General features: G+C 33.6%; 47 protein-coding genes, 1 tRNA gene and 1 other RNA gene. 5 read left to right on the top strand and 44 right to left on the bottom strand.

What is annotated here, in order from left to right; all coding sequences use genetic code 11:
• Nucleotides 1–268: 268 nt before the first annotated feature.
• The 6 genes from rpoC to SOR77_RS10115 form a co-directional block, all read right to left on the bottom strand.
• Nucleotides 269–3,847, bottom strand: coding sequence for a DNA-directed RNA polymerase subunit beta' (rpoC, locus tag SOR77_RS10140; protein ID WP_320636980.1), 3,579 nt, complete (start codon nt 3,845–3,847; stop codon nt 269–271).
• Between the two features lie 35 nt (nt 3,848–3,882).
• Nucleotides 3,883–7,641: a DNA-directed RNA polymerase subunit beta gene (locus SOR77_RS10135; RefSeq protein ID WP_320636979.1), complete on the bottom strand. Its 3,759-nt coding sequence runs from the start codon at nt 7,639–7,641 to the stop codon at nt 3,883–3,885.
• A gap of 246 nt (nt 7,642–7,887) precedes the next feature.
• Nucleotides 7,888–8,424: an isoprenylcysteine carboxyl methyltransferase family protein gene (locus SOR77_RS10130; protein WP_320636978.1), complete on the bottom strand. Its 537-nt coding sequence runs from the start codon at nt 8,422–8,424 to the stop codon at nt 7,888–7,890.
• A 197-nt stretch (nt 8,425–8,621) separates the two neighbouring features.
• Nucleotides 8,622–9,842 carry a Fic family protein gene (locus SOR77_RS10125; RefSeq protein WP_320636977.1) on the bottom strand — a complete coding sequence of 407 codons (1,221 nt, stop codon included), beginning with the start codon at nt 9,840–9,842 and terminating at the stop codon, nt 8,622–8,624.
• A 362-nt stretch (nt 9,843–10,204) separates the two neighbouring features.
• Complete coding sequence (locus SOR77_RS10120) at nt 10,205–11,188, bottom strand: agmatinase family protein (protein WP_320636976.1); 984 nt, start codon at nt 11,186–11,188, stop codon at nt 10,205–10,207.
• 28 nt (nt 11,189–11,216) lie between these two features.
• The gene (locus SOR77_RS10115; protein WP_320636975.1) at nt 11,217–12,428 is read right to left on the bottom strand and encodes an Nramp family divalent metal transporter; all 1,212 of its coding nucleotides are present in this window, start codon (nt 12,426–12,428) and stop codon (nt 11,217–11,219) included.
• 214 nt (nt 12,429–12,642) lie between these two features.
• On the opposite strand from SOR77_RS10115, the gene SOR77_RS10110 reads away from it, so the two are divergent.
• Nucleotides 12,643–13,413, top strand: a complete 771-nt coding sequence (locus SOR77_RS10110; protein WP_320636974.1) for an IclR family transcriptional regulator — start codon at nt 12,643–12,645, stop codon at nt 13,411–13,413.
• A 40-nt stretch (nt 13,414–13,453) separates the two neighbouring features.
• Here SOR77_RS10110 and SOR77_RS10105 read toward each other — a convergent pair whose 3' ends face one another.
• The 3 genes from SOR77_RS10105 to glsA form a co-directional block, all read right to left on the bottom strand.
• The gene (locus tag SOR77_RS10105) at nt 13,454–14,482 is read right to left on the bottom strand and encodes a helix-turn-helix transcriptional regulator (protein WP_320636973.1); all 1,029 of its coding nucleotides are present in this window, start codon (nt 14,480–14,482) and stop codon (nt 13,454–13,456) included.
• A gap of 234 nt (nt 14,483–14,716) precedes the next feature.
• On the bottom strand, nt 14,717–16,150 hold the full coding sequence (locus tag SOR77_RS10100) for an alanine/glycine:cation symporter family protein (protein ID WP_320636972.1): 1,434 nt from the start codon (nt 16,148–16,150) through the stop codon (nt 14,717–14,719).
• Between the two features lie 11 nt (nt 16,151–16,161).
• Complete coding sequence (gene glsA, locus SOR77_RS10095) at nt 16,162–17,097, bottom strand: glutaminase A (RefSeq protein ID WP_320636971.1); 936 nt, start codon at nt 17,095–17,097, stop codon at nt 16,162–16,164.
• Nucleotides 17,098–17,272: 175 nt separating this feature from the next.
• On the opposite strand from glsA, the gene SOR77_RS10090 reads away from it, so the two are divergent.
• Nucleotides 17,273–18,265, top strand: coding sequence for a hypothetical protein (locus SOR77_RS10090; RefSeq protein WP_320636970.1), 993 nt, complete (start codon nt 17,273–17,275; stop codon nt 18,263–18,265).
• Nucleotides 18,266–18,316: 51 nt separating this feature from the next.
• Here SOR77_RS10090 and murJ read toward each other — a convergent pair whose 3' ends face one another.
• From murJ to SOR77_RS09985, 21 genes are all read right to left on the bottom strand, one after another.
• Nucleotides 18,317–19,828: a murein biosynthesis integral membrane protein MurJ gene (murJ, locus tag SOR77_RS10085; protein ID WP_320636969.1), complete on the bottom strand. Its 1,512-nt coding sequence runs from the start codon at nt 19,826–19,828 to the stop codon at nt 18,317–18,319.
• A gap of 331 nt (nt 19,829–20,159) precedes the next feature.
• Entirely contained in the window at nt 20,160–21,296 is a 1,137-nt protein-coding gene (locus SOR77_RS10080; RefSeq protein WP_320636968.1) for a sodium ion-translocating decarboxylase subunit beta, read from the bottom strand.
• A gap of 156 nt (nt 21,297–21,452) precedes the next feature.
• Nucleotides 21,453–21,863, bottom strand: coding sequence for a PaaI family thioesterase (locus SOR77_RS10075; protein WP_320636967.1), 411 nt, complete (start codon nt 21,861–21,863; stop codon nt 21,453–21,455).
• 1 nt (nt 21,864) lies between these two features.
• Nucleotides 21,865–22,251 carry a SixA phosphatase family protein gene (locus SOR77_RS10070; RefSeq protein WP_320636966.1) on the bottom strand — a complete coding sequence of 129 codons (387 nt, stop codon included), beginning with the start codon at nt 22,249–22,251 and terminating at the stop codon, nt 21,865–21,867.
• A complete protein-coding gene (gene eno / locus SOR77_RS10065; protein WP_320636965.1) occupies nt 22,248–23,531 on the bottom strand; it encodes a phosphopyruvate hydratase in 1,284 nt (427 codons plus the stop codon). The genes SOR77_RS10070 and eno overlap by 4 nt, the downstream gene beginning before the upstream one ends.
• Nucleotides 23,528–25,033, bottom strand: coding sequence for a 2,3-bisphosphoglycerate-independent phosphoglycerate mutase (gpmI, locus tag SOR77_RS10060; RefSeq protein WP_320636964.1), 1,506 nt, complete (start codon nt 25,031–25,033; stop codon nt 23,528–23,530). The genes eno and gpmI overlap by 4 nt, the downstream gene beginning before the upstream one ends.
• Before the next feature lies 1 nt (nt 25,034).
• Nucleotides 25,035–25,781, bottom strand: coding sequence for a triose-phosphate isomerase (tpiA, locus tag SOR77_RS10055; RefSeq protein ID WP_320636963.1), 747 nt, complete (start codon nt 25,779–25,781; stop codon nt 25,035–25,037).
• A gap of 1 nt (nt 25,782) precedes the next feature.
• Nucleotides 25,783–26,970 carry a phosphoglycerate kinase gene (locus SOR77_RS10050; protein ID WP_320636962.1) on the bottom strand — a complete coding sequence of 396 codons (1,188 nt, stop codon included), beginning with the start codon at nt 26,968–26,970 and terminating at the stop codon, nt 25,783–25,785.
• Nucleotides 26,971–27,024: 54 nt separating this feature from the next.
• On the bottom strand, nt 27,025–28,041 hold the full coding sequence (gene gap, locus SOR77_RS10045; RefSeq protein WP_004819210.1) for a type I glyceraldehyde-3-phosphate dehydrogenase: 1,017 nt from the start codon (nt 28,039–28,041) through the stop codon (nt 27,025–27,027).
• On the bottom strand, nt 28,031–29,053 hold the full coding sequence (locus SOR77_RS10040) for a sugar-binding transcriptional regulator (RefSeq protein WP_320636961.1): 1,023 nt from the start codon (nt 29,051–29,053) through the stop codon (nt 28,031–28,033). Before SOR77_RS10040 ends, gap begins: the two co-directional genes overlap by 11 nt.
• Nucleotides 29,054–29,211: 158 nt before the next feature.
• Complete coding sequence (locus tag SOR77_RS10035; protein WP_320636960.1) at nt 29,212–29,736, bottom strand: VanZ family protein; 525 nt, start codon at nt 29,734–29,736, stop codon at nt 29,212–29,214.
• A 14-nt stretch (nt 29,737–29,750) separates the two neighbouring features.
• Entirely contained in the window at nt 29,751–30,122 is a 372-nt protein-coding gene (locus tag SOR77_RS10030; RefSeq protein ID WP_320636959.1) for a hypothetical protein, read from the bottom strand.
• 295 nt (nt 30,123–30,417) lie between these two features.
• Nucleotides 30,418–31,941 carry an alkyl hydroperoxide reductase subunit F gene (gene ahpF, locus SOR77_RS10025; RefSeq protein ID WP_320636958.1) on the bottom strand — a complete coding sequence of 508 codons (1,524 nt, stop codon included), beginning with the start codon at nt 31,939–31,941 and terminating at the stop codon, nt 30,418–30,420.
• Nucleotides 31,941–32,510, bottom strand: coding sequence for an alkyl hydroperoxide reductase subunit C (ahpC, locus tag SOR77_RS10020; protein WP_320636957.1), 570 nt, complete (start codon nt 32,508–32,510; stop codon nt 31,941–31,943). Before ahpC ends, ahpF begins: the two co-directional genes overlap by 1 nt.
• Before the next feature lie 200 nt (nt 32,511–32,710).
• The gene (gene gltX, locus SOR77_RS10015; RefSeq protein ID WP_320636956.1) at nt 32,711–34,189 is read right to left on the bottom strand and encodes a glutamate--tRNA ligase; all 1,479 of its coding nucleotides are present in this window, start codon (nt 34,187–34,189) and stop codon (nt 32,711–32,713) included.
• Between the two features lie 192 nt (nt 34,190–34,381).
• The gene (locus SOR77_RS10010; protein ID WP_320636955.1) at nt 34,382–34,543 is read right to left on the bottom strand and encodes a FeoB-associated Cys-rich membrane protein; all 162 of its coding nucleotides are present in this window, start codon (nt 34,541–34,543) and stop codon (nt 34,382–34,384) included.
• Nucleotides 34,544–34,546: 3 nt separating this feature from the next.
• The gene (feoB, locus tag SOR77_RS10005) at nt 34,547–36,685 is read right to left on the bottom strand and encodes a ferrous iron transport protein B (protein WP_320636954.1); all 2,139 of its coding nucleotides are present in this window, start codon (nt 36,683–36,685) and stop codon (nt 34,547–34,549) included.
• 18 nt (nt 36,686–36,703) lie between these two features.
• The gene (locus tag SOR77_RS10000) at nt 36,704–36,928 is read right to left on the bottom strand and encodes a ferrous iron transport protein A (RefSeq protein ID WP_320636953.1); all 225 of its coding nucleotides are present in this window, start codon (nt 36,926–36,928) and stop codon (nt 36,704–36,706) included.
• Nucleotides 36,925–37,161: a FeoA family protein gene (locus tag SOR77_RS09995; RefSeq protein WP_320636952.1), complete on the bottom strand. Its 237-nt coding sequence runs from the start codon at nt 37,159–37,161 to the stop codon at nt 36,925–36,927. Before SOR77_RS09995 ends, SOR77_RS10000 begins: the two co-directional genes overlap by 4 nt.
• Before the next feature lie 256 nt (nt 37,162–37,417).
• Nucleotides 37,418–37,684: signal recognition particle sRNA large type (gene ffs, locus SOR77_RS09990), an RNA gene on the bottom strand.
• A 1-nt stretch (nt 37,685) separates the two neighbouring features.
• Nucleotides 37,686–37,777: transfer RNA gene (locus SOR77_RS09985), tRNA-Ser, on the bottom strand.
• Between the two features lie 107 nt (nt 37,778–37,884).
• On the opposite strand from SOR77_RS09985, the gene SOR77_RS09980 reads away from it, so the two are divergent.
• A complete protein-coding gene (locus SOR77_RS09980) occupies nt 37,885–38,856 on the top strand; it encodes a biotin--[acetyl-CoA-carboxylase] ligase (protein WP_320636951.1) in 972 nt (323 codons plus the stop codon).
• Nucleotides 38,857–39,287: 431 nt separating this feature from the next.
• Complete coding sequence (locus SOR77_RS09975) at nt 39,288–39,806, top strand: nitroreductase family protein (protein WP_320636950.1); 519 nt, start codon at nt 39,288–39,290, stop codon at nt 39,804–39,806.
• 126 nt (nt 39,807–39,932) lie between these two features.
• Here the strand turns inward: SOR77_RS09975 and SOR77_RS09970 are convergent, their stop codons facing one another.
• The 13 genes from SOR77_RS09970 to SOR77_RS09910 all read right to left on the bottom strand — a co-directional run bounded on the left by SOR77_RS09970 (nt 39,933) and on the right by SOR77_RS09910 (nt 54,525).
• Nucleotides 39,933–40,844, bottom strand: a complete 912-nt coding sequence (locus SOR77_RS09970) for an ATP-binding cassette domain-containing protein (protein WP_320636949.1) — start codon at nt 40,842–40,844, stop codon at nt 39,933–39,935.
• Nucleotides 40,816–41,310 (bottom strand): ABC transporter ATP-binding protein, encoded by a 495-nt coding sequence (locus SOR77_RS09965; protein ID WP_320636948.1) that lies wholly within the window; start codon nt 41,308–41,310, stop codon nt 40,816–40,818. Before SOR77_RS09965 ends, SOR77_RS09970 begins: the two co-directional genes overlap by 29 nt.
• Nucleotides 41,303–41,992: an energy-coupling factor transporter transmembrane component T gene (locus SOR77_RS09960; RefSeq protein ID WP_320636947.1), complete on the bottom strand. Its 690-nt coding sequence runs from the start codon at nt 41,990–41,992 to the stop codon at nt 41,303–41,305. Before SOR77_RS09960 ends, SOR77_RS09965 begins: the two co-directional genes overlap by 8 nt.
• Nucleotides 41,992–42,579, bottom strand: coding sequence for an MptD family putative ECF transporter S component (locus SOR77_RS09955; protein ID WP_320636946.1), 588 nt, complete (start codon nt 42,577–42,579; stop codon nt 41,992–41,994). The genes SOR77_RS09960 and SOR77_RS09955 overlap by 1 nt, the downstream gene beginning before the upstream one ends.
• Nucleotides 42,580–42,589: 10 nt before the next feature.
• The gene (locus tag SOR77_RS09950) at nt 42,590–44,308 is read right to left on the bottom strand and encodes an ABC transporter ATP-binding protein (protein WP_320636945.1); all 1,719 of its coding nucleotides are present in this window, start codon (nt 44,306–44,308) and stop codon (nt 42,590–42,592) included.
• The gene (locus tag SOR77_RS09945) at nt 44,305–46,044 is read right to left on the bottom strand and encodes an ABC transporter ATP-binding protein (protein WP_320636944.1); all 1,740 of its coding nucleotides are present in this window, start codon (nt 46,042–46,044) and stop codon (nt 44,305–44,307) included. Before SOR77_RS09945 ends, SOR77_RS09950 begins: the two co-directional genes overlap by 4 nt.
• Nucleotides 46,034–46,993 carry an AraC family transcriptional regulator gene (locus SOR77_RS09940; RefSeq protein WP_320636943.1) on the bottom strand — a complete coding sequence of 320 codons (960 nt, stop codon included), beginning with the start codon at nt 46,991–46,993 and terminating at the stop codon, nt 46,034–46,036. The genes SOR77_RS09945 and SOR77_RS09940 overlap by 11 nt, the downstream gene beginning before the upstream one ends.
• Nucleotides 46,994–47,174: 181 nt before the next feature.
• The gene (locus SOR77_RS09935) at nt 47,175–48,386 is read right to left on the bottom strand and encodes a glucose-6-phosphate isomerase (protein ID WP_320636942.1); all 1,212 of its coding nucleotides are present in this window, start codon (nt 48,384–48,386) and stop codon (nt 47,175–47,177) included.
• Complete coding sequence (locus tag SOR77_RS09930) at nt 48,387–49,481, bottom strand: PP2C family protein-serine/threonine phosphatase (protein WP_004819253.1); 1,095 nt, start codon at nt 49,479–49,481, stop codon at nt 48,387–48,389.
• Between the two features lie 55 nt (nt 49,482–49,536).
• Nucleotides 49,537–50,658, bottom strand: a complete 1,122-nt coding sequence (locus tag SOR77_RS09925; protein ID WP_320636941.1) for a class I SAM-dependent RNA methyltransferase — start codon at nt 50,656–50,658, stop codon at nt 49,537–49,539.
• Nucleotides 50,658–51,908 (bottom strand): ABC transporter permease, encoded by a 1,251-nt coding sequence (locus tag SOR77_RS09920; RefSeq protein ID WP_320636940.1) that lies wholly within the window; start codon nt 51,906–51,908, stop codon nt 50,658–50,660. Before SOR77_RS09920 ends, SOR77_RS09925 begins: the two co-directional genes overlap by 1 nt.
• Complete coding sequence (locus SOR77_RS09915; RefSeq protein ID WP_320636939.1) at nt 51,908–52,582, bottom strand: ABC transporter ATP-binding protein; 675 nt, start codon at nt 52,580–52,582, stop codon at nt 51,908–51,910. Before SOR77_RS09915 ends, SOR77_RS09920 begins: the two co-directional genes overlap by 1 nt.
• Complete coding sequence (locus SOR77_RS09910) at nt 52,579–54,525, bottom strand: HlyD family efflux transporter periplasmic adaptor subunit (protein WP_320636938.1); 1,947 nt, start codon at nt 54,523–54,525, stop codon at nt 52,579–52,581. The genes SOR77_RS09915 and SOR77_RS09910 overlap by 4 nt, the downstream gene beginning before the upstream one ends.
• 188 nt (nt 54,526–54,713) lie before the next feature.
• On the opposite strand from SOR77_RS09910, the gene mnmH reads away from it, so the two are divergent.
• Nucleotides 54,714–55,733 (top strand): tRNA 2-selenouridine(34) synthase MnmH, encoded by a 1,020-nt coding sequence (mnmH, locus tag SOR77_RS09905; protein ID WP_320636937.1) that lies wholly within the window; start codon nt 54,714–54,716, stop codon nt 55,731–55,733.
• Between the two features lie 23 nt (nt 55,734–55,756).
• Here the strand turns inward: mnmH and ilvA are convergent, their stop codons facing one another.
• The gene (gene ilvA / locus SOR77_RS09900) at nt 55,757–56,953 is read right to left on the bottom strand and encodes a threonine ammonia-lyase (protein WP_320636936.1); all 1,197 of its coding nucleotides are present in this window, start codon (nt 56,951–56,953) and stop codon (nt 55,757–55,759) included.
• Nucleotides 56,954–57,671 lie beyond the last annotated feature (718 nt).

Raw genomic sequence — 57,671 nt, 5'->3', positions numbered from 1 at the left:
CGACTCATATATATTATCAAAACTCTCCATTCCTCATTGTAAATAAACAAGTTAGAAAATTTTTATATTTTTTCTGAATCAACAACATTAAACATACATACTTCTATTTTTATTAGTTTATACTTTTACCTTTTTTCAATATATTACGCAATCGTAGTAAAGTCAACCTTTTTTAATTACTCTTAAGAATAAATTATTACCCCTTAAACATATTCCTCTTAACTAGCAACGCAAAAAATCCGCCAGATTTCTCCGACGGATTTTATTTCTATTCTGCTACTTCTTCTTCAAGTTCACTTTCATCAATGAATTCTGAATTTTCAAGAAGTAAATAATTTTCTTTTAGTTTTTCATCTACATCTAATTGTACAAGTTTATTTTGTCTTGCCCCTGTACCTGCAGGAATTAACTGACCTATTATTATATTTTCTTTAAGCCCGTGTAATTTATCTTCCTTACCTTTTATTGCTGCATCTGTAAGAACTCTTGTCGTTTCTTGGAATGATGCCGCTGATAAGAATGAATCTGTAGCAAGCGAAGCTTTAGTTATACCAAGTAGATTAACTTCTCCGATAGCAGGATTTTTACCTTCTTCTATCATTTGCTTGTTTGTCAACTTGTATTCTGTTGCATCAACTAATGAACCTGGCAAGAATTCTGTATCTCCCGGGTCATCAATCTTATACTTAGACAACATTTGACGTACTATGATTTCAATATGCTTATCGTTGATATCTACCCCTTGAAGCCTATAAACTCTTTGAACTTCTTTAACAATGTATTCCTCAACTCCCTTAGCCCCCATTACTCTCAATAAATCTTGAGGGTAAACTGAACCTTGGGTAAGCTCTTGTCCTTTTTCTACATAGTCACCATTTTTAACTTTAAGTCTTGCCCCGTAAACTATGTTGTAGCTATGAGACTCTCCATCCCTTGGCGTGACAACAACTTCACGTTTTCTGTTTTGCTCTCTAATTTCAACTGTACCGTCAACTTCTGAAATAACTGCTAATCCCTTAGGTTTTCTTGCTTCAAAAAGTTCTTCAACACGAGGAAGACCTTGTGTTATATCCGCAGCAGATGCAACCCCACCAGTGTGGAAAGTTCTCATTGTAAGCTGAGTCCCAGGTTCTCCTATTGATTGAGCTGCAATTACTCCTACAGCTTCTCCAATGTCTACATGGTTTCCCGTTGCCAAGTTACGTCCGTAACAATGAGCACAAACTCCTGTCTTAGCTTTACAGCCTAATACAGTTCTAACTTTAACTTCTTTTATTCCAGCTTCAACTATTTTTTCTGCATCATCATCAGAAATTTCATGGTTTGCTTGTACTAATACTTCTCCTGTTTCTGGATGTACAATATCTTCGAAAGAATATCTTCCTTCAATTCTATCTTTTAATCCCTCTATCAGTTCTTTTCCGTCCTTGAAATCTCTTGCAACTAAATACTCATCAGTTCCGCAGTCTTCTTCTTTGATTATTACTTGTTGAGCAACGTCTACAAGTCTTCTTGTCAAATATCCGGAGTCCGCAGTTCTAAGCGCTGTGTCCGCAAGTCCCTTTCTGGAACCATGCGCTGACATATAGAATTCAAGCACTGAAAGTCCTTCACGGAAGTTAGATGTAATAGGAACCTCGATAGTTCTACCGGATGGAGAAGCCATCAAACCTCTCATTCCGGCCAACTGTCTGATTTGATTCTTAGAACCTCTGGCTCCTGAGTCCGCCATGATGTAAATGTTGTTAAGTCTATCAAAGCCTTCCATTACATCGTCTGTCAAATCATCTGTAGCCTTGTTCCAGATGTCTATTACTTTTTCGTATCTCTCTTCGTCTGAAATCAAACCTCTACGGAATGCTTTTTCGTATTTATCTACTTCAGCTTTAGCTTGAGCTAAGATTTCAGGTTTTGATTCCGGTACTTCAACGTCGCCCATTGAAATTGAAATAGCACCAATGGTTGAGTAGTGGTATCCATTTTCTTTTATATTGTCAAGCAACTTAGCTGTAACTATATTGCCATGTTTTTTATAAGTCTTTTCTATTATCTTACCAAGTAACTTCTTGTCAGTTACTTTATCTACTTCAAGAGAATATTTATCGACATTTCTGTCTACAAATCCAAGGTCCTGAGGTATAAAGCTGTTCATTATAAATCTACCTACTGTAGAATATACAATTTTACCCCATCTGTCGTTTTCATCAGCATATCTTCTAACTCCTACGTGAGCTTGTAGATGCAAGAAACCTGCATAGTATGCATGCATCATCTCATCTTCGCTGGTAAATATCATTCCATCTCCTTTCTTAGATTCTCCTATATCTAAAGTTAGATAATAAGAACCTAAAATCATATCTTGAGTTGGAGTTGCGATAGGTTTACCGTCTTTAAGCCCTAGTATATTGTTTGTAGATAGCATAAGAAGTCTTGCTTCTGCTTGCGCTTCTGTCGATAGTGGTAAATGGACAGCCATTTGGTCCCCGTCGAAGTCGGCATTATATGCTGTACATGAAAGCGGATGAAGTTTAATAGCCTTTCCTTCTACAAGCACCGGTTCAAAAGCTTGAATACCAAGTCTGTGAAGTGTCGGCGCACGGTTTAGAAGCACTGGATGGTCTTTTATTACTTCTTCAAGTACATCCCAAACTTCTTCCTTCATTCTCTCAACCATTCTCTTAGCACTCTTGATATTGTGCGCATAGCCTTGTGCAACAAGTTCTCTCATTACAAATGGTTTAAACAATTCAAGCGCCATATTCTTCGGAAGACCACATTGGTAGAATTTAAGGTCTGGACCTACCACAATTACGGAACGTCCTGAATAGTCAACACGCTTTCCAAGTAAGTTTTGTCTGAAACGACCTTGCTTACCCTTTAGCATCTCAGAAAGAGATTTAAGCGCTCTGTTTCCAGGTCCTGTAACAGGTCTTCCTCTTCTACCGTTGTCTATCAGTGCATCGACCGCTTCTTGAAGCATTCTCTTTTCATTTCTTACAATGATATCCGGTGCATTGATATCTAATAATTTTTTAAGTCTGTTGTTTCTGTTTATGATTCTTCTATAAAGGTCATTTAAATCGCTTGTTGCGAATCTTCCGCCGTCTAATTGAACCATAGGTCTTATGTCCGGTGGGATTACAGGAACCGCTTCAAGTATCATCCATTCAGGTCTGTTCCCTGATTGAAGAAAAGCTTCTATAACTTCTAATCTTCTTGAAATTCTAACTTTCTTTTGTCCTGTTGCAGCTTCTACTTCAGCGCTTAATAATTCAGATTCTCTCTGCAAATCTATGCTTTGAAGTAAATCCTTTATAGCTTCAGCTCCCATTTTAGCAGTAAATTGGTCGCCGTATTCTCTCTTGTATTCTCTGTATTCTATTTCTGTTAAAAGTTGTTTTTGATAAAGAGGCAAGTCTGCTTCTCTCTCAACATGAGTTACTATATAAGATGCAAAATAAAGAACTTTTTCAAGAGCTCTTGGGCTCATATCAAGCACAAGTCCCATTCTTGAAGGAATTCCTTTAAAGTACCAAATGTGAGATACTGGAGCTGCAAGTTCTATGTGTCCCATTCTCTCACGACGAACTTTTGCCTTTGTCACTTCAACTCCACATTTTTCACACACTACACCTTTATATCTTACTCTCTTATATTTGCCGCAACTACATTCCCAGTCCTTAGTAGGTCCAAATATCTTTTCACAGAATAAACCTTCTTTTTCAGGCTTTAGCGTTCTATAATTTATAGTTTCCGGCTTTTTAACTTCTCCATAAGACCATTGTCTTATTTTTTCAGGTGAAGCCAGCCCTATTTTAATTGAGTGAAATAATTCGTGTTCGCTCAAGGAGCATTCTCTCCTTTCTGTAGCTTATAAATAAGTTACTCATCATCAGAGTCATCATAAGAACCAAAGTCTTGTTCATAATGACCGTCTAATTCATCTTCTTCGTTCTCTTCTTCATAACCTTCTTCAAGAGCTTCTATATCATCTGTAGAAATTCTCTTAATCACGCCTTGTGTAGGAGCTTGGTTATTTTCTATAAGGTCTTTTATTTCTTCATCATTATTTGAAATATTGTCAATTCTGTCTAAATCATCTTCGTCAACTTCAAGATCAACATCTTGTCCGTGTTCATCCAAAACTTTTATTTCAAGAGCTAATGATTGAAGTTCCTTAATCAATACTTTGAATGATTCAGGCACTCCTGGTTGAGGAATGTTTTCTCCCTTTACAATTGCTTCGTATGTCTTAACACGTCCAACAATATCATCACTCTTTACCGTCAACATTTCTTGAAGAGTATAACTTGCACCATAAGCTTCAAGAGCCCAAACTTCCATTTCTCCAAATCTTTGTCCACCAAATTGAGCTTTACCTCCAAGAGGTTGTTGTGTTACTAAAGAATAAGGTCCGGTACTTCTTGCGTGAATCTTTTCATCTACTAAATGGTGAAGTTTAAGCATATACATATATCCAACAGTTACAGGGTGGTCGAATTCTTCACCTGTTCTACCATCTCTCAATTGGATTTTCCCGTCTATAGGATATCCAGCTTGGCTCAAAGCCTTTTGAATATCTTCCTCGTTAGCCCCGTCAAATACCGGAGTCGCAACATGCCAGCCAAGTTTCTTAGCTGCAAGTCCCAAGTGAACTTCCAATACCTGCCCAAGGTTCATACGTGAAGGTACCCCAAGTGGATTTAATACTATTTGTATAGGTGTTCCATCCGGCATATAAGGCATATCTTCAGCAGGCATAACCCTTGAGATGACCCCCTTGTTGCCGTGACGACCACACATCTTATCTCCAACTTGAATTTTTCTCTTTGTAGCTATAAATACTCTGACCATTTCATTTACGCCAGGTTGAAGTTCATCTCCGGCTTCTCTTGTAAAAGTCTTTACATCTACAACAATACCTTGCTCTCCGTGAGGAAGTCTAAGTGAAGTATCTCTTACTTCTCTAGCCTTTTCTCCGAAAATAGCACGTAAAAGTCTTTCTTCAGCTGATAGTTCAGTTTCCCCCTTAGGAGTCACCTTACCTACAAGAATATTTCCAGGTTTTACTTCAGCGCCTATTCTGATGATTCCTCTTTCATCCAAATCTTTTAACATATCATCGCCAACATTTGGAATATCACGAGTTATCTCTTCAGGCCCAAGTTTTGTATCTCTAGCTTCCGATTCATATTCTTCAATGTGAAGAGAAGTCAAAGTGTCATCTATTACTAAGTCTTTATTTACTAGCATCGCATCTTCATAGTTATAACCTTCCCAGTTCATGAAAGCTATAAGTATGTTTTTACCCAATGCCATTTCACCCATATCTGTAGAAGGACCATCGGCTATGATTTCGCCTTTTTTAACTTTTTGTCCCTTCTTTACGATAGGCCTTTGATTTATAGTAGTCCCTTGGTTAGCTCCGATAAATTTATGAAGCTCATATCTATCCTTCACTCCATCAGAATCTCTTCTGACAACTATTTCTGTGGCATCAACTTTAGTTATCTCACCATCTTCTTTAGATATGATAACTACACCTGAGTCCTTAGCCGCTCTGTACTCAATACCAGTACCAATTACAGGAGCTTCTGTTTTTAATAGAGGAACTGCTTGACGTTGCATGTTGGCACCCATTAGGGCTCTGTTCGCATCGTCGTTTTCAAGGAAAGGAATCATCGCTGTACCTACCGCAACTATTTGTTGAGGGGATACGTCCATGTAAGTTACTTCTTTAGAGTCAAAGATATCTACTACCCCTTCATGGCCCCTTGCAACTACTCTATCATTTATAAATCTTCCGTTTTCATCAAGCAACTCATTAGATTGAGCTATAATTTGCTCATACTCAACATCAGCAGTTATATATTCAATCTCATCGGTTACAATTCCTTCTCCAATTTTTACTTTTCTATAAGGAGTCTCTAAAAATCCGTATTCATTAATTCTCGCATATGTCGTAAGAGAAGTTATCAGTCCTATGTTAGGACCTTCCGGTGTCTCAATAGGACACATTCTACCATAATGGGAATTATGGACGTCACGCACTTCAAAGCCGGCTCTATCTCTGCTCAATCCACCAGGCCCTAGTGCAGATAGCCTTCTCTTGTGAGTTAATTCTGATAGAGGGTTATTTTGGTCCATAAATTGTGAAAGTTGTGATGACCCGAAGAACTCTTTAATAGCAGCTGTTACAGGTCTTATATTTATTAACGATTGAGGAGTTGTAGCATCTACATCTTGAACAGTCATTCTTTCACGTATAACTCTTTCCATTCTTGAAATGCCAATTCTAAATTGATTTTGTAAAAGCTCTCCTACAGATCTAATTCTTCTGTTTCCTAAATGGTCAATATCATCTACTACCCCAACGTTAAATGAAAGCCCAAATTCATAATTTACAGATGCGATGATGTCATCTACAGTTATATGTTTAGGACTAAGTAGTCGATAATTTTTCTTTAATTCTTGTTTTAATTTTTCTTCATCGTCTTCAAATTTTTCGACGATTTGTTTAAATAAAGGATAATAAACTTTTTCTTTAAATCCTAACTCTTTTAAATCAAAAGGTAGTTCAAAATCATCTGGATATGCAAAATTATTTCCAATAACAATTACATCTCTATCCTGTTCATCTTCACGAATCGATTTAACAGTTACAATAAGTTTATTAATGCCTGCATTTTCAACAGCTCTTGCCGTTTCTTCAGTGAACCTGTTTCCTTCTTCTACTATTATTTCGCCAGTTTCAGGATTTACTACATCACTACTTGCATAATGTCCTTCAATTCTTGCTGAAATACCAAGTTTCTTATTAAACTTGTACCTCCCTACATGAGCTAAATCATATCTTCTATTGTCAAAAAACATATTTTCAAACAATGATTCAGCAGACTCTATAGTAGGTGGTTCACCAGGTCTAAGCTTCTTATAAATTTCAAGTAATGCCTCATTTTTATTAGAAGTAGAATCCTTCTCTAAAGTCTTTAGCAATGCTTCACTTTCTCCTAATATGTCAGTTATTTCCATATTAGATTCGACGCCTATAGCCCTCATAAGAACAGTAACAGGAATTTTTCTTGTTCTATCAAGCCTTACATTTATAACACCTTGAGCATCCGTTTCATATTCAAGCCACGCTCCACGATTAGGAATAACAGTAGCCGAATATAATCTCTTCCCCGTTTTATCCGTTTCTACTTTATAATAACTTCCCGGGCTTCTAACGAGTTGAGATACCACAACACGTTCTGAACCATTTATAATAAATGTTCCAGTTGGTGTCATAAGTGGAAGATCTCCCATGAACACTTCTTGTTCCTTAACCTCTCCAGTTTCAGCATTTATAAGTCTTACCTTAACTTTCAAAGGCGCAGAATAGTTTGTATCACGTTCCTTTGCATCGTCTATTGAATACTTACGTTCTGCAGATACATAATAATCTACAAATTCAAGTATTAAGTTACCTGAGTAATCCTCGATAGGAGATACCTCATCAAAAACTTCCTTCAAACCCTCTTTGATTAACCAATCAAATGAGGCTGTCTGCACTTCAAGAAGATTTGGTAAATTTTGTACCTCTGGTATTCGAGAAAAGCTCATTCTCTCTCTCTTCCCATATTTCACAGGATGTGCCAATTAATAATCACCCCTTAAATTCAAGACAGATTTACTGTCGCCTAATTTAGAGAACACTAATCCATTTTTATAATTTTGCAATTAATTATTTTAACATTGTTGTACAAGTTTTGCAAGGATTTACAATATTTTTTTGTTTTTTAGAAAATAAATTTATATATAAATAAAATAAATCTCAGTAAATTATTTATAAATAGTTATAAATAAAAAACGTGCTAATAATCAAACATTATTAACACGTTCTATCTATTTTAATATTCCATTAGGTTTTATAACCGTTTCTATTAAATTATTTTCCTCTTTAATTCTTATATATAACACTATCATGTAAAGTGGAAGCACTACAATACTTGTGATTGTGCTATGGCAAATCAATGCTATTCCTATAAGCTCAGGAATAATGTTTAAAAAATAATTAGGATGCTTAAATGTATCAAACAACCAGTGCCTATTAAACTTATGCCCCTTTGCTATCATGAGTTTTACAGTCCATATTCCTTTTAATACACTAACCACCGAATACAAAACTACCATTGAAAATATTACTAATATTAGTCCTACCAAACTAACTTTATCAAATTCTACTTTGTTAACTATTGCTTCAATTAAACTACCAAAATAAAATAGTATGTGCAATATTGTTATTCGTTTAGTATTTTTAACTCCATATTCTCTTCCACCATTTGCTAATATCGCTCTTTCATTTTCCTTAGATATCTTTAAAAAAGCTAATCTTATAGCAAAAACTATTACTATAATTGCATAAATAGAATATCTTTGCATAATACCTCCTTAATTTATTTAAAATATTTTAAATAAATTTTAATATAGAATACCTTTTGTTGTCAACAAAACAAAATATTAAGAATATTAAATTTTTATAAAGCTAAAAATTTCTATCCTATCTCAAAAAATTTTTAAGGCTTTATAATAATAGCGTTTAAAGCAGTATGCTTTATTCTATATTATCGGCAATAAATTTATTCAAAATAATTACTATTTGCGCAATAAATGATAGGTCTACCCTTAACTTTTATTATCAATCCTTCTTGTTCTAAATCACTAATTTCATCTCTTGTTGTTTTAGCATAATATTCGTCTAAATATCCGACTATCTCTTCTCTTTTTATTCCGTTATTATAATTAAAATAATAATCTTGTGAAAGTATAAACATTATATCTTTTTTTATATCAGTATCTAAAATATTATCATTCATTATTTTTGTGTGAATTTTATCAAGTTTTTCTACTTTATCTACTAAATTTTCTATAATATCAAATTGTCCCTCAATTAAAATACTCAAAAAAGTATCTACAAAATAATTGAGTTCTCCTTTGTTTTTCACAGAATTAGTGATATCAAAAGCTTTGTAATATTCATTTTTCTTCAAAAAACTTCCTCTAGATAATGACATAGCCGTTAAATAACCATAATCTTTTTTTATATACATACTGCTTATAAAACGCCCCGTTCTACCATTCCCATCATAAAACGGATGTATATACCCAAAATAATAATGCCCTATTGCAGTTCTTAATAACAACGGAATTTCATTATCATTCAAAAAATTTAACATCATACCTATATGCTCAGAAATATTATCTTCCCCTAAAACACCTTCGTGAATACATTCTCCAGAAACAGTGTTTTTTTTCTGAATATAAATAGCATTTTCCCTAAAAATTTTACCGTCAGGAATACAATCTTTTTCCAATTCACCTTTAGTAATATTGTCATATATTTTCCTAATATCTTTACTATCTTCCGGAAGTTTTAACATATCTTCCCCTGATAAATATATATATGATTTAATCATGCTTACTAATCTATCATTTGTTAATTTCTTATTCTCGATTATTTCTCTAGTTGTTTCAGCTATTTGTTCTCTGCTACTTTCAACCCCTTCAAGTTCATTTGAACTTTGGAGTTCACTAGAAATAATATCTTTAAGCAAAGATTTTTTTGCCACTTCAGGTAACTTTAATTCAATCTCATTAAGTCTATTGTCATTTTCTCTTACTAAATCTAAGTATCTTGAAGTTTTGTTGTTAAAAACATAATATAAGTTTAAATTTTCATTTGTTCTGTAAGGATTTATTTTCAAATCCAATCTTAATGTAGCCTCAAACTCATACCTATTTTTATAGATTTTTTGATGATTTTTAAAATCCTTATAATATACTTTTGATATATACTCCATATTTTAACCTCTCCACTTCTATCAACCTCTATTTGTGAAAAATCTTGATATAGCAATAAAATTTATTTTTATGAAAATATTTAATCTAATGCATTAATTAATACTCAATAAATTAAATTTTATTACTATATTTAATTTATTATACCATTCACTATTTACAAATCAATTTTTTTCAATTTATTTAATTTGTTCTTCGATTTATTATTAGCAAATTGATTTTATCCGATTTATTTAATTTATATTCCCATTTATTATGAACAAATTAAATTTTTGATTTATCTTATAAATAATTTATTTTATATTTCTCATTATTAAATTAATCTATTTCAAAATAAAAACAGGGACTTTAAAAGCCCCTATATTTATAATCTATTCTTTTTGTGCTCTGCCAACCCATTTAAATAGTATAGCGCCATCCAACACCCAACGTGAGAAGCTGTTTGTAATGAATTAGTTTCCGGATAGATTTCAACAAAGTCAAATCCTTTTGCACCTGCTAATCCTGCTTCATGAACCATCATAGCTAATTCATAAGAAGTAAGTCCGCACATATCTTGCGGTCCTTGCGGCATAAATGCTGCGTCCAGTGCATCTGCACATATTGTTACATAAACAACTTCTGTATCCTTAAATGCGATTTCTATCGCTTCACCTATTGCTTCTTTCCAACCTTTTTCTTTAACATCTTGGCTCTTAATCACAGTTGCACCAAATTTTTCTGCATTCTCATATTCTTTTTTATGATTTCTTGGTCCTCTTATTCCTATGTGAACTATCTTTGTAGGATCCATATTTTCATCAGTGTATAGTCTATAGAAAGGTGAACATCTTGAGTATAGATCATCTCCAAATTGTTCATAGTTGTCTAAGTGTGCATCAAAGTGTAATACACCTATTTTTTTAGGATATTTTTTAGCCATCTCGCTAATTATTGGATAAGATATTGAGTGATCTCCCCCAAATGTTACCGGTATAACATTTGCATCTATGACTTTAGAAAACTTTTTTCTTATTTCTTCAAATGTAAAATCATAACTCCCATTTTGTACTGCTACATCCCCAAAATCTCCTCCTTTTAAATACTCAAATGAATCTAAATTAAAATCCGGCAAGAATCCTGTGTATCTTATCGAAACACTTCTAATTGATTTAGGACCTTCTGTACACGATGAATACCCACCTATTGTACATCCTCCTTCCCAAGGCACTCCCACTACAGCTATATCCAACCCCTTTAAATCTTCATCTTCTTCTATCACCGGAAGATTTAACCATGATGGAACACCGCTATAAATATTGTTTGGTAAAAATTTCGGATCATATATTGTAGGTTTACTGTTTCTCATTTTTCTCCTCCTAATTTAAAAACTTTATTTAAAATAACGACATTATACTGCTTACACCAATTGTTAGAGATATTAAGAAAACTCCAATTCCTAAAATTTTTTGAATCATGTTGTTTTTATATTCTCCCATAACTTTTTCCCTACTAGCTAAGTACAATAATACAAATACACTCACCGGTAAGAAAATTCCATTTACAGCTTGCGCTGCCATAATTATAGTAATTGGATTAAATCCTGTTGCTGCTCCGACAATTCCAAAAAGTAAAATCAATACATTTGTTGCAAAATATCTCTTATCTTTTTTATCTAATTGCCATCCAAATAGACCTGCCAATACATAAGACACTCCCAACGGTGTTATTACAGCACTTGAAATCCCCGCTGCAACTAATCCTACTGCTAAAAATGGAACTGATAAATTCCCTAAAAGCGGCTCCAATTGTTGAGCCATGTCTACTGCCGTTGAAATTTTCATCCCTCTAACAACCGTTCCTGCTGTTACCATTACAGCACCTGTAATTATTCCACCCACTATCATAGAGAAAGTTACGTCAAATTGAGCTAATGGTATTTGGTCCGGATCTTTCCATGTTTGTCTAGCACTTGTCGCATGAATAAATAAATTGTATGGAACTACAGTTGTTCCTATTAACGCTACACAAGTCATAATAGAATTCGACTCAGCACTTGGTATCAAACCTTTTAATATTTCTGTAAAATCAGGTCTTACTATAAACATTGTTATAACAAATATTATCGCCATTATAGAAACACACACTGTCAATAATTTTTCCAACCATTTTATAGCATTGTTATGATTACTTATAAATAGAATACATATTCCCCAAATAGGAGCTATAACTCTTGAAGGTATCCCCGTAAGTGCTGAAATGCCTATTGCCGTACCTGTAAGATCTCCACTCATATAGGCAATCCCTCCTAATATAATTGCTGCTGATACCAAAATCACCATTATGTTTTTTAAAACAGGTCTTTCCTTTAAATCTTCTATTAAATTTTCGGATAATCCAGTTTGTGTTACTATCCCAAGTCTTGCAGCCATGCCTTGCATGATTATTACTGCCAAAACAGAAAATAATACACACCATAGCAACTGATATCCATATGTAGCTCCTGCTCTAGTTGAACTCGTTATCGTTCCGGGTCCTATAAACGAACCGACTATTAGCATCCCCGGCCCTAGAGCTTTTAATTTTTCTTTGAAAGTATATTTTTTCATAACTTCCTCCTACAAAATTATCATCTAAATGTATTTTAAGCTAATTTTGTAAATATCATTGCGCATCGATAAATTACTAAATCAATTATATATTCACAAGAAAACCTTTGTCAATACGGTATTACCGTTTTTTATTCTATAATGCCGTATTTTACTTTCACTATCTTCCCCGTTATAATTTAATTATAAATATTTATATAGAGAGGGAATTAGTATGTTAGATTCATTCAAACCTATTCAATCTATAAAAAGAGCTATAGATGTTATAAATTGTTTTACTGACAATATAAACTATCTTACATTAAAGGAAATTAGTGAAATTACAAATTTAAAATTGAGTACAACAAGAGGAATAGCTAATACCCTATTAATGTATGGGCTTCTAAACTTTGATTATTCTACGAAATATTATAGTCTAGGATTGTTTTTTTCAGCTAAGTCCAAATTACTAAATAAAAAACAAGAACTATATATACAATATATAAGCCCTTTTGTAGAAAAAATATCTGATGAATTTTCAGTAACTTGTTGTTTTCAAATTGTAGAAAATCTACAAGTTTACACTATATATAGTTCAAGCGCTCATAAAGAACACTATCAAATACATGTCGCCGAGCATGTATTACTACCGTTATCAGTTAGCGCATCCGGTAAATTAGCTTTAGCTCATAACTACAATTTACAAAATATTAAATATGCTTTGGATAGTAAGCCCGACAACACTACCGACTATTCCTCAACTTCTGTTGAGATGTTGGAGAAAAAATTAAACGATATTTTAGAGAATGGCTATAGCTATGAAAACCAAGAATATCAATTAGGTGTGAGTAGTCTTTCAGTACCTATTTTCAATTCAAACGGAAATATCATAGCTACTCTTAGTATAACTTCATTTTCTACTTATATTGAAAGTATATTAAACGATGTAGTTCCCGAATTAAAAAATCAGGCTTCTCAAATAGCTAAATTGATATCAAATATTTAAAAGAGAGTTCGTATGAACTCCCTTTTTGATTCTAAATATTTTAATCTTCAGCTTTGATAAACATCTTGGTTATATTAATTACTACTGCATATGAAACTCCAGCCACCGGCCATACTATCCATGTGAATCCCCACTTCATTGTATATAGCGACCACGCTAAGTATATTGCAAGTGCTACTCCCCAATATGCAGAGCTCACTTTATTTATAGTTGGAGCTATTTTTTTATTTGCTACAGTAAAATCCCCTTCTTGCAAAAGTTTGTCATAACTATCCTTTACTAAACCAACTCGCACCATTCTATTCACCGATACAGCTATAATAAAAATCAGCAGAGCTACCATATTGAATATTATATAATCCTCATTATTAAATGCTTCACTAATTAACAGAGGCACACAAGCCAAAATACACGCTACAACACCTATTGCTATTGTGTTTTTGTACTTACTTGAATGGTTACTTTTCTTTTCACGAACCAAACCATCCACTCCGTACGCAGTTTCTATTTCATCCTTATGTAAGAACTTATATTCCTTAGCTCTATTGCCACAACTTATAGATATATACACTCCAAGAGCAACCATAAGTAATAAAACAGGCACACCTACAGCCACTATCATATCCTCCGATACATCAAATAATTTACTTTCAGATAACCCTGACAGTATTAACAAAACTATAGGAGATGCTATATACAAGAAAACCGCCCAAGATATCCATATTGAATTTTCTTCACTTATCTTCAAAAAATCAACAGCCTCTTCCATGCTCACATTCTTTATGTTTTTGCTATCTACTTCAATGGAAGTACTCTCAGAATTTTTTTGCACTGTATCGATCTCATCTTTTAACAGATAATCAGTGCTAACCCCAAAAATTTTGGACATATTTAATATCCTATTTAAGTCAGGTACAGATTGTGCGCTTTCCCATTTAGAAACTGACTGTCTAGAAACTCCTAACTTTTCAGCCAATTCTTCTTGACTCCATCCGTTTTTCTTTCTCTCTTCAATTATCTTATCAGCTAATATCATTTCTACTATTCCTCTCTGCTTATTTTTTACCAACTTATCAAAAATAGTAGTTGCTTAATATAAAGTAGGCTTTGAAGTTTGTCAACCTCCAGTTGCAACCCTTGAATTTAGCCACTTACATTATCTATAATAAAATATATTTATTACAAAATTATATTTTATTATTTCGTTCTTTTCAAATATATATTTGACATATGACTCTTTTAAGTTTTAATTAAAACTAAAAAAGAGTGCCTACTATAATTATGACACTCCTTAAATTAAAATTTATTTCCAATATTGTAATTTACTTTCATCAAGTCCTATATTCTCACCTATAAACACAGGATTTTTACCTTGTCTTTTTTGTTCTCTATAATCTTCTAAAGCTTTAATCGCTTGTCCTCCCAAAATTATAATTGTAGGGATATTAATTATACACATAAGTCCCATCAACAAATCTGCAACATTCCAAGCTAATTCCATTTGCATTCCCGCTCCAACAAAAATTAAAACTGCCGCTAATACTCTATAGCAAACCATAAATACCTTTGAAGGCACTTTCTTATTCAAATATGTCAAGCAAGTGTCTACATAGTATAAGTTTCCTATCAAAGTTGTGAATGCGAATAGTGTAAGAGCAACTGTTATGAATATAATTCCATAGTTGCCAAATACTGTTGATAGTGAAGTTTGAACAAATGCTGCTCCTGCTAGTTCAGCTGTAGGTTCAACTCCAGATGACAATGCCATAAATGCTGTTGCTGAACAAATTAAAAGTGTGTCTATGAATACAGAAAGCATTTGAACCAACCCTTGTTTTACAGGGTGAGATACATCTGCTGCTGCAGCTGCGTTTGGCGCAGAACCCATACCGGCTTCATTTGAGTACAATCCTCTCTTTATTCCAGCAACAAGTGAAGAACCGGCTATTCCACCAAAGATTGCCTTAAAGTTAAAAGCATCTGATAATATCTTTGAAAAAACTGTTGGTATATAAGTTATGTTTAATGCAATCATTAATATCGAAACGATTACGAATATAACTCCCATGAATGGAACTAATATTGAAGTGAATTTTATAATTCTCTTTCCACCACCCAAAATACAGTATGCTGCAACTAAAGCAAGTACAGCTCCTATCATCCAAGATGTTCTTCCCGGAGTGTAGAACCCATATATTTTAAATGAGTCTTGTAAATTGAAAGATGCCAACATATTAAAACCAACTGCATAAGTTAATATTAAACATATCGCAAATAAAACCCCAACAGTTCTACTTCCAAGTGCAGTTTCTATATAATATGAAGGTCCTCCATAGCTTGTACCGTCTTCACCCTTTCTCTTGTAAATTTGAGCAAGAGTAGATTCTATAAATGCTGATGCTCCACCAATTATAGCTATAACCCACATCCAGAATACAGCTCCGTATCCTCCAAGGCAAATGGCATTAGATACCCCTACTATATTTCCTGTACCAACTCTTGACGCTGTTGAAACCATAAGTGCTTGAAAAGATGAAACACCGCCCTTATCCGGTTTTTCAGTTACTACATTTATAGACTCTTTAAACATTGATAATTGTATAAGTCCTGTTCTAACCGAAAAATAAAGTCCACAAAACAACAACATAATAAGTAAGATTGGATAGTACAGAACATCATTAATGCTCAACAATATTTCATTTAACTTCGTAGATAAAGTTATGAATAATTCTTCCATCTATTCCTCCTTTAATATACATTCAAATTTAATTTCTCAGATAAATACTCAAGCATTCTAACTCCCGAATAGCTATTTCCATGCGTATCAAGTGCAGGACTGTAAACTGCCAAGCCATAACCATCTATTGTGGCTGTGACAATTCCTCCACCAACACCACTCTTAGCAGGGATTCCAACTCTAACTGCAAAATCTCCCGAATAATCATATGTACCACAAGTTGCCATAAGAGTTCTTAAAATTCTTGCATGCTCCGGTTCTATAACTTTTTCACCGCTCAAAGATATCCCATTATTGGATATACAATAGCTCATATTAGCCAAATTTTTAACATCTACCATCAACGAACAACTTTTGAAGTAAATATCCAAAACTTCTTCTACTTCAAGGCTTGGTGGTAAAATCTTTCTTGAAAGCATAAGATATGTTAAAGTTCTGTTGGCAAAAGAAGATACTTTTTCAGATATAAAAATTTCTTCACTATAACTTACTTCTTCTCCTAAAAACTTTGATGCTCTCTCAATAATAACTTCTAGCGTCCTTTCTTTATAAACCCTATGTAGCAATGCAACCACAACTATTGCCCCTGCATTTATGAAAGGATTTACCGGCACATTCTTTTTAGATAGTTCAAGTTCTATTACACTGTTAAAAGCTTTTGATGACGGTTTGAGCCCAACATATTTTTTCAGTTCATCAACAGTAAAATTTTCAAGTGCTATTGCATATAAAATTACTTTTACAACAGATTGTATAGAAAATCTATCCTCACTATCTCCCGAACAAATTAATTCTTCATCTTCAATCACTGCAATCCCTATCTTATTTGGATCTTGTTTTTTCAACTCAGGTATGTAATCTGCAACTTCTCCCATATCAATATATTTTCTTCCAAGCGCTATTGCACTTTCTAGTAATTCCTGATTAAATATACGCAAACGTTCCACTCTCCTTGATTTTAATTCTACCATAGTCATATATTATCTTTCTATATAAATTTTTTAAATATAATATTTTTTTGAATGTAATTTCACAAAATATTCTTTTTACCTAAAAACTAATAAGGAGTATAATATACTCAATAAATTTAATCACTAATTTTAATTTTAAGGAAGGTTATGTATGAATAAAATCAAATTTTTAGAAGAGATTAAATCCGATTTATTATCGATAGTTTCAAATTTAACTTTTGACAACTTGGAAGAAACCAATGCATATTTAAAAAACTATCTTTGTATTTTAAATTCACTAAATGATTTACCAAATAATTTGTCAAAATATAATACTTATGAACAACCAACTACTATAACGCCAAATAATACCTTAACTGAAATTTATGATGCAAATAACAATATTTTCTTAGGTCAAACTCACTTAAATCTATCCGGAGCAAACATTGGAAGTTTTAAAATATTTATTCCTGAAAAATTTATAAGAAAACTTAATATCGAAGAAGGCGATTGGGTTAAGGCTTCAGTTATTAGAAAAGCTTATAACCAAAAACCTGTATATGAATATGAATTAATTGAAAAAGTCGCTGCTGAAAGCAATAAAAAAGTTATCAAATATGCTATTGTGGAATTCGATGAAGATTTAGAACAATATTATATAGATTCTTCAGAAGATAGACTATCTACAAAAATACTACTTGACCAATATAAGACAGGTAACTTCCACTTAGAAATTGGTGATGTTGTAGACTATGCATATTGGAACGATGAAATCATAAGCGGAAAAATAATATGGGTTTACCCCACAGATTCTTCCCCCGAACTAATTAAAGAACACGAAGTACAATTCTTAACATCTAATCCCCTAAACGGATTAAATATCGGAATAATCGGTTTAGAAACTGATAAAGAAAATTTCAAAAGAGCAATCGAAGCAAATGGCGGACAACTTTGTTATTTGTCGGCAAATGAGTCAGTCGAGGTTCTTTCAAGCGAAATTTCAAAGACAAATATTTTAATAATATTTATAGATTCTGTTGGTCACGATGCAATGTTCAAGATTAGAAATGTGAGCAAAGATTTTGAAATACCTATTTTATATTCAAAGAGCGTTGAAAGTGATGCTCTTATCCAACTAATATTAGAAGAGTTAGAAATAAAATGACATAAAAAAGGACTTTCCAACGAAGTCCTTTTTTTATATCATTGATTAGAGTTACTTTGCTCTCTTATTTTTTATCTTATTTATAATATTTTGCACTTCAGATACTTTTAGCACTAAAATAGCTAACAAGTAAACCCCTCCAGCAACCACAATTGCAATCAATAGAGATACTATACTTCCAATAAATCTACTTGAAAAGCTATAGACAACACTCGCTAAAATTCCCATACATACAGTCGCTATAGTTATCTTCATCAAATCTGAAATATTTATAGTACTAAACATTCTGCCCAATCTACTTTTTAAACTTAAAACCATCAGTATGGCTCCAACAATAAATGAGATAGAAGTTGCAAGTGCAAGTCCTCTTATTCCATACACCTTCATCATTACCATACTCAAAACTATATTCACACCAACCATTACAACTGAATTTACAACAGGTGTCTTGGTATCCATAATTGCATAAAACGCCCTTGATACTATCTCTCTAACACCTATACCAATTATCCCTATGGCATAGAAATTTAAAACAGTGGCCGTCACAACTCCTTCTTGCTTTCCAAAAGCTCCCCCAACAAATAGTAGTTTTACAATTGGAGATGAAAATATAAATAGACCCACCGATGCCGGCACAACTAAAAGAGCCATAGATACTAAAGCTCCCCCCACAGATTTTTTCAAACCGTCATAGTCACAAACTGCTCCAAGTCTGGCCATGTCCGGATATACCGCTGTTACAATTGAAGTTATTACAATTCCAGTTACAAAAGCTTGTAACTTATAGGCATAGTTTAAAGATGCCATAGCTCCAACAAATAAATCAGATGCCAACGATTTTGAAATTATAAAATTTAATTCGATTACAGATGTTGAAATAAGTACGGGTATAATAATCTTCATCATCATTTTAAAATCTCTATCTTTTAAATTGATTAAACTTCTGTGCCTATAACCCGACTTCTTGATATATGGCAAAAATATTAAATATTGGAATATAAATCCTGACAAAATACCAAAAGCCAAGTATTGATAGCCCATTTTTTTAGCAAATGCCATACTCACAATTATAATTACATTCATCAAAATAGCATGCGCTATTGAAACTATAAAATGTCTTTTAATTTGAAGATAAGCTTTAAAAATAGAAAACACAGTTGTTGCTGCAAGACTTAAAAGTGCAACTCTTGTCATAAAGACAGCCATTGCAAGCGTCTCTCCTTTAAAGCCTATAGCCATTGCAATAACCAATTGTTTGGCAAACACAATCCCCACAATTGAGATTAACAAGGACCCAAAAAATACTATATTTGATAAATTTGAAGTAAAGCTATTCGCCTCTTTTTCTCCGCTTCTCTCTTTAATTTCATTGTACATAGGTATGTATCCATTAGCTGTAGCTCCGGATAATATGTTTGTGAAAGTCATTGGAATTTGAAAAGCAACTAAAAAGGCTTCTACAATTATTCCGGTTCCGAAAAAATAAGCCAATGCTTTTTCACGGAGAAGTCCAAAAATTTTTGATACAATTGTTACAATCATCAATATATAAGATGTATTCATATTTAACCTCTTTTTATTTTTTACTATATTATCATTGTAACAAAAAGCTTTAATTAAAAAAATACATTAGAAATTAATTAATATTTCACTTTTGTACAATTCTTTTTAATTTACTTAATCTTATAAATTAAATTTTAAATTACAAATAAAAAGGCCCTGCAAAAGTTTATATCTTTTACAGAACCTATACCATATATAATTTATTTTATTTAAACATTTTTGCAAATGCCGTTACTATAAGTGACAACAGTCCAAGCACTACAAAAATAGAAATCATTCCCTTTCCCATTATTTCAAGGGATATTAAAAAATTTGGATTCATATTCCCCTCCTATAGAAACTGTTGGATTAAGTTTAATATAACTCCACCAGCGACAACCGAACCGATTTGACCTGATACATTTGCCCCTACAGCAAACATAAGAAGGTGATTAGATGGGTCTTCTTTTAACCCCATCTTTTGAACTACACGTGCTGACATTGGAAATGCTGAAATCCCAGCCGCACCTATCATCGGATTAACCTTATTCTTTGTAAATAAGTTCAGTATTTTCGCAAACACTACTCCGCCAATTGTATCAAATACAAATGCTATAAGTCCTATCCCCATTATCAAAAGAGTTTCAAAATTTACAAAAGCCTCCGCCCTCATACTGAATGAAATAGTAATTCCAAGTAAAAGTGTTATCAAATTTGCAAGTTCATTACTTGCAGTTTCTGTTAAATTCCCAAGTACACCTGATTCACGAATTAAGTTCCCAAACATCAAAAATCCAACAAGCGATACCGACATAGGAGCAACTAGACCCGCTACAATTGTAACTAAAATAGGGAAGAAAATTCTTGCCTTCCTTGAAACTCCTGTAGGATTGTAATGCATTTTTATCTGTCTCTCTTTTTTAGTAGTCACTAATTTTATTGCCACCGGTTGCACAATTGGAACCAGTGCCATATATGAATATGCCGCAACTGCTATAGCTCCTACATACTTTGACCCCAAAACTTGAGAAACAAGTATTGAAGTCGGACCATCTGCTGCACCTATTATACCTATGGAAGCTGCATCTCTTAATTCAAATCCAAGAACTGTCGCCAAAGAAAGCGCAAAGAAAATTCCAAACTGTGCTGCCGCTCCAAACAAAAACATTTTAGGATTTGAAAGTAACGGGCCAAAATCAATCATGGCTCCTATTCCAATAAATAATAATAGAGGAAGAGCCTCTGATGCTTCTATCCCTACTTCAAACAGCCATTCAACTATTCCTGTAACTTCTCCAATCCCAGCCATGGTTTGATTTATAGCTCCAGATAGTGGCAAATTAACTAAAATTGCTCCAAATCCCATAGGAAGCAATAATGCCGGTTCAAATTCTTTTTCAATCGCCAAGTAAATGAGCAGAATTCCTACACCATACATTACTAAATCCTGCCAAGTTATAAGTTTTATACCTTCCGTTAAAAATTCCATCTTTTCCTCCTAATTAACTATACTATGTTACCACACAGAGAAAACTTTTCAATATGTTGAAAATAAAATTTAAAATAAATACACAAAAATAAAATCTGCACACACCTTCGTATGCACAGATTTATTATCCATATTGTATTATATATTGTCACTGTTTTAATCTTCAAAAAGTGGTTCTCCAAGGTCAAAGAAAGAGAAAGTTCCCCTTGCCACTAACTTCCTACTTTCATCTTTTATTTCAACATCAATAACTTTTACAGTTTTGCCATTTTTTAAAAGTTTTGATTCTCCAATCAATTTCTTCCCCTTCATGGCCGGAGCTAAAAAATTGATGTTTGCATTTAACGTGCTCGCTTTATTACCAAAAGAATTTGCACAAGAGCCGGCAGTTACATCTGCCAAGCTAAATATCAATCCTCCATGAGCCGCTCCCATAGGGTTGATGTGCCCATCTCCTATTTCGACTTCTGTCTTTGCATATCCTTCTCTTATTTCAAGCACGTTAATTCCCAGGTGATTTATATACCCACTCGCGTTTCTTTCGTCAATCATCCTCTTATAATCCATACTACACCTCCAATTTGTGAATAGAGCCTCTTGATACAATCACATTTCTTCCCGTCATCTGATAAATCAAATTTGAAATATACGGCTCATGTCCAACTATTATATAATCCATATCTTGAGGTAATTCTCTCACAAAATCTTCATAGCTTGAATTATATAAATCATCAATCGTTTCAAAGTCACACTTTAAAATATCACTTAAAATTTCTGCTGTCTGCATTGTTCTAACTGCAGATGAAGCATAAATCTTGTAGTTTTTCGAATTAAAGTCTTCTGCAAACCCCAAGAAAGCTGCTTTTAGCTTTATCTTTCCCTCTATTGTCAATTCTCTTCCAAAATCGGATGTGCTGTATGCTTCAGCTATGCCATGCCTTATTAAATAAATCATCTTTTTAAATTGTAGAATCCTTTTAATCCCGCATATCTTGATGTCTGTCCTAATTGGTCTTCAATCCTCAAAAGTTGATTATATTTAGCAACTCTCTCACTTCTTGCAGGAGCACCTGTCTTAATAAATCCTGCATTAGTTGCAACTGCTAAGTCAGCAATTGTAGAATCTTCAGTTTCTCCACTTCTATGTGAAATTAAACAAGTCATATTGTGAGTTTTAGCAAGTTCAATTGCATCAAGTGTTTCTGATAAACTTCCAATTTGATTAAATTTGATTAATATAGAGTTTGCAATTCCATCTTCTATTCCCTTTTTTAATTTCTTTGTATTAGTTACAAATAAGTCATCTCCAACCAATTGAACTTTATCACCTATCTTATCTGTCATAATTTTCCAACCAGCCCAGTCGTCTTCGCCAAGTCCATCTTCAATTGAATAGATTGGATAATTTTCAACTAAGTCAGCATAGTAATCTATCATTTCTTCTGACGAAAGAACTTTTCCTTCACCCTTTAGATTATATTTTCCATCTTCATACATTTCTGAAGCTGCAACATCGAGAGCCAACACAATATCTTCTCCCGCTTTATATCCTGATTTTTCGATAGCTTCTACTATTACATCAAGAGCTTCTCTATTGCTTTCAAGATTTGGTGCAAATCCACCTTCATCACCAACTCCTGTTGAAAGATTTCTTTCACGAAGAACTCCTTTTAAGTTGTGATAAACTGTAGCTCCCATTTCAAGAGCTTCTTTAAAGCTATTAGCCCCAACCGGCATAATCATAAATTCCTGAATATCTACATTGTTATCTGCATGTTCTCCACCGTTTAAAATATTCATCATTGGCACAGGTAATGTCTTTGCATTAACTCCTCCAAGATATTGATATAGTGGTAAATTCAATTCATCAGCAGCAGCTCTTGCAACAGCTAATGAAACACCTAAAATAGCATTTGCTCCAAGTTTGCCTTTATTTTCAGTTCCATCTTGTCTTATTAAATAGGAATCCACCGCAAGTTGGTCAAAACAATCAAAGAAAGTTAAATCTTCTGTAAGTTGAGTGTTGATATTATCTACAGCTTTTTGAACTCCCTTGCCAAGATATCTTGAACCCCCGTCTCTAAGTTCAACAGCTTCATAAGCTCCTGTCGAAGCTCCACTTGGAACTATAGCTCTTCCGAAACCGCCTTTTACAGTTCTAACTTCTACTTCAACAGTTGGATTCCCTCTTGAATCCAATACTTCTCTTGCATATACATTTGAAATTAAACTCATACATTCTCCTCCAATAAACTCTTGCCCGTCATTTCAATAGGCTGTTCAATATTCATTATTTCCAACACAGTAGGGGCTAAATCCGCAAGTGCTCCGCTGTGTAATTTTCTGTCAACTCCAACAAGATACATAGGCACTACATTTGTTGTATGTGATGTAACCGGTTTTCCATTGTCATCTAGCATTACTTCGCAATTCCCATGGTCCGCAGTTATTATTGCCGCTCCGCCTAATATTTTAAGTTGCTCAATTATTTTTCCAAGACATTCATCCACTGTTTCTACAGCTTTTATTGCAGCAGGAATTGACCCTGTGTGCCCAACCATATCAGTATTGGCAAAATTTAACATTATAAAATCATAATCCCCCATTACAGGAATTAACTTTTCAGTTACTTCATATGCACTCATCTCCGGTTTCAAATCGTAAGTTGCCACTTTTGGTGATTGAACTAAAATTCTATCTTCATTTTCAAAAGGCACTTCTCTTCCACCATTTAAGAAAAATGTCACGTGTGCATATTTTTCTGTTTCAGCAATTCTGAGCTGACTCTTTCCATTTTTTGCAAGCACTTCTCCAAGCGTATTACTTGGTATAAATTCGCCATATGCAACAGTTACATTAGTAAGTGTAGAATCATATTGTGTCATGCTTACTACGTTTAATCGAACGTATTTAGCACGAAGAGCATCGCTAAAATCATCATCACTTAAAAGTCTTACAATTTGTCTTGCTCTGTCTGGTCTGAAGTTGAAGAAGATAACAGAATCTCCATCCTCAAGCGTTATGTCTTTTACCTTTCCAGGTTCTACAAATTCATCGTATATTTCTCTATGGTAATTCGAATCTATAAGAGCATCAACTGATGAATAAGCTTCCCCTTCTCCTATGGTCAAGAGATTGTAATACTTCATGGTCCTTTCCCATCTTCTATCTCTATCCATAGCCCAGTATCTTCCACTGACAGTTGCAATTTCTCCAACACCTATTATATCAAGTTCTCTTTGAAGTTCTCTTAAGTCTTCTCTACCTGAATCAGGCGCCACATCACGGCCATCTAGAATAGCATGCACATAAACTTTTTCTACCCCTTCAAGTTTAGCAAGTTTTAACAATGCCTTTAAGTGTTCCATATGTGAGTGAACTCCCCCATGAGATACCAATCCCATCAAGTGTAGAGCTTTTCCATTCTTTTTGACTGACTCCATCTCTCCAACCAACACCTTATTGTGGAAAAATTCTCCGTCAGATATTTCTTTATTAATTCTTGATAAATCTTGAAATATTACACGTCCAGCGCCTATATTCAAGTGTCCTACTTCTGAATTGCCCATCTGCCCATCAGGCAAACCAACATATTCTCCGGAAGCTTGTAGTGTGGTACTTGGAACACTTTTCTTTAGTTCATCAATTACAGGTGTATTTGCAAGATATGCAGCATTTCCGTCATATTCTTTGCCGACGCCAAACCCGTCCAAGACTATCAGCATCATAGGTTTCATATTATTCTCCAAAATTTACTAATTTTTCAAAATCATCTGCTTTTAAAGATGCTCCTCCAACAAGAGCTCCATCTATATTTTCTCTTCCCATTAATTCAGCTACATTATTTGGCTTTACTGAACCTCCGTATAAAATTCTTGTCTTTTCAGAAACTTCTTTACCATAAAGTCCCTCAATAGTTTCTCTTATAAATTTAGCCATTTCTTCTGCATCTTCAGGGCTGCAAACATCTCCTGTCCCAATTGCCCAAGTAGGCTCATAAGCTATTATTATGCTTCCATCGTTTTCAACTTCATTAAGTCCATTTACAATTTGAGCTTTGACAACATCCAACGCACGATTTTCATCACGCTCTTCTTTAGATTCCCCAACACAAAGTATAGGAACAATATTTGCTTCCAACGCTCTCTTTATTTTTTTATTTAATAATTCATCGCTTTCTTGTTGGTAAGTTCTCCTCTCAGAGTGTCCTATTAGTACGTGAGTTACATTTAAATCAGTTAGCATTTCAGCTGAAATCTCACCTGTGTACGCCCCTTCATTTTGTTCACTTAAATTTTGAGCTCCCAACATTATATGTGTTTCATTTAACACCTCATAAGCCTTTGGTATTGACGTAAATGGCGGAATTACCAATACATCAACATCTATAGCAAGTGGCTTTTCTATAAACTCCACTAGCATATCTTGAGCTCGACTTGCATTTAAATTCATTTTCCAATTTCCGGCTATAAGTTTTTTTCTCATATTATGCCTCCTCAATTATATCTATTCCAGGTAAAACTTTACCCTCTAACATTTCAAGGCTTGCTCCACCACCAGTTGAAACGTGTGAAATCTTATCCTCAACACCGCTCTTTTCAACAGCAGCTCCCGAATCTCCGCCGCCAACAATAGTTATGGCGTCTTTAAGATTTGCCAAAGCTTCTGCTACTGAGAAAGTACCTTTAGCAAATTCATCTATTTCAAAAACTCCACAAGGTCCATTCCAGATTACAGTTGCCGCACCATTTAATGCATCTTCTATCCTCTTAACCGACTCCGGTCCTATATCAAATGCGGCTTTATCACTTGGAATTTCATTAGCAGCTACAACTTCAGTTGGAACTCCCGATTTCAATTCTTCTGCTATTACAAAGTCGACCGGCAGTATCATATCTACTCCATTTTCCTTTGCTCTTGAAATAAGTTCTTTGGCAAACTCAAGCTTATCATCTTCAACAAGAGACTTCCCAACTTCACATCCCATGGCTTTTACAAACGTATTTGCCATTGCACCTACTATTATAATCTTATCTACTATTCCAAGTAAATTGTCTATTACCCCAATTTTGTCTGAAACCTTTGCTCCTCCTAAAATTGCAACAAAAGGTCTCTTTGGATTTTCAATTGCATTTTTAATATATTTTACCTCTTTTTCAACTAAATATCCCATAGCTGATGGTAAATTTTGTGCTATTCCTACATTTGAAGCATGTGCTCTGTGTGCTGTGCCAAATGCATCATTTATATATACATCTCCAAGACTTGATAGTTTTCTTGCAAACTCAGGGTCATTTTTTTCTTCCCCTGCTACAAATCTTGTATTTTCAAGCAATGCTATTTCTCCGGCTTTTAGTTCTCTAACCTCTTCCAAAACTCTATCTGAAACAACTTCTTCATCTGGGATGAATTTAACTTTTTTACCAATTAGGTTTTCTAAAACTCCCACAACCGGTTTTAAAGAAAACTCTTCAGAGTATTTTCCTTTAGGTCTTCCAAGATGAGATAGTAAAACTACTGATGCTCCTGCCGCTAAAACTGTATTTATAGTTTCAAGACTTGCCCTTACTCTGGCATCATTAGTAACTTTTCCATCTTTTAGTGGCACATTGTAGTCAACTCTTATTACCGCTCTCTTGCCTTTTAAATCTAAATCTTTTATAGTCTTTTTCATTTTTCCTCCATAAGAAAAAGCGAAAGCAAAAAGCTTCCGCTAATTTATCTCAACTTAAAGTCCTTTGCTAACTTTATCTGTTAAATCAACAACTCTTTGTGAATAGCCCCATTCATTGTCGTACCAAGAAACTAATTTCACAAGTCTGTCTTTTACAATTGTAAGTTGTGAATCAAAGATTGAAGAATGAGGATCTCCAACTATATCAGAAGATACTATATCTTCTTCAGTGTATGCTAAAACTCCTTTTAATTCATTTTCAGAAGCCTTTTTAATAGCTGCATTGATTTCTTCAACAGTAGCTTCTTTAGAAATTTCAAAAGTAACATCAACTACAGAACCAGTTGGAACAGGAACTCTCATTGCCATACCAGTTAAAATTCCTTCAACTTCAGGAATTACCTTTGCAACTGCTTGAGCAGCTCCAGTTGTTGTAGGGATTATATTTTCAGCTCCTGCTCTTGCACGTCTCATATCTTTATGAAGAGCATCATGAATTTTTTGGTCATTAGTATACGCATGAACAGTTGTCATGATTCCTCTTTCGATACCAAAGTTTTCAAGAATAACTTTTGTTACAGGAGCTAAACAGTTAGTTGTACAAGAAGCATTTGAAATTACATCATGAACAGCACTGTCATATTCTGAATCGTTAACTCCCATTACTATTGTCTTGACATCTCCCTTTGCAGGAGCAGAAATAATAACCTTTTTAGCACCAGCTTCGATGTGTCCATGAGCTTTTGCATATTCAGTAAATGCACCAGTTGATTCAATTACTATATCAACCCCTAGTTCTCCCCAGTTCATTTCACTTGGTAACTTTCCATCGATAACTGTAACCTTATTTCCATTTACTAAAAATCCATCTTCTACAACTTCAACTTCGCCAGGGAATTTTCTATATACTGAATCATATTTAAATAAATGAGCATGTTCTTTTATCTTTTCACTCGCCTTTAAATCAGCTATGTGAGTAATATTAAAACTCTTTTCATCTCTAAGAGCCCAACCTCTTAAAACATCTCTACCTATTCTTCCAAATCCCATAATAGCTACATTAACTGCCATAATTTACCTCCTTAATAATCTCGTGCGCTGCACTTTCATCTATAACTAAAACCATATCAGGTCTAAGAGTTGAAATACTTATAATAGCTTGTGCTTTTTCAACCCCACCTGCAACACCTATAATCTTAGGTATGCTTAAAAACTTATCCAAACTTATGCCGACACTCTCTTGAGAATAAACTCTATCTCCCTTTAAATTAAAATAATTTCCAAATGCTTCAGACACAGCTCCACAGTTTAAAACTTTCGAACTTTTCTCTTCATTTATACCCCTTCTTGCCAACATAACATCAGCTCTACCTATACCAAATAGCAAAACATCCAAACTCTTTAACATTTCATAAGCTTCTCTCATTTCACTATCACTCAAAAAAATTTCCATAGCTTGTTTTGAAACAGTCTCCGGTATGGGCAAAAGTTGTAACTTTGCATTTAATTTATTTGCAATTCTGGATGCAATTGTGTTAGCTTGAAATCTCGCTTGGTTACCAACCGATCCCCTTGCCGGTATCACGGTAACATCTAATCTATCCACCTTAGATGAAATAGATTCAGAAACACAATATATGGTCTCTCCACCTGTTACACCTATGAGATCTCCCTCAGAAATTATAGTTTCAAAGATTGATGCCGCTTGCGCTCCCAAATTTTCAACGGTCTCAATGTGAGTACCACTCTCGACAACAAAAACTTTTTTTACTCCAAGTAACTTTTCAATTTCAATTCCAAGAGAACGCCTACTGTTTATCTCACGATAAAAGGAACTCAATTCATTTAAAAATCTATTTCCCTTTTCTTCTATTCCTATCCCTGAAGAAGATACCGAAATAAAATTTTGATTTTTTAACTTTTCAACTTCATCTCTGACTACCCTCTCAGAAATATTCATCCCTTGTGCAATTGTTCTTCTGCCCGCTCTTTCATTACCTCTTATAAATTTAAGTATTTCATACCTCTTTATAAATAAATCTTGAAATTCCGGCACAAATTCCATTAAAAATTCTAAGTTCATGCTTACACCATCTTGTCCCACATGTCATTTTCCGTTCCCACTTAGAGTATATCACATATCTTAAATCAGTCAATAAATTATTATATAGATTTAACTTTTGGTACATAAAAAAGGTTCACTAAATCACCTTATGTAACTACATTCAAAATAATTTCAAATCATCTATACATTATATTCATTAAACATATTGAGCAGATTAAGACCATAAATACACTTAACGAAATTATCGCTAATGTATTTTTAACTTTTTCATGATTATTAAAAAGTTTAAATAGACATTTATATACTACAATCCCTATAGTACCCCCTATGGTATTAAGTAATATATCATCTATATCAAATATTCCTACTTTAAATATAACTTGAATACTTTCAACTATACAGCTACTTATTAATATTATATAGACTTTTCCGATTAATTTTGACTCATATCGAAATGATTCTAAATACATACCAAATGGCACAAATAATACAATATTCCCAATAATATTATCAACTACAAACCTAATTGTTCTCTTATCTATAGCACTCATATAATTATAAATTGTTTTAAATGGTATAATCGAATAAGCTCTTTCGTCCATTCTTTGGTTAAATCCTCTAAACAATATTATTAGTAAAACTAAGACATATAAAAGTATTCCTATATTAAATATACTTCTCCAAATTCTATCCTTTGACACTGCTTATACTCCTATTAATTTATTTTCTTAAAACTTAACACCAACAAAACTGCATTTAACATCACAAGTTTGTTTATAACTTGATAATATCTCATCAAATATGTCATCAAAATAGAATTTTGTGTTATTGCTCCTAAAATACTAAATATAGTTACACTAGAAAGAATAAGTAAAATAATTTTAACTGGTGCTTTCAAATAACATTTTATAGCCCAACCCATGGATACTCCCAATATAAATAGTGATAATAAATTACTAGTTGTGAGTATCATAGTATTATATGTAACTTTTGCATCATAAATAATTTTTGACTGTTCTAACATTATCGGTAACATTATAGCCAATATTATGTATATGGAAGTTGCTATATAAGTCCTAATCTTCATATTTCCTCCTAAAAAATATTATTTATCTTCTCTTATCCATTTAATTAGAGTATCGTACCCTTGATTTATATTTACCTCTACATCCGGTTTAATAGGTTCATTTTCATAAACTATTCCATCTTTAATATGTCCTTTGATTCAATTTTATAAAACATTTTTTCGATTTTATTATATTTTTATTCTAACACACAACCATATTAAATCAATCTATCTAATTCATTAAGAATTCTATAGATTAACTTCTTTAACCCATGATATATAAAAAACAAGACAGAATTAAACCTGCCTTGTCTGTCTATTTTCTCATTAAATAATTAAATGCACCTAAAGCAGCTGTTGCTCCACTTCCCTCTGCAATTATAATTTGTTTAAATGCAGTGTCTGTACAATCTCCTGCTGCAAATATTCCCTCGACATTTGTTGCCCCTTCTCTATTTACAACTATCTCTTTGTGGCTATTCGTTTCAACTCTATCTCCAAGCCATTCTGTACTTGGAACTAATCCCACTTGAATAAAACAACCATCAATTTCTTTAGAAATTTTTTCGCCACTAATTCTATCTGTATAATCAATTCCCGTAACTTTTTCAGTTCCAGATATTGCAGTTGTCTGAGCATTAGTTACTATTTCTACATTAGAAAGTGATTTCAATCTTTTTTGTAAGACTTCATCTGCTTTTAATTCTGGTAAGAATTCTAAAAGTAGCACTTCCTTAGCCATTCCAGCTAAGTCAATTGCAGCTTCAACCCCTGAGTTTCCGCCACCTATTACCGCTACTTTTTTGTCTTTGAAAAGTGGTCCATCACAATGTGTGCAGTATGCAACACCCTTATTTCTAAGTTCTGTTTCGCCCGGTATTCCTATAAGTTTCCACTTTGCCCCTGTTGCTATTATTACAGTTTTGGATTTAAGTTCACCTTTATTTGTTACAACAGTAATCATTTCCCCAGGCACTACATCTTCGACTTTTGCATTTTCCATCAATGCAACATCATAGCTCAAGACGTGAGCTCTAACTTCTTCCATATATTTAGGTCCTTCAGTATATGATGTACCTATTATATTTTCAATTCCAAGAGTTTCTTTAACTTGTCCACCGAATTCTTCGCAAACTATTCCAGTTCTAATGCCCTTACGCGCTGCATATACAGCTGCTGCACCACCTGCTGCACCACCGCCGATTACTAAGACGTCAAAGAGTTCAACCCCTTCAAATTTATCTTGTGCGGATTCTCCAACGGCTTTATCTAAAATTTGCTCTAATGTCATACGTCCATTTGCAAATTCCTCACCATTTAAAAATACACTTGGGACTGCCATCACTCCTCTTTTTTCAACAAGCTCTTTGTGCATTCCGCCTTCTATCATAGTGTGTTTTACATTAGGATTTAAAACTGACATTATGTTCAATGCCTGTACAACATCAGGACAGTTATGGCAACTTAAACTAACTACCGTTTCAAAGTTTAGTTCTCTATCTATCGCTTTGATTCTGTTTATTTCATCTTCAGAAATTTTTGGAGTTCTTCCACCAACTTGTAAAAGCGCTAAAACGAAAGACTCAAATTCATGTCCCAAAGGCACACCGGCAAATACAACTCCGCTGCTCACTTCGGAACTAAGAGAAAAACTTGGTTTGAATTCCAATTCTCCCTCTTTAAGACTAAGCTTATCTGACATTTCTGAAATTTCAGTTACAAAATCTCTAACCTCTTTTGAATTTTCATCATTAGACACCGATAAAGTAATTACAACTTCTTTTTCAAGAAGTTGTAAATATTGTGCTAATTGATTTTTCAAATTAACATCAAGACTCATTAAATTTTACCTACTAGATCTAGTCCCGGTGTTAAAGTTTTTCCTGATTCTTTCCATTTTGCCGGACAAACTTGACCAGGGTTGTTACGTACGAACTGAGCTGCTCTTATCTTATCGATTAGTGCGCTTGCATCACGTCCGATTCCATCTGCGTTGATTTCACAAGCTTGTATAACTCCGTCCGGATCTATGATAAATGTTCCACGTTGTGCCATTCCTGCTTCTTCATCAAGAACTTCAAAGCTTCTTGCAATTTCTTTAGAAGGATCAGCAATCATTGTATACTCAAGTTTACTGATAGCTTCAGAATGGTCATGCCATCCCTTGTGAACGAAGTGTGTATCAGTTGATACTGAATATACTTCTGTGTCTAGACCTTGAAGTGTTGCATATTGCTCTTGTAAATCTTCAAGCTCTGTTGGACATACGAAAGTAAAGTCTGCCGGATAGAACATAATTACGTTCCATTTTCCCTTTAAGTTTTCATTTGATACTGTTACAAACTCTTCTTTCTTTGGATTATAAGCATTTGCTTTGAATTCTGGTATTTGTTTTCCTATTAATGACATATTTCCTCCTTAAGTAATTTATCTATTTCTTAATTTTTTTAAGAATATTATTTGTAATTTATGACTTACACGTTAAGTATACCCCTAAAATTTTGTTTGAAACCTATTATCAATGTTTTTTATACTTTTTTTGTAGATTTTATTTAAAATTCTAAAAAAAGGTACGCCGATTAATCGACATACCTTAAATACAAAAGCATTTATTTTCTAAACGCTTTTGCTTCGTCAAGTCTCTTCAAAAGTTGTTCTTTTCCAAGTAAATAGATGATGTTCTTAAGTTCAGGACCGTGAACATTTCCAGAAATGGCTGCCCTTATAGGCATGAAGAGTTGTTTCCCCTTTATTCCTGTAGATTTTTGGATTTTTTTCATAACTCCATTTGCAAATTCTTGGTCAACTTCTTCTATAGAACTTAACTCATCTTCAAATGCTTTTATTAAATCCGGTACTTGTTCACCTGCAAGTTCTTCTTTTGCATCTTCTTCAGTTATATTCAAATCCCCAAATAAGAATCTAACTTTTTCAGGAACTTCACTTAAGTTACTCAAACTCTCTTTAACCGTTTCAATTAGAAGAACATACCAATCCCAATTTGATTTCATTTCCTCTTCTTTCATAAGTCCTTCTGCTGCCATAAAAGGCATAGAAAGTTCTGCTATCTTTTCAGTTGGATATTGTTTAATATAGTGAGCATTTACCCAGTTCAATTTTTCTACATCAAAAATACCGCCGCTCTTTCCAACTCTTTCAAAAGTGAACTTATCTACCATCTCATCAAGAGTGAAGATTTCTTCTCCATCTTCGCTGCTCCAACCAACAAGAGCCAAATAATTTACCAATCCTTCCGGTAGGTATCCCTTATTTTTAAAATCTTCTACCGAAACATCTCCTTGACGTTTTGAAAGTTTTTTACGATCTTTATTTAAAACTGTTGGTAGATGTACAAATGTAGGCGCAGACCAACCAAGTGCCTCATATAAAAATACGTGTTTTGGTGTTGACGGTAACCATTCTTCCCCTCTTACTACGTGAGTTATGCCCATCAAATGGTCATCTACCACGACTGCCATATGGTATGTTGGAAATCCGTCTGATTTCATTAAAACTTGGTCATCAATTTCATCTGTATTGATTGTAACTCTACCTCTTACCGCATCTTCAAAAGATATGTCTTTATTTCTTGGCAATTTTAATCTGACTACATACTCTTCTCCGGCTTCAATTCTCTTTTTAGCTTCTTCTAGTGGTATATCTCTGCAGAATCCGTCATATTTGGGAACCATACCTTTTATCTTCTGCTCTTCTCTTACTTTATCAAGTCTTTCTTTTGAACAGAAACAATAGTATGCATATCCTTTTTCTATAAGTTCATCAACATATTTCTTATAAATATCTAGTCTTTGAGATTGAATATATGGCCCAGTTTCTCCAACTTCTACCACTTTGCCGTCTTTAACCATAACTCCTTCATCGTAGTCAATTCCAGCCCACTTTAAAGAGTCTATTAAATTTTCAATTGCTCCCTCTACAAATCTTGTTCTATCTGTATCTTCTATTCTAAGAATAAACTGTCCACCATTTTTCTTTGCATATAAGTAATTGTAAAGCGCTGTTCTGAGTCCTCCAATGTGTAGATATCCCGTTGGACTTGGCGCAAATCTAACTCTGACATTATCCATAATTCTAATCCCCCTGTAAATGATTGTGAAAAGCTAGGTCATTCATCTATCTATACGACAACCGCCGTTTAATATCTTATGAATGATTATATAAAAAAACTAAATTCTTGTAAATATTGCCATTTAAAAAGACCTCTTTCGAGGCCTTTAAAATACTTACTCTCTGTAAGATATTATATCATACATATTCAATCAATGAATGTCTTTATTCTCTCCGTGCGGATTCCCACAACAGTTGCTATTACAACTTCCACAATCACACGTTGACTTTTTTGAAAAAACTCTCTTAATCGCAAAGCCTAAAGCCACACAAAGTAACACTAAAACTACTACTGTAGATATTGTACCATTCATCTTTTACTCCTTTACCGATCTGGCTTGTACTTCTTTTACGTCTTTATATTTATTAGGTCTAAATAAAAGATATAAATATATAGCCAAGATTACAATTGCTATTGCCGTCATAAAATTAGCCGGTTCATGCATTACTAAAACTCTTCCGAATTGATATATCATAAGTGCCACTGTATAGGAGAATAGCATTTGATATCCCACCGTAAACCAGAACCATTTTTTATCATTCATTTCTTCTCTTATTGCACCAATTGCCGCAAAGCAAGGTATTGTCAATTGATTGAAAAACATAAACGAAAGAATTGAAACGGTTGTGAAGTTTTGTTGAATCAACGGTACTAAACCCGGATCATCCGCCCCAACGTCTCCAATTCCGGCAACTACACCATACGTACCTACTACAACTTCTTTTGCAACTAAACCAAGTACAGTTGCAACTGCTGCTTTCCATTCTCCAAATCCAAGCGGAGCAAATACAATTGCTATCTTCTTTCCTACGAATGATAAAATAGAATCAACTGATTCAGATTCCCAATCTAAGAAATCTCCTTGAATTGAAATATTTTGTAAGAACCAAATAGCCACAGTACATAACAAAATAACTGTTCCGGCTTTAATTATAAACGCCTTACATCTATTCCATGTAGCTTTTAAGCAATTGACTATAGACGGGAAATGGTATTGAGGTAGCTCCATTACAAACGGCGCCGGGTCTCCATGGAATCTCTTTGTCTTTTTCAAAATTATCCCCGTAACTATTACAGCTAAAATTCCTCCAAAATACCAAAGAGGTCCATACCAAAAATGTCCACCTAGTACAGCTGTAAACATCGCAATAATTTCAGTCTTAGCTCCACATGGCATAAATGACGCCGTTGCAATAGTCATTCTTCTATCATTGTCATTTTCTATAGTTCTTGTTCCCATAATTCCAGGAACCGAACATCCTGTTCCTATCAAAATAGGGATGAAACTCTTCCCCGAAAGACCAAATCTTCTAAAGATTTTATCTAATATAAAGGCAATTCTCGCCATGTATCCAACATCTTCTAACAGCGATATCAAAAAGAATAGAGTTGCTATTATAGGTAAAAACCCTAATACTCCACCAACTCCTCCTATTACACCATCAACTATTAATGATACAAGCCAAGGTGCAACTTCCATTGATTCTAAAAATCCAGTAACTCCACTAGCTATAAATCCACCAAATAGCGCTTCATTTACCCACTCTGTTACCGGGCCACCAACTATAACTATTGCTATGTAATATATCGCATACATAATCCCCGCAAAAATTGGAAGCGCTAAAAATCTATCGGTTATAATTCTATCTACTTTATCCGAAGTAGTAAGACCTACTGTACCTTTTTTAACTGCTGTTGTCGTTATCTCAGTGATAGCCGAGTATCTTTCATCAGTTATAATTCCCTCAGTATCATCGTCATATTCATTTTCAGCTTCCTCTGCTATCTCACTTAGTCTATCTATTTGTTCTTGTGTCAAACTTAATTTTTCAATTAACTTATTATCAAGCTCAAATAATTTTATAAGTAACCATCTTTTAGCTGTATCCTTTGCAACTTTTGGCAACATAGTTTCTATTTGCGCAAGATGTTTTTCAACACCTTCAGAAAATTTAATACTGTAATTATTCTCTGAAATCTTTATAGCCTCTTGCACAAGAATATCTATATTTTCATTTCTAAGTGCAGATATTTCAACTATCTTACACCCAAGTTCTCTCTCAAGCTTTTTAGTATCAATCTTATCCTTATTCTTTCTCACAACATCCATCATATTAAGAGCGATAACTGTAGGTATTCCAAGCTCTAAAAGTTGTGTTGTGAGATAAAGATTTCTCTCTATATTTGATGCATCAACTACATTTATAATTGCATCAGGGTTTTCATTTAAAAGATAATCTCTTGATACAACTTCCTCTAGTGTATATGGAGATAGTGAATAGATCCCCGGAAGGTCCGTGAAAAAAATCTCCCTATCTTTTTTATATTCCCCTGTTTTCTTTTCTACTGTTACACCAGGCCAGTTCCCAACATATTGATGAGAGCCTGTCAGTGTATTAAAAAGCGTAGTCTTCCCACTATTGGGATTTCCCGCCAATGCGATAGTATATGCCATTCTTTCCTCCCGTTCTAATTACATTTCTTCAATTTCAATGAGCTCAGCATCTTCTTTTCTTATACTGAGTTCATAGTTTCTTATGTTAATTTGTACGGGGTCTCCAAGCGGCGCCACTTTTCTTATGTAAATTTCAGCCCCCTTAGTTATTCCCATATCCATAATTCTTCTCTTTAACGGACCGACTCCATTAATCTTTTTAACTCTATAATAACTTCCCACTGTTGCTTCTCTTAGCGTCATTGTAACTCCCCTACCATAAATGCCGATGCTATGTCCTTTCCTATTGCAACTCTGGCACCCTTAATATTAACTATCAAATTCCCATTGTTCTCACTCACAACCCTTAAAGTTGAACCCTCTATAAATCCAAGATTATTTAAATGTTTTGCTTGTGAATCTTCAGGAAGTTTATTAGACTTAACTTTTAATATTTTTAACTCCTTATCAATCGGAGCCATTAATAAACTTAACATAATTTTCTCCTGTCTATTATCATTAACTTAATGTAAATGATAATCTATATTAACTTTTAACGTATTATATCATAATTTTTTAAAAATCACTATATATTGAAAAATATTATTACTACTGATTTCATATTTTTCTTTAATCCTAAATTGCAATATCAAATTAAAAATTTTGTTTATATCGGTTAACTATTTCTAAAAAGATTTAAATTTTCGCACAAAAAAAACCACCTGTCTTTCAGGTGATTAATTTTAATATGTACCATGAACCCGTCTTCGAATGATTATTCATATACGGTACCCAAGTAGTTAACTCAGATAAGGCACCCCCATAACACACGCATGAGCTTGCTTAGTGCTGCTTCCGTCAAGACCTGACACGATTCACAAGTATACATTGTATGGGACCCTGTCGTCACCGCCACTTGCTTGGGGCAGGCTATACAAACAAAAATCCTTGAACGGGAATTCAACCCTGCTATAGCGAATTGCAGGTTACAAGGCATCGCTAATTCCCCGTCTATCATGGATGGCGGAGAGAGGGGGATTCGAACCCCCGATGCCTTTATGGGGCATACGCACTTTCCAGGCACGCGCCTTAAACCAGCTCGACCATCTCTCCACATACTTAGAATAATATTTTACATTCTTTATAAAGTATTGTCAAATTCAAAAGTTTATTTACCTATCTAACCAAATCAATTATAATTTCAATTAGGAAGTGATTAAATGTCAACTAAAGATAAAGTTTTAAAAATACTCGAAGAAAATAGAGATAACCACATGTCTGGAGAAAACATAGCTCTTCAACTTGGCGTATCTAGAACGGCTGTATGGAAAGCTGTTAAAAATTTAAAAAATGATGGTCATAATATCAGTTCTGTAACCAATAGAGGGTATAAATTGGATAACTCATCTGATAAGTTGGATAAGTGGGCAATTATAAATTACTTATACTCTGAAATAAAAGAAATTGATGTCAGAGTTTATGAAACTATCGACTCAACCAACACAGAGGCAAAGCGCCTTTTAAATTCTGAAAATCTTTCAAATTTCACAATTTTAGTTTCTGATGAACAAACTGCCGGACGAGGTCGTCGTGGAAAAAATTTTAAATCCCCTAAGGGAACCGGAGTCTATTTCTCTATTGTGTTCTTTCCTAAAGAAGATTTTTCATATAATTCATTTGACTTAGTCACTATAAAGGCAGCCGTTTCCATTGTTAAGGCAATTGAAAAGACTACGGACAAAAAACCTGAAATAAAATGGGTAAATGATATATTTTTAAATCACAAAAAAATTTGTGGAATACTAACTGAAGCTGACATAGACTTTGAATCTAAGAAAGTTCACTCTATTGTCACAGGAATAGGCATAAATTTCACAACAGAATTTACAGATGAATTAAGTCCCATTGCAGGCTCTCTATATGCTGAAGATTTACTTAGATCTGAACTTGTGGCCGAAGTAATAAACGAATTTTACAAAGCTCTTTATTATAAAACTGATGAAGAAATATTATCCGAATATAAATCTCATTCTCTTTTACTTGGAAGATATGTAAATTTCGAACTCAACGGAACTAAATATGAGGCAATTGCAAAAGATATAAATGAAAAGGGAAATTTAATAGTCCAAACAGACGACGGTAAACTGATGACACTTTCTTCCGGGGAAGTTTCCGTTCGCGGACAATTTTAAATAACTTAGGGCAGACTATTACAAGTCTGCCCTTTAAATAAGTTTTCCATATAATCAAAAAGACATCCGATCGGATGTCCTTTTATGTATAGCTGGGAAGAAAAAAGATGATTGAAATATCCATTTACTTAGGATATTTACAATGTAATAATAACACCTCTTCAGATATATTGCAAGCCTTTTCATAATTTTTTTTAAAATTTTATTTTTAATTCTACTCGGATTAATATCAGAACATTTTTTTTGAAAACACGTTTTCATTTGTTATGTAATCTTCACACTAACAGTCTTTGTATCTTAAACAATCCACCCTTGTTTTAATTTAAATTTGTATTTTCTATTTTTCTTATTTATCATGTAATTAAGGGTTTATGAAACTGTTTATTTTGGTATAAATAGCAAAATTGATTATTTAAAATACGAGGTGAAATATGTTAAAAGATTTAATTAAAGAGAGAAGAAGTATCAGACAATATAAAGAAGATGCTGTTGATAAAGAATTAGTAAAAGAGTTATTAAAATATTCACTTATGGGTCCATCTTATAAGAGTGCAAGGCCGGTTGAATTTTTAGTGGTGGATGATAAAGAAGTTTTAGAAAAACTTTCAGGCGTCGGCTCTTTCTCAACAAAGTACATAGCTGATGTCCCAATGGCTATAGTAATCCTTGCAAATACTGAAACTACTACAACTTGGGTTGAAGAAAGCGCAATTTCTGCGGCTTATTTCCAACTTCTTGCTAAAGAAGAAGGTTTGGACACTTGCTGGGTTAACCTAAAAGAAGGCGAAGCATCTAATGGCGAAGAAATACAAGCTTACTTAAAAAGCTTCCTAAACTTCCCTAAAAATTTAAAAGCCGTTTGTATGATCCCGGTAGGCTATGGAAACGAGAGAGTTAGAAAAAGAAAAGATTTTGAAGTTGACGAAAAAATTCACTACAACACATTCTAAAATTTCAGGGCGATTATCTCGCCCTATCTCATTTTTGAAAATATCTATCCTTATTTTATTTTTACTACACTTATTTATACAAAAAATAAGAGCTGCTCAATCATCGTAGCTCTATGATAAATTTATTTAGTGCACAAATTCTATAACTTTACCATTTGAATTTTTAATAAATTCATAGTCATGCGTAACTACTATAACAATTTTATCTCGTTCTTTTAACATATCCAAAAGGTTTACAACAGATTTCATGGTCTTATTGCACAACCCGCTCGTCGGCTCGTCTAAAACCACTATTGGCTTGTCCGATAAAATAGCATTTGCAATTAATAACCTCTGTTTTTCTCCGCCCGATAAACTTTGTGGGTGAGAGTCTTTCTTTTCAAATAAGTTTAAAACTCTTAGCACTCTCTCCTTACTTAAATTATCTTCGGTCGCCAAAGAGAGTTCTTCCCAAACACTTTCTGTAAAAATTTGATAGTTCACATCTTGCATGACCAGTGAAATATAATCCTGTGGTCTTTTTATTCTCTCTCCATTGTAAAATGTCTTTCCTTTAAATTTTTTATTAAGGCCGCACAAACTCCTTATAAAAGTTGTCTTTCCTATTCCGTTCTCTCCAACTATAAAATTTATCCCTCTATCAATCGACAAATCCATGTCGAACAAAACTTTGCCTCTCTCATAGCAAAACTTGTAGTCTCGCATCTCCAATGCTCCACGTGGAGCATGCTTTTCATAGACGTTCGTTTTACTCCATTCACAGTCCACATTCTCTTTAACTATTTTTTCAAGAGTTCTAAGTTCATATGTAGATACAGTTTCTTCTCTTATATCGTCTTTATTTAACTCTGTAACTCTCCCTTTGTTCAAGATGTACAACTTGTCCATGAGTTCTTTTAAAAAATATAACCTATGCTCAGCTATTATAATTATCTTGCCCATGTCTCGTAGCTTTTCTATAACATTTTTAAACTCATCTATTGAGCTTCCGTCCAAAGACGAAGACGGTTCATCGAAAATATAAACTTCGCCATCCATAAACAGCCACTCCGGTTATAGCTACGAGTTGCCTTTGACCGCCGGACAATTTAAAAATATTTTTTCCAAGCAGATGTTTTGTATTTAGAAGAGTTGAATACTCTTCTATAGTCTCTATTATCTTATCTCTTGGAATGTTTCTGTTTTCTAATGCAAATGCTATTTCATCAAAGCTGTCTATTGAAAAAAATTGGCTTTTAGGATTTTGAAACACCGTCGATATACTCTCACTCCGTTTTGCTATGTCAAGTTCATAGATATTTTTCTTATTAAGAAGTATCTCTCCACTAAAATCAGCATTTGTAAAGTTGGGTATAACTCCATTTATAAGTTTCATAATAGAACTCTTGCCTGAACCTGAATTACCTGTTATTACATTTATTGTCCCTTTTTCAAACTGCATTGAAATTCCATCCAGAACTGTATCTTCTGCATATTTTAAATTCACATTTTTAAATTCAAGCATACTTACCTCTAATAAATATTCCAAACACTACAACACACCCTAAAATCACCAAGTAATCTATAGTTTTAAGTTTTGTGTTAGATATAGAGCTCCTTTCTCTCCCAACTACAAGTCCTCTGCTCATTGCAGATATGGAGACATCGTCCGCAGTTTTTGAAGCAACCATGAACAATGGTACTACTTTAAATTCAAAATATCTAATTGGGTCTTTGAAAAAATTAGATATAGTGATCCCGTACATCTTCATTCCATCATTTATAAACTGTAAATCTATTTGTAGTGAATAGAAAAATCTAAACATGACGGCTATAGGTATTATGAGTTCATCCGGCAAGTGCCAAGCCTTTAAAGCCGCCACCAAGTCCGACATAGTTGTTGTGGATATTGCGTAGTACCCCATCATTATCCCCGGCAACATTCTTCTAACTATGCTTCCAAGTATTAATGCAATTAGAGATAAAACTCCCATTCCCTCTTCAAAATTCTTTGTCAAAAAAATAGATATAGCTATTGCAAGTAACCCCTTTATATACATTTTATACTTCTTTTTTTCAAGCAATAATACAAATGGAAATGCTACCAAAGAATACGCTAATAGAGGAGCTTTATATTCTAAATTCCCCGAAATACATACCGTAGACAAAGTCACAGTCATAATAAGTTTAGTTCTAAAATCAAACATCAGATCATATTCGCTCTCTTAAAATGTTTGTTTAACATTTTTATTCCGAATGTCGCTCCTATATATCCACCAAGGCACCCCATTAGCACTATAGGTATAAATGACCAAGTTGGCATGACTGATAACATCTTGTTGACAAATTCTTTAGGATATCCCATTGCTATAATTTGCTTAATATAAGCTTCTCTAGCAAAAAATATAGGTATTAAATTAAATCCGGCAAACACCGCAAAAACTGTATATGCAAGTCTAGCTTTCTTAATACTCTTGTAATTTCCGGACTTAATAATGTATTCAGAAATCAAAGCTGTAACCACTGTTCCCGGCAATACATAAGGACCGTGTCCGCTCATCATAAATACAAGACCCACCACTATTCCAAGTATTAAAACCATACCGAATTTCTTAATCTTGGTTGAATACAGCATAAATACCGGCGCAGAAACAAGCGCTCCAACGAATGGTACTACAGGCATCAAGACCGGAATAAACCCTATCATTCCTCCACACCAGTAAAGTGCTGTAAGTAAGATCGAAAATAATCCCGCATTTATTAAATCTTTAACTTCCAATCCTTTTTTATCCATAATTTCCTCCTCAATAAGTGAACTTTTCTGTCAAGTTTGATTTTTCTATGAGTCTGTTGTATAGTTTGGATTTTTCCATTAGTTCTCTATGAGTTCCCTGTGCGTTTATCTTGCCCTTATCCATAACTATTATTTTATCCACCATCTCTACTGACTTTAGTCTGTGCGAAATAATGACTACAGTTTTTCCAACTATAAGTTTATTTAAACTCTCTTGTATCTTCATCTCATTATCTACGTCTAAAGATGCACTGATTTCATCTAAGAGTAATATTGGAGCATCTTTTAAAAATGCTCTTGCTATTGAAAGTCTCTGCCTTTCTCCCCCTGATAGCTTACTTCCATTTTCACCAATGAGCGTCTGATATCCATTAGGTAACTTCCTTATAAATTCATCACAATTTGCAGTCTTCGCCGCTTCCATTATCTCTTCATCAGTTGCATCCTGTCTACCTATCCTTATATTCTCCATAATAGAGGCATTAAAAAGAATTACATCTTGAAATACCATTGATACATTCTCAAATAAAGAATCAGTTGAAATTTTTTTAATGTCATATCCATCAATCTCTATATTGCCTGAATCATAGTCAAATAGTCTGGATATAAGACGTAATATAGTAGTCTTGCCACATCCTGAAGGTCCGACTATCGCTGTAACATCACCCTGCTTAGCTACAAATGAAACTCCATCCAATACTCTCACATCAGAATTGTATCCGAAAGATATATTTTTAAATTCTATGTCGAATTTTCTCAATTCAACATCCTTCCCCGTTTGTATTTTAGTATCTTTTAAAGCATTTATACGTTTAGTCCTTGCATCTATATAGAATAACTCAGCTAAATTTTCATCCATAGCTCCAATGCTGTCTATTAACTTAACTGAACCAATTAAAAATCCTATTACATAGATTAGCTCAACTTCATTTTTGGCAAGCATCATAGAACCCACCAATACCACAGCACCTATTGCAAATTTAATAACCGAAAAAGAACTCAACACCGGCAAAGCCTGTCTTATTTCTGCCTTTATATGCATATCCTCGCTGTCTTCTATTGCAGCATATACTTCATCTTTCTTTTCCGATGCCATACCGTAACTTTTTATCTCTTGTTGCATCTCTATATTCTCTTGAAATATTTCTGCATTCTTTCTAAGTTTCCAAAAGAATTTTTCACTCCAAACCTTTTGGTTATTCTTAGACATAATTAACATCAATATTCCAATCAACATAGGAACCATAGCCGCAACGCCTAATTTCCAATTTGAAAGCAACATCATAGTCGCTATGATAGTTAAAAATATTGCCGTTGCTACCACTCTTGGAATTGCATGGGACACGCTATGTTCCAAATCGAGCACATCTTGCATTATAGTTTGAGCCACATCTGATATATCATGCTTTGAGAAATATGATATCGGCATCTTCTTGAGTTGGTCTGCAATTGCTATTCTCAAATCCTTTGCCTCAGCGTAGGTAGTGTTAAAAGTTCTCTTATATTCTAAATTCAGCACAATGTACATCACTACCACAATCGCAAAAATAATTATGTAGTAAGTTTTATTTTCTACAGAATTTCCTTTTAGCAAACTATCTACGAAAAACAATATCGCCACCATGGCAGACATAAGTGAAAAATTCACCAGCACAGATGCCCTTATAGCTTTTATAACTCCCCTTGCTCCCTTTTCAGTCAGAGCAAATTTATTTTTTAACCAGTTCATTTTCTCACCTTCCAATCATTAGCTTGTCTAAATTTTTCCTGATAACTTCTATATACTGAATCTTTAGCCATCAATTCAGCATCATTACCTCGTTCAATTATCTTTCCATCTTGCACAACCAAAATTTCGTCCACATTTCTTATAGAACTCAATCTGTGTGCTATCATAATTACTGTCTTGCCCTTCATTAAATTGGCAAAGGCCTTTTGTAATTCATATTCATTTTCCGGATCAGCTGCCGCACTCGCCTCATCTAAAATTATAATCTTGGCATCTTTTAAAATGGCTCTGGCTATAGCTATACGTTGAGTTTCGCCACCGGATAAATAAACTCCCTTTGTGCCGATAACTACATTCTCTCTCTCTTTAAACTTGTCCAATATCTCATCACATTGTGCCAAGTGTAAAGCTTCCATAATCTCTTCACGAGTTGCATCTTTATTCCCAACTTTTACATTGTCAAATATTGACATTTTAAAAAGTTTTGAATCTTGGAACACATTCGCTATGTTCTTCACTATGGTATCTTCTGTATATTCATCTATTGAATGTCCACCTATCAAAATCTTGCCGCTATTTACAGGATAAAATCCTGAAATCAACTTAACTATTGTGGACTTACCACTTCCGGAGGCTCCAACCAATGCATACGTCTTACATTGCTTTAACTCAAATGAAAGGTTGTTTAAAATCATATTTTCTTCATATCCAAAGCTGACATTCTCAAAAGTTATATCGCAATTTTCAATCTCTTTAAGTTCACCATGAGATAAACTATTTTGTTTCATATCTGTAAATAAATCTTCAATCTTTTTAATTGAAGATGTCGCTTGGTATTGATACATCCCCACATACATTATCTTCATGAATGCATTAAAAATTACTCCACACATAGATACATAGAAAATCACTTTAGCCGCTATCTCATATATATTTTCTCCTCTTGATATGAAATATATTGACGCAGGTATCAAAATTAAAAAGATAGAATTAAAAAACATTTGGAACACTACATAAGGCACTCTACAACTCATGCTGTATGAAAGGGCCATTTCTGAATAGTCCAAAATAGAATTGTAAAACTCCTTTAATGACCTGATATTTGCTTTAAATATCTTTAAAACGCTCATTCCTCTGACATATTCAACAGCACCCGAAGTCATTCTCTCTTGTGCAAGCATATACTTGCCCATAAATTCAGTCTCGCCCATCATTCCCTTACCGATAATTCCCCCAACGATTACAGTTATAATAAATAAAATTCCGAGTCTATAATCTATCACAAAAGTCAAAATTAAAGAAAACAATGGAGTGAATATCGCTGTCGCCAAGTCCGGAATTAAATGTGCCACACTCATATGAGTTAAAGCCGTATTGCCATCTATTATCTTACGAATTCTTCCGGATTCATTCTTGTCATAAAATGAAAATGAAGCTCTCATAAGATTGTCTATCCCCCTCTTTTTTAAATTCGTCTCCAATCTAAACGCCACCAAGTGTGTGCACCAAAGACTCATAAAATAAACAATTGCATTTGCTATCAAAAACCCTAATATATATCCTGCAATGTTCACAGCATCTACAACTCTCTTCTCAACTAAAAGAAAGTTCAATAATTTGTACAAATGCCAATACGATGCTGCCATACATGCTGAAGATATTATGGTCAACAGAATTCCGCTATAAACTAAGTGAATCTTTTCCGGCACATACTCCTTTAACTTTTTATAAATCATATTTCAACCCTCCTCTGTATACTCTAGGACTAATGCCCTCATATTTTCTAAACATATCTGCAAACTTACTCGCATTTGCATAACCAACACTCTCTGCAATCTCTGTTATGCTAATTTTGCTCAATCTCATCTGTTCCTTTGCATATTCTATTCTCTTGTCTATTAAATAAGCATGGATGCTATCTCCATAAACTTCCTTGAAAGCTCTATTCAGATAAGTCTTTGAAATGTTCACAATGCTCGCCAACTCATCAACAGTGTATTTTTTTCTAAAATCACCAGTTATCAATTTTTGAACCTGCTGTACTTTTTCTATATGTATCTTTGGCAAATATACGAATTCATTTTCTTCAGATAACTGAATGTCTTTTAAATAGAAAAGTGTTTCTAAAAGAGCTATTCTGTATCTATTAATATTAAAAAATTCTTCTCCAGTAAAATTTTTAAAAATCTTTTCGATTCCTAAATCCTTTTTAAGCACAGCCAACTTCTCTTCACTAAATTTCTCATATATTTCTCTTATAGAAACTCCGAAGCTTTCAAAAATTTTTTCAGTTTCTTCGCTTATCTCTTCAATTGAAATAAAATATTCTAAATTTTTTAGATGCCCTTCCGGAAATTTAGCCTCTGCACAGTGCTTGGCTATGCAGTCCACAGTAAATGAATGTTTTGTTAGAAAAGATACCTCATTAGTGGTAGGCAACTGAGACTTCATCTGCCCCTCTAAGCAGTATGACAAATTCATTGATTTAATATTAAACCCCCCAGAAACTTCATAAGTATATGTGTCTCTGTAATCAGTCAAAACCAAATATATCCCATCAAATAACTTCGCCAAATAATTAAAACTGTCTTTTGCCTTCTTATATCTAAATTTCAAAAGCCCGTGGCTCTGTCCTATATAATCCAAATTCATTTTTTCCATCAAAATTTTTTTCATCTGCTTCATAAATTCATCCTCACAATTGATAACGCATATCATTTGTTACCAGTATACATTTTATTTTTCCTTTATTCCACTCCAATTTAATTTAATTACCCCTTTTGGAAAATTCATTTGTTCAATAACTGTTTGCATTTAAAAATTTTATAATTTCCCACAAAAAAATAACCTATTCCGTTCGAATAGATTATCTCAATAATTTTTTATATATTTGTTTATATTGCTCAACGCCTGGCTGATTGAATGGATTTGCTCCAAACAAAACTGAAGATACGAAGCATGCGTACATAAAAAAGTAAACTAATTGACCTAAGTTATACTCATCTATCTTATTTATCTCAATCATAAGAGTGTCTATATTATTTTTTGAATGAGCAACTTTAGTGGCTTCCATCACCGCTTTATTTATATTGTTTAAGCTATATTTATTCAAGCCCGCATAGTCATTGCTGAACTCTTCCAGATTTACTTCTAAATCTATTTTATTTTCATTTACAAATAGTACCGTCTCAAATAGATCTCCGGGGCCTTCTTGAATATACTGCCCAATTGAGTGGAGATCTGTTGTGTTTGTCAAATATGTAGGAAAAATAACATCATTACTCTTCCCTTCACTCTCTCCAAACAACTGCACATACCATTCTTGTAAAAATTTTAAACTCGGATCATATGAAACTAAAAACTCTTTATTCTTCCCGGTGTCATAAAACTCTTTCCTCGACAGAGCATATTGAACAGAAGGATTATCGAATGTAACTAATTTTCGTTTGTAATCTCTTATCCCTCTTAGAAATTCATCTATGTTTATTCCCGCCGCCGCCATAGGTAACAACCCTACTGATGTGTGGAGTGAATATCTTCCACCTACATTCTTGGGAACTGTAAGCCTCTTATAGCCTTCTTTTTTTGATATATCATATAGATATCCCGAGTTACAATTAGTTATCACATAGATTCTATCAGAAACATCGGTATACTTTTTTTTAAAGCCTTCTCTTACCAATTGATAGCCTATATTTGTCTCAAGAGTTTCTCCGGATTTTGAAATTACGATTATACAAGCTTCGTAGTTATCGATTAATTTTAAAGCTGTTCTCAAATATCTCGAAGACAAATCATGCCCCAAAAATATGATCTTGGGTTCATCTCTTAATTCTCCCTGCACGCTTTCTATTATCGCTCTCGAACCAGTATATGAACCACCTGCACCACAAATCACTATCAGTTTGTATTTATCTCTTATTTCTTGTGCGTATTCATATATCTTATCTAATTCAAAAGTCGAATTAAATTCATCAGTCCACCCTAAGTAATCTGAATACTCTTTAGATTTTTCTTCAACTAACTTTTCAACTTTTTCAAGTTCTATAAACTTAGTTTCTCCAATAAATTTTATCATCTACCAAACCTTTATCAAAAGAGCAGTTATATCATCCTTTTGTTCGCCCCACATATAACTATAAATAGATTGTTTAAGCTTCAAAAGTTCGTCAGTTTCATTTTTTAGCATGATATCTTTAATTCTTTCTATTCCATAAGGTTCATTTTCATAATTCATAACTTCACTAACTCCATCACTCATCATTATGACTTTGTCAGATGTATTTAATTTTATACTGTATTCTTTGTATTCAACCTTATCGAAAAATCTGGAAATTGGATATCCTTCCACTTCTATTTCTTTTATTATTTCACCTTGTACTATCAAGGGACAAGGAAAATGTCCTGCATTCGAGTACGTGAACTGCCCTGTTTTCTTATTAAACACTCCGTAAAAGCAAGTAAAATATATTTCAAAGTCGAGTCCCAAATTTTTAAATCTCCTCCAAAGCTCTTGTAGTAACATTGATGGTCTCAACTTTTTGCCATACGATATTGTACGCATTGTAATTCTAATAAACATAGTTACCATTGACGCTGCAAAACCATGTCCAACAGTATCTGCAATATATATCCCCAAGTGGTCATCGTCTATTTCAAATATATCAAACATATCTCCGCTAAGTAAATTTGAAGGTCTGTATAGATAATCTACATTTAACACCCCAAAAAATCCTTTTTCAGGTAGCAATGCCGTTTGAATTTTTCTGGCATGATTCATTTCAACTGTCATAGATTTATTCTTTTCTACAATGGCTGAAATCAATTTTCTCTCTTGGGAAATATTTCTAAACACTTCTACAACGCCTATTATTTTTTCGTCACTTTTAATAGGTGAGCATTTTACTGAATACAACTTATCTTGAATAGTTTCTTCTCTTTGAATTACTTCTCCTGTTTCAAGCGTTCTCTTTGTAATTTTCGATTTCAAGATATTATCATAAATATTGCAAATCAAATTTTCAGTATCATACCCTAAAGTATCTTTCATAGCTTGATTTACATAGACCACTTCATTTCTATGGTCTAAAACTCTCACCAAGTCCACTATTCCATCTAATATTTGATAATTTAATTTTGAATTTTTTAAAACTTCTTCTAAATCTTCATTCATAGCGAACCTCTCCTTGATATTAATTATACCATACTAATATTGCTTTACAAACACACTATAACGGTTTAGGACCAAAGTATTGATACAAATAGGAGAGTAATCTTCCGTTATAAAGTTTTCTATTTTTATTGCTTTTACCTAAATTCTTTTCAAGTTTTTCATCTGCCGAAATTACATACATTGAGTATGTTGGAACGGATTTATAGAGAACCTTTAGAGCTTGCTCTAATTCATCTACTTCATCTACTCCTATTCTGATACCATAAGGTGGATTTGTTATTATCACGCCATAGTTATCAGGTAAGTCTAAATCTCTAACATCTTTTACAAAGAAAGTTATATCTTCTTCAAGTCCTAAAATTTCCGCATTTGACTTTGCTATTTCTATAGCTTTCCTTGAAATGTCAGAGCCTATTATATTTAACTTCTTATCATAATCTATCTCCGAATAACATCTCGCCTTTTCTTCTTTTAAAAGAGATTCATCGATAAAGATAAATTTTTCAAAATCAAATTTTCTCATAAGTCCCGGCGCTATTTTTTTAGCCATCATAGCTGCCTCAATCAAAATAGTCCCTGATCCACAGAACGGATCTACCAACAGCCTCTCCGGTTTCCAATAAGACAATTGGACCATTGCCGCTGCGAGAGTTTCTGTTATAGGTGCCTTGTATGAAGCCTCTCTATATCCCCTCTTATGCAGCCCTTCTCCTGATGTGTCCAAAGTCACAGAGACAATATCATTTCTAATTGCAACTTCTATAGAGTACCTCTCTGCAGATTTTTCAAATCTGTTTCTTTTGTAAGTTCTTTGCAAACTCTTTATTATTGCTTTTTCTGAAATTCTTTGAATATCAGAAAGAGAGAACAATTTTGACTTATAACTCTTAGAATTTATTATGAAATTTCCATCTTCAGAAATCCATTCTTCCCAATCTATAGCATTTATATTATCAAAGAGTTCCTCAAAGCTAAGAGCTTTAAAATTCCCAATCTCTATTAAAACTCTCTCTGCACATCTAAGTCTTAAATTTAAAATGGCGACATCTCTCAAGTCGCCATTAAATTTTATTCGTCCATCTTGAACTGTTAAATCTCCATACCCCAAATCATATAATTCTCTTTTTACTACTGATTCAAGTCCAAAATTCACAGTCACTATAATATTTAAATTCATTATTCATACCTCAAAGCATCTATAGGATTTAATTTTGCAGCTTTATTCGCCGGATAATATCCAAAGAAAATTCCTATGCTCATAGAGAAGCCAACTGCAATTACTATAGATAAAATATTTGGAAGTGTTGGTAACTTCATCATTGATGAAGCAAGATATCCGAGCGAACCTCCCAACAACACCCCTATTATTCCACCTATTATACATATTATAATACTTTCTGTTATAAATTGCCCTCTAATATCTTTTGAAGTAGCTCCTAATGCCTTTCTAACCCCTATTTCTCTGGTTCTCTCTGTAACAGAAACAAGAAGTATATTCATTACCCCAATTCCACCTACTAATAATGAAATTGCCGCTATTCCTCCTATTGCCAATTTAACATTTGACATAATTGATGTTATTTGCTCAAGTTCCGATCCTATGGATTTAGCTTCAACCCTGACAACTTCATTTTCAGCAAATTTATTTTCATTATAGTATTTTTCTATTTCTTTTGTGGCAAAATCTATATCCTCTGCTTTATTAGTTATTATGCTGAAATTCATAAACTTCTGATCATTTTTTTCAAAATCTCTAACTCCTACTGTATATGGAATGTACAACGTTGTACTATCTTCAGTTTGTCCTCCCAAGGCGCCAAAGTTTATAGTTTCATTTTTATAAACACCTTTACACCTGTAAACATATATACCATTCCCGGTATCAACTTCTACTTCTTTCCCTAAAGCTTCTGAATATCCACCAAACAAATCTTTTGCTACTTTGTCACTTATGATACAAACTTCTCTATACGCTTGAACATCATTTTCATTATAAAATTCTCCGGACAGCATCTTTAATTTTTGAATTTCCTTCACACCTTCTGTACTCGGATTAATATTTACTTTTAAATCCTTACCTTGCTCAGTTTTTATCTTAGCTCCTTTACCGTCACCCTGTAATATAATAAACTTTATAAAACTTCCAAATCGTTGTTTAAGAAATTCTGTATCCTCAGATTTAAAAAAATCTCTATTTTGTATATCTGTCCAGCTATAGCCTTCTTTAGGTCTAAGGCCTACTTGAAACATATTTTTATTAAATTTATCAAACCCATCAGATACCGACTTTGACATCGCTTGTCCTATTGTGAGAATTGAAATTACAGAAGCTATACCTATTATTATCCCAAGCATTGTCAAAAAAGACCTCATCTTGTTAAGTTTTAGTCCCTCCAGTGCCATGGTTATATTTTCAAGTATATTCATTATTCTATTATCCTTCCATCTGACATAGTAAGTACCCTCCCAGTTTCTTCAGCTAATTCAGGATTATGAGTTATTAAAACTATAGTCATGCCTTGTTCTTTATTTAGCCTATGAAACAAATCCATTACACTTCTTCCCGTCTTTGTATCAAGTGCTCCGGTTGGCTCGTCGGCTAACAATATACTAGGACTATTTGCCATCGCCCTTGCAATAGCCACCCTTTGTTTTTGTCCCCCTGACAATTCGTTGGGATTGTGATTAGCTCTTTCAGACATCTCAACCAATTCCAAAAGTTCCATAGCTCTGCTACTCATATCTTTTTTATTTTTTGAATATATCATTGGCAGCTCCACATTTTTCCTCGCAGAAAGCCTTGGTATTAGATTAAAGTTTTGGAATACAAAACCTATTTTTTGATTTCGTATCCCTGAAAGTTCTGAGTCTTTTGCTTCACTCATATTCACTCCGTCTAAAAAATATTCTCCCTCGGTCTGCCTATCAAGCAGTCCAATTATATTCATAAGTGTACTCTTCCCTGATCCGGAAGCACCAACTATAGATACAAATTCTCCCTCGTATATATTTACATCTATCCCATGAAGAATTTCTAACTCATTCGGTTGCCCTATATAATATCTCTTGATGATATTCTTCATCAATATCAATTTTTTCATTTCTTTTCTTCCATTTCTTCTGTAAGTTGTACTGTTGTTCCTGATTGATACTTATCAGCAGAATTTATAACTCTCATTTTCCCCTTTAAATCCTTTGATGTTATTACACTCTCCACGTCATTTCCTGTTACAACTTTTACTTCAATTTCTCTAATTTCCGTTACATCTTTATCGTCTACAACAAGCATAAAACTCTTGTCATTTTTTTTGTAAATTGCACTTGTAGGGACTATTATTACATCTTTTTTAGATTCTAGTATATATTTTGTCCTAACACTCATACCAGGTTTAAGCTTTAATTGCGGATCATCAATTGAAATTTTACTTGTATAAGCTACTTCTTGTGATTGTGTTTGTCCTTGGTTAGATTCAGCAGCTTTAGGAGTTGGAGATATGGACTCAACCCTGCCTTTAAATACTTCATTCTTGCCTAACGCATCAGCCGTAACCTCAACTTCCATTCCCACTTTTATCTTAGGATAATCATATTCCTTTATTTGAGACTCAATTATTGTTCTCTTTACAGTCTGTATTTGAGCAAGAGATGCCGTTGGAGCTTGTCCTTTTACCATATCCACCTTTGTAATTGTTCCTGAGATAGGAGCTTTTATAACCGTCTTTTCAAGTTCTTCATACAAATTCTTCAAATCTACTGAATTAACCCCATTATCTCCACTTGCCTTGGCTTGTTCAAGACCTGACTCAAGACTTCTTATTTCAGCCTCTTGTGCTGCAAGAGCAACTGTCAAATTCTTCTTTGCATTTTCATATACATTTTTCGCATCTGCAGCATTTTTTCTATAAGTATTTAAAACATCTTCCCTTGAACGTTTCGAAAGTTGATCTTGACCTATTTGAGTATTAAGTGTGTTCTTTGTGTTTACAAGATTCTGTTCTTGTTGTGCCAATTCTTTTTCTAAAGACAATCTTGTCTCTTCATTACTATCGATTTGTGATTTAAACTTTGATCTTTCAGCTTCTACTTCGGCTATTTTAGCTTTAATTTGTTGAGAATCTATAGTTCTTTCGTTTATCTCTCTAGTTTTACTGTTGACTTCATCTTGAATTCTTGAGATATCTTCAGGGCTTGGTCCTTTTTTCCCTGCGTTTACATTATTTCCTTGTTGTCCTTTTTCAACACTAGATAAACCACTTTCTGCTCTTGTCTTTATATCACCTAAGTCTATATTTAATTCATTTATTTTTCTTGTTACAGACTCATCTTCCGCTTTTAATCTATCAAGTTTCGCTGTCAACTCATTGTAGCTTCTTCTTGCATTCTCTGCTAAGGATACAGATTCTGTCAATTTCTGTTTTGTTTGCTCATAAATAAGATTTTGGCTATTTAAATTATTTTGTAAACTAGTGTCATTACCTTTTTTTGCAACTAAAGCTTCATTATATCCCATATTTAAACTTCTTAAATAATCATCATATGTTTTTTCAGCTAATTGCCATTGGTCATAAGTTTGTAATACATTGGCATTTGCACTCACAACTTGTGAATTTGTCCCATCATTCTTTCCCTTTAATGCCCCATTTAATTTATCCTTGGCACTTTTTACTTGAATTCCTGAAGTTCTATTATTAGACGCAATAAGAGCTTCTTTCGCCTTTATTTGTTGTTTTAATGAAGAATCGTCCAGTTTAGCTATAATCTGCCCTGCAATCACCTCATCTCCCACTTTTACCTCTACACTTTCAACAGGTAGGTTTTTTTCAGCAAATATATCTACTGAATCTTCACTTTTTACCTTTCCACTTTCTTTTATCATGTTAGAAAAATCCTTTTTTCTTATCTCAGTAGTTTCTATTTTGGGTAATTGAACATACTTACTTTTATCACCTCTTCCTAAAATCGATCTGCCTATTAGAAGAGCCAATACTATCCCCAGAGCTATGGCTATTTTCTTATGTCCTAAAATAAAATTTTTAATCTTCAAAATTATCCCCCTATTAAATTGGCCAATTTATTTTATTCATATTTATTATATTATTGACTTTATATACATTATATTATATCAGTGTTTAATACACCAAAAGCAAAGTAAATATAAATAAATTTTTAAAATTTTATTACATATGTTACATGTTTTTATCTTATAGGTTTATAATATTCTAAGGTGATGAAATGAAATTTGAAATTAGTCCGAAAGACTTATTTGAATATAGCGATAAAAATGAAACTTATATATTAATAGATATGAGAAGTCCAATTGAATTTAAAGATTTTAATATCTTGGGAGCCATCAACTTCCCAATTTTAAACAACGAAGAGAGAAAAATTGTAGGCACTTTATTTGACAATGGAGAAATAGATAGAGCAAAATCTCTATCAGTTAAATACGCCGCCGCTAAATTATCAACTTTCTTTGATGATATTTTAGAACTTATAAAAAATTATGACCATGTAGTTTTGTACTGTGCAAGAGGTGGGTATAGAAGCACAGTATTCTTTCAATTTTTAAGAAGTTTGGGAATCCCTGTAAAAAAATTAATCGGGGGTTATAAATCGTATAGAAAATATATACGAGAAAACTTGGAGCGGTTAGTATACACTAAAAACTTTGTAGTTCTCCACGGAAAAACCGGAGTCGGTAAAACAGAAATATTAAATAGGTTAAAAAATTCAGGGCTATCCATCTTAAATCTCGAAGAACTTGCAAACCACCGTGGGAGTTCATTTGGTAGTCTGGGTTTAAATCCTCAGCCTTCTCAAAAACAATTTGAATCTCTTCTTTATAACTCTCTTTTGAAAACATCCGATTTAATATTTTTAGAAGGTGAGAGTAGTAGAATAGGAAATATCTTACTTCCGAAATACTTATTAGATAAAATGTACAAAGGAACCAACATAGTTATAGAAGATACCATTGAAAATAGAGTTGCTCGAATAAAAAGAGACTATGTAAATGGCACAAAAGAAGAAATCAACTCAGCACTCTATAATTTAAGTAAGTATATATCCGAAGATAGAATTAATTCATATAAATCCCATGTTGAAAATAACGATCTTGAATTTGTCATAAAAGATTTAATCTTAAACTACTACGATAATCATTACGCCATAAATTATTCCAAAGATGACTTGCATTTAAATAACGATGAACTAATCTTAGAAAACTTACAAAATTTTATACAGACGCTGTAAAAGCCGACCTTTAGCCGGCTTTTTTACATATTTACTATATTTATTCCACTTGCAACTATTTTGTTCTTTATTTCCTTAATATGCTCTGCATCTCTTGTTTCAATTACAAATTTAACAATTTTGCAATTTATCTCCATATGCTCCTCACTTTCGTTATGTTCAATTTTAATAATATTGGCCCCTGAATCTCCAATTAAATTTACAACCTTTGCAAGTTGTCCCGGTTTGTCTGTCAACACTAATCTAAATTTAGTATTTCTTCCGCTCATTACAAGTCCTCTGTGAACAACCTTGGAAAGTATATTCACATCAATGTTGCCTCCAGATAATAAAACGGCTACTTTTTTACCTTCATATGGAATTTTCCCGTGTTTAATGGCTGAGTATCCTACCGCACCAGATCCTTCACAAACTAACTTTTGCTTTTCCATAAGCTCAAGTACACCAGATGCAATTTCATCTTCAGATACCGTCACTATTTCATCAACATATTTTTCAACTAAATCAAAAGTTACTTCTCCAGGTTTTTTTACAGCTATACCATCCGCAAAAGTACAAACTGAATCAACACACATCAATTGATGAGCTTCCTTAGACAACTTCATTGCATTTGCAGATTCAGCTTCCACGCCGTATACCTTGCAATTTGGATTTAAACTCTTTGCTACAAAAGCAACTCCGGAGATAAGCCCTCCCCCTCCTATTGGGACTACAATTGCATCCATATCCTCAATTTCTTGAAGAATTTCAAGTCCAACCGTTCCTTGACCTGCAATTAAAGTTTCATCATTGAAAGGGTGTATGAAAGTCTTTCCCTCTGACTCATTATATTTTATAGCAGCAGCATATGCATCATCATATACATTTCCCACTAACTTAACTTCTGCTCCATATGATTTTGTCGCCTCAACTTTTGAAATTGGAGCTGACTCAGGCATAAAAATAGTTGCACTGATTCCAAGTCTTTGACATGCTAAGGCTACTCCTTGAGCGTGATTCCCGGCAGAACAAGCAACAACTCCCCTTTCTTTTTCTTTTTCACTTAAAGTTGATATTTTATAATATGCACCTCTCAATTTAAAAGAACCTGTTACCTGTAAATTTTCAGTTTTTAGATAAACCCCTTTAAATTGACTCGACTCAATTAAAGAAGTTTTTCTCGCAACCTCTTTAAGTTTCTCGGCCGCACTATATACGCTCTCCATACTTAATTTATTCACTACAAATAACCCCCTCTTAATTTTCTAATTCAAGTTATATATACCATTTCCTACCCACTTCTCCCCTTTTATGAAAGTGCAAACTTAATTTGATGTTAATAGTAATTTTATCACAACTGTCAATATTGCAAAATTTACCATTGATAATTTCTGCCTTATTTCTTTTTAAAATACTTATAAATTCAAGAATTAAAAATTATTTTCAAATCGAGTAGGGGTTAATCTGTAACCCCTCTCATACCACATAACCGGCATACTGTTCTGTAACGGGCGGTTCAATTTTTTCTTGTACTGTACTATTTATTTGCTTTAACTTTATTCTTCTGTTATTAGAACCTTGAGAATTGGTTGCGCCTATTCTTGTATTCCATCAAATCATAACTATAGTCCTTCAAATACTGCAATTAATATTATTAAGTCCTTCTGCATCTATGCATACTATGGCATCTGCTGACTTCTCACTATTCGTTGTTGCTGCTGTATCGCTAGTGAGACCTCACGGGACAAGCCCTAATACTTTCATCGTTTACTTGCAGGATTTACACCTTGGATTTACAGTTGCCTTTTGGATCTTTACTAGTTTTAGCCGGCTTTCACACCTGTTACGACTTGTATCCTGTTTCTGTCCGTCAAGCCACGATTTCGCTATTGCTTTCTCTCCCACATGTCGCCATGCGAAACTTGCAAGTAGCTATAAGATTCGTCGACAACTACGCTC

The organism is Peptoniphilus sp. (genome assembly GCF_034090345.1).
Taxonomy (GTDB): Bacteria; Bacillota; Clostridia; order Tissierellales; family Peptoniphilaceae; genus Peptoniphilus.
The sequence above is the reverse complement of the archived record's forward strand: the minus strand, read 5'-3'. Positions and strand labels throughout refer to the sequence as shown.

What these genes read in the sequence shown, in the direction of transcription:
- SOR77_RS10130 (WP_320636978.1), bottom strand. Translation starts at nt 8,424, where the DNA reads ATGCAAAGATATTCTATTTATGCAATTATAGTAATAGTTTTTGCTATA.
- SOR77_RS10125 (WP_320636977.1), bottom strand. Translation starts at nt 9,842, where the DNA reads ATGGAGTATATATCAAAAGTATATTATAAGGATTTTAAAAATCATCAA.
- SOR77_RS10120 (WP_320636976.1), bottom strand. Translation starts at nt 11,188, where the DNA reads ATGAGAAACAGTAAACCTACAATATATGATCCGAAATTTTTACCAAAC.
- SOR77_RS10115 (WP_320636975.1), bottom strand. Translation starts at nt 12,428, where the DNA reads ATGAAAAAATATACTTTCAAAGAAAAATTAAAAGCTCTAGGGCCGGGG.
- SOR77_RS10110 (WP_320636974.1), top strand. Translation starts at nt 12,643, where the DNA reads ATGTTAGATTCATTCAAACCTATTCAATCTATAAAAAGAGCTATAGAT.
- SOR77_RS10100 (WP_320636972.1), bottom strand. Translation starts at nt 16,150, where the DNA reads ATGGAAGAATTATTCATAACTTTATCTACGAAGTTAAATGAAATATTG.
- SOR77_RS10090 (WP_320636970.1), top strand. Translation starts at nt 17,273, where the DNA reads ATGAATAAAATCAAATTTTTAGAAGAGATTAAATCCGATTTATTATCG.
- murJ (WP_320636969.1), bottom strand. Translation starts at nt 19,828, where the DNA reads ATGAATACATCTTATATATTGATGATTGTAACAATTGTATCAAAAATT.
- SOR77_RS10080 (WP_320636968.1), bottom strand. Translation starts at nt 21,296, where the DNA reads ATGGAATTTTTAACGGAAGGTATAAAACTTATAACTTGGCAGGATTTA.
- SOR77_RS10075 (WP_320636967.1), bottom strand. Translation starts at nt 21,863, where the DNA reads ATGGATTATAAGAGGATGATTGACGAAAGAAACGCGAGTGGGTATATA.
- SOR77_RS10070 (WP_320636966.1), bottom strand. Translation starts at nt 22,251, where the DNA reads ATGATTTATTTAATAAGGCATGGCATAGCTGAAGCATACAGCACATCC.
- eno (WP_320636965.1), bottom strand. Translation starts at nt 23,531, where the DNA reads ATGAGTTTAATTTCAAATGTATATGCAAGAGAAGTATTGGATTCAAGA.
- gpmI (WP_320636964.1), bottom strand. Translation starts at nt 25,033, where the DNA reads ATGAAACCTATGATGCTGATAGTCTTGGACGGGTTTGGCGTCGGCAAA.
- tpiA (WP_320636963.1), bottom strand. Translation starts at nt 25,781, where the DNA reads ATGAGAAAAAAACTTATAGCCGGAAATTGGAAAATGAATTTAAATGCA.
- SOR77_RS10050 (WP_320636962.1), bottom strand. Translation starts at nt 26,970, where the DNA reads ATGAAAAAGACTATAAAAGATTTAGATTTAAAAGGCAAGAGAGCGGTA.
- gap (WP_004819210.1), bottom strand. Translation starts at nt 28,041, where the DNA reads ATGGCAGTTAATGTAGCTATTATGGGATTTGGAAGAATAGGTAGAGAT.
- SOR77_RS10040 (WP_320636961.1), bottom strand. Translation starts at nt 29,053, where the DNA reads ATGAACTTAGAATTTTTAATGGAATTTGTGCCGGAATTTCAAGATTTA.
- SOR77_RS10030 (WP_320636959.1), bottom strand. Translation starts at nt 30,122, where the DNA reads ATGAAGATTAGGACTTATATAGCAACTTCCATATACATAATATTGGCT.
- ahpF (WP_320636958.1), bottom strand. Translation starts at nt 31,941, where the DNA reads ATGAGTCTTGATGTTAATTTGAAAAATCAATTAGCACAATATTTACAA.
- ahpC (WP_320636957.1), bottom strand. Translation starts at nt 32,510, where the DNA reads ATGTCATTAATAGGAAAACAAATACCAGAATTCAAAGCAAATGCTTAT.
- gltX (WP_320636956.1), bottom strand. Translation starts at nt 34,189, where the DNA reads ATGGATAATGTCAGAGTTAGATTTGCGCCAAGTCCAACGGGATATCTA.
- SOR77_RS10010 (WP_320636955.1), bottom strand. Translation starts at nt 34,543, where the DNA reads ATGAATGGTACAATATCTACAGTAGTAGTTTTAGTGTTACTTTGTGTG.
- feoB (WP_320636954.1), bottom strand. Translation starts at nt 36,685, where the DNA reads ATGGCATATACTATCGCATTGGCGGGAAATCCCAATAGTGGGAAGACT.
- SOR77_RS10000 (WP_320636953.1), bottom strand. Translation starts at nt 36,928, where the DNA reads ATGACGCTAAGAGAAGCAACAGTGGGAAGTTATTATAGAGTTAAAAAG.
- SOR77_RS09995 (WP_320636952.1), bottom strand. Translation starts at nt 37,161, where the DNA reads ATGTTAAGTTTATTAATGGCTCCGATTGATAAGGAGTTAAAAATATTA.
- SOR77_RS09980 (WP_320636951.1), top strand. Translation starts at nt 37,885, where the DNA reads ATGTCAACTAAAGATAAAGTTTTAAAAATACTCGAAGAAAATAGAGAT.
- SOR77_RS09975 (WP_320636950.1), top strand. Translation starts at nt 39,288, where the DNA reads ATGTTAAAAGATTTAATTAAAGAGAGAAGAAGTATCAGACAATATAAA.
- SOR77_RS09970 (WP_320636949.1), bottom strand. Translation starts at nt 40,844, where the DNA reads ATGGATGGCGAAGTTTATATTTTCGATGAACCGTCTTCGTCTTTGGAC.
- SOR77_RS09965 (WP_320636948.1), bottom strand. Translation starts at nt 41,310, where the DNA reads ATGCTTGAATTTAAAAATGTGAATTTAAAATATGCAGAAGATACAGTT.
- SOR77_RS09960 (WP_320636947.1), bottom strand. Translation starts at nt 41,992, where the DNA reads ATGTTTGATTTTAGAACTAAACTTATTATGACTGTGACTTTGTCTACG.
- SOR77_RS09955 (WP_320636946.1), bottom strand. Translation starts at nt 42,579, where the DNA reads ATGGATAAAAAAGGATTGGAAGTTAAAGATTTAATAAATGCGGGATTA.
- SOR77_RS09950 (WP_320636945.1), bottom strand. Translation starts at nt 44,308, where the DNA reads ATGAACTGGTTAAAAAATAAATTTGCTCTGACTGAAAAGGGAGCAAGG.
- SOR77_RS09945 (WP_320636944.1), bottom strand. Translation starts at nt 46,044, where the DNA reads ATGATTTATAAAAAGTTAAAGGAGTATGTGCCGGAAAAGATTCACTTA.
- SOR77_RS09940 (WP_320636943.1), bottom strand. Translation starts at nt 46,993, where the DNA reads ATGAAGCAGATGAAAAAAATTTTGATGGAAAAAATGAATTTGGATTAT.
- SOR77_RS09935 (WP_320636942.1), bottom strand. Translation starts at nt 48,386, where the DNA reads ATGATAAAATTTATTGGAGAAACTAAGTTTATAGAACTTGAAAAAGTT.
- SOR77_RS09930 (WP_004819253.1), bottom strand. Translation starts at nt 49,481, where the DNA reads ATGAATGAAGATTTAGAAGAAGTTTTAAAAAATTCAAAATTAAATTAT.
- SOR77_RS09925 (WP_320636941.1), bottom strand. Translation starts at nt 50,658, where the DNA reads ATGAATTTAAATATTATAGTGACTGTGAATTTTGGACTTGAATCAGTA.
- SOR77_RS09920 (WP_320636940.1), bottom strand. Translation starts at nt 51,908, where the DNA reads ATGAATATACTTGAAAATATAACCATGGCACTGGAGGGACTAAAACTT.
- SOR77_RS09915 (WP_320636939.1), bottom strand. Translation starts at nt 52,582, where the DNA reads ATGAAAAAATTGATATTGATGAAGAATATCATCAAGAGATATTATATA.
- mnmH (WP_320636937.1), top strand. Translation starts at nt 54,714, where the DNA reads ATGAAATTTGAAATTAGTCCGAAAGACTTATTTGAATATAGCGATAAA.